This is a genomic window from Caulobacter sp. CCG-8 (assembly GCF_037402475.1).
GTDB lineage: Bacteria > Pseudomonadota > Alphaproteobacteria > Caulobacterales > Caulobacteraceae > Caulobacter.
The window spans coordinates 1-54,050 of sequence record NZ_JBBEUD010000029.1 but is presented as its reverse complement, the minus strand read 5'-3'; the positions used below and the strand labels follow the sequence as shown (position 1 = coordinate 54,050).

Genomic DNA, 54,050 nt, shown 5'->3' with positions numbered 1-54,050 from the left:
TAGCGGGGGGGGGGGCCCCGGCCGGGGGGGGGCCGCCCCTCCTTCGTTCGTCCGGAACCTCAGCCTAGGCCTTGATGAAGGCCAGCAGGTCGGGATTGATGATTTCCGGATGGGTCGTGCACATGCCGTGCGGCAGGCCCGGATAGGTCTTCAGCGTGCCCTTCTTGAGCAGCTTGATGCCGATGCGGGCGGAGTCGTCGATCGGCACGATCTGGTCGTCCTCGCCGTGCATCAGGAACACGGGCACGTCGACGCTCTTGAGGTCCTCGGTGAAGTCGGTTTCCGAGAAGGCCTTGATGCAGTCGTAGTGGGCCTTGGTCCCGCCCATCATGCCCTGGCGCCACCAGTTCTCGACCACCGCCGGCGACACCTTCGCGCCCGGACGGTTGAAGCCGTAGAACGGGCCGGCGGCCACGTCGTGGAAGAACTGGGCGCGGTTGGCGACCTGGGCGGCGCGGAAGCCGTCGAACACCTCGATCGGCAGGCCGCCCGGGTTCTTGTCGCTCTTGACCATGATCGGCGGCACGGCGCCGATCAGCACGGCCTTGGCCACGCGGCCGGGCTTGGCGCGGGCCACGTAGTGGATGACCTCGCCGCCGCCGGTGGAGTGGCCCACGTGGACGGCGTTCTTCAGGTCCAGGTGGTCGGTCAGGGCGATGACGTCGGCGGCGTAGGTGTCCATCTCGTTGCCGGTGTCGGTCTGGGTGGACCGGCCGTGGCCGCGACGGTCATGGGCGATGACCCGGAAGCCCGCGGCCAGGAAGAACATCATCTGGTTGTCCCAGTCGTCGGCGCTGAGCGGCCAGCCGTGGTGGAACACGATCGGCTGGGCGGTCTTGGGCCCCCAGTCCTTGTAGAAGATCTGCGTGCCGTCCTTGGTGGTGACGAAGCCGCTGCTCATGATGGTGTCTCCTGGGGATTTGGGCGAGGCCTTGGGCGTCGCCGCGGACGATGTGGACGCCGAGAGCGAGGGGATCGCGCTCATCAGGGCCAGGCTGAGGCCGCTGGTGACGACGTCGCGCCGCGACGCGCCGTCCTGTTCATCGGAAGACGTGGTCATGCTCCGGCCCCTCTCTGTCGAGCCGGCGCTGGTCGCCGGCGTCCGCGCGGGAGGCTAGGCCGATCGTGGGCGGGCGGCTTGGACATGCCTGCCGTGGTTTGTAGGTTCTGACAGCGCTGGCGCCGAAGGCGGACGGACGCCGCTCGTCCGGCGTTGAGGGCGTCAGCCGGCTTCGGGACGGAAGAAGGTGTTGGCCGTCAGCCGGCCCCGGCGGGGATCGGCGTCGGCGGGCCGGTCGGACAGCACGCCGGCGTGCAGCAGGTTGCTGGCGTAGACGATGATCCGGTTGAACGTCGGCGCGACGACGGCGGTCTGCTCGAACAGGGCGTTGGAGGCGGCGATGTAGCCCTCGTCCGCCCCGACGGCCCCCGTCGCCATCTCCTCGCGCAGGGCGGCCAGGTAGGCGGGGCCGCGCGCGGGATCGATCGCCTCGAAGCCGGTGGCGCGGTGGCGGTAGAAGGCGGTGCCGCCGTGCGGAGGGCTGCACAGATAGTGCAGGATCGCCAGCTGGGTGGGCGAGGTGGTGTCGATGTGCGGCAGGCGCTGGGCCCAGGTCGCCTGGTCGGCCGGCAGGACCGCAATCGACAGGGCGCAGGTGACGTGGGCCTTGCCGCCCGCCGCGACGCCGAAGGTCTCCGCCAGATAGGGCCTCAGGGCCGTGACCAGGGCCTGGACATAGCCCGGCGGGGCGGGCGCGCGGACCCCGGGATAGAAGTTCACGGCCGCCTTGACCGGGGCCAGGACGGCCGTCTCGGCGGCGAAGTCGACCAGGCGCTCGGCCCCGTCCAGCAGGCCGTCCAGGATCAGGACCGGGCTTTGCTCCTGGCCGACGCGCAGGAGCTCGACGCGGGGATCGGGGCCGGGCGCGAAGGCGGCGGTCTCGCTCACCGCCGGGGCGCCTCGGCGGCCTCGGCCGCGGCCAGGTCGGGGGCCTTGGTGGTGAAGCCGCGCGTGTAGACGTCGGTCAGCAGGGCCCGGTGATGGGGCAGGCCGGCGGCGGCGCGGCGGCCCGCCTCCTGCACCCGCCCGAAGTCGGCCCGCGCCAGGTCGCCGTGGGCGTGGGCGGCCGGATCGACCTCTGTCCCGTAGCCCATGCCGTACAGGATGTACTGGTAATTGAAGTACTTGAAGCTCTCGTGGAGGTTCGGGAAGTCGAACGCGTTGGGCGGCCGGTGCTTCCACATCGCCAGGTGGTCCTGCAGGCTCTCCGGGATCGAGGCGGGGTCGCAGTTGTCGGTCCAGAACGCGTTGTCGGTCCGCTGGCTGATGCAGTAGTGCAGCTTGATGAAGTCGATGGCCCGCAGGTAGCGGTCGGTCATGGCCGCGTTGAACTGGCGGGCGGCCGCCTCCATCCCGCCTTGGCGCGGCAGGTTGCGGGCCAGCATGTAGGCGGCGGCCTCGATCAGGACGATGCCGGTGGATTCCAGCGGCTCCAGGAACCCGCCCGACAGGCCCACGGCCACGCAGTTCTTGATCCAGTGCGCCTCGCGGTGGCCGACCTTCAGCTTCAGCAGGCGGGGCGTCAGGCCCTCGCCCGCCTTGCCAACATAGCCCTTGATGATCTCCTCCGCCCGGTCGTCGGTGGTGTGGCGGCTGGAATAGACATAGCCCGTGCCCCGCCGGTCGGGCAGGCCGATGTCCCAGGTCCAGCCGGCCTCGTGGGCGGTGGAGATGGTGGTGGTGGCCACCGGCGCGTCGGGGCGGTCGTAGGGGACCTGCAGGGCCAGGGCGCGGTCGACGAACAGGGTGTCGCCCTTGTCGATCCAGGCGCTGCCCATGGCCTCGCCGATCAGGGCCCCGGCGAACCCGGTGCAGTCGATATAGAGATCGGCCGTCAGGTCGCCGTGCTCGCGGGTGGTCAGCGAGGCGATCGAGCCGTCCTCGGCCTTGTTGACGCCCTGCACGTTGCCCAGCACGTGCTTGACGCCCGTGGCCTTGCCGACGTCGCGCAGCAGGTTGGCCAGGCGTCCGGCGTCGAAATGGTAAGCGTAGGCCATCGGCCCGCCGTACTGCGGATCGTCGAGGCGCTTGGGCCCGCGACCGGCGTCGCAGACCTTGTCCTGCAGGGTGACGGCGTCGGAGAACGGGATGTCGCCCGCCCCGCCCATCAGCCAGTAGGGCGCCAGGTCCAGGCCGCCGTTCAGCAGCCGGGGCTGGGCGAACGGATGGTAGTAGTGGCTGTGGACCCCGTCCTTGGGCGCGGTCTTCCAGTCGACGAACTTGATGCCCTGCTTGAAGGCCGCCCCGGCCTCGCGCATGAACCGCGCCTCGTCGACGCCGATGGTGCGCATGGTGTTCTGGATGGTCGGGAAGGTGCCCTCGCCCACCCCGATGATGCCGATCTCGCTGGACTCGATCAGGGTGATGCGCACCCCGTCCGGCCGGACCGAGCCCAGGCGGCGGGCCAGGTAGGCGGCGGTCATCCACCCGGCCGTGCCGCCCCCGACGATCAGGATGTCGTTGATCGCCTTGTCCACGCCCGTCCCCCTACGCTTTCCGCATTCCTAGCACCGCGCCGTCAGGCCGGCAGCAGGCAACGCACCGCCTCGCCGATCCGCTCGGCGTCGGGGCCCAGCACCACGTGCACGGCGCGCTCGCCGACCCGGACCACGCCGCGCGAGTCCAGGGCCGCCAGCGCCGCCTCGTCCACGGCGCCGTTGTCGCGCACCACCAGCCGCAGGCGGCTGGAGCAGGCGCCGACCGCCTCGACATTGGCCGAACCGCCCAGGGCGGCGACCAGGGTCTCGGCCCGGCTGTCGTCGGCCGCGGTGGGCAGGGCCGAGGTCAGGGGCGCGGCCTTGGCGGCGACGGCCTTGGCCGGCGCGGCGGCGCCGCCGGCGTTCATGGCCGCGCGGATCTCGCCGGCCACCTGGTCGGCCACCGGCCCCAGCACGACCTGCAGGGCCTTGTCCGACGGCTTGACGATCCCCCGCGCGCCCAGGGCTTTCAGGGCCGGCTCGTTGACCGCGCCCTGGTCGGCGACGATCAGGCGAAGGCGGGTGGTGCAGGCGTCGACGCTGGTAAGATTGGCCGCCCCGCCCAGGGCCGCCACAAAGTCCGCCCCGCGTCCGCCGCCGGTGCTCACCACGGGTGCGGCCACCGCGTCGTCGGCCTCGCGGCCCGGGGTCTTCAGGTCGAAGCGCTGGATGGCGAAGCGGAAGATCCCGTAATAGATCGCGCCGTAGACCAGCCCCACCGGGATCAGCAGCAGCGGGTGCGTGGCCTTGTTGAAGTTCAGCACGTAGTCGAACAGGCCCGCCGAGAAGCCGAAGCCCAGCTTGATGTCCAGGATGTTCATCAGGGCCATGGCCAGGCCGGTCAGCACCGCGTGGATCGCGAACAGCAGCGGGGCCAGGAACATGAAGGTGAACTCGATCGGCTCGGTCACGCCGGTCAGGAACGAGGTCAGGGCCAGCGAGCCCAGCATGCCGCCGACGGCCTTGCGCTTGTCGGGGCGGGCCGTGTGGTACATGGCCAGGCACGCGGCGGGCAGGCCGAACATCATCACCGGGAAGAAGCCGCTCATGAACGCCCCGGCGCTCTTGTCGCCGGCCGCGAAGCGGTTGAGGTCGCCGGTGGCGCCGTTGAAGTCGCCCAGGATGAACCAGACCACGTTGTTGAGGATGTGGTGCAGGCCGGTGACGATCAGCAGGCGGTTGAGCAGGCCGTAGACGAACAGGCCCACATTGCCCGAGGCGGTGACCAGGCCCGACAGGCCGTCGACGCCCGCCTCCAGCCCGCTCCACGCGAAGCCGAAGATCAGGGCCAGCAGCACCCCGGCCAGGCCGGCCACGATCGGCACGAAGCGCCGTCCGCCGAAGAAGGCCAGGTATTCGGGCAGCTTGATGTTGCTGTAGCGGTTGTAGAGCCAGCCGCAGATCACGCCCGACAGGATGCCGACCGGGATCGACAGCTTGCCGATCTCCTTGGCCTTCCAGGCCGCGACGGTCAGGTCCCTGGCGCCCTCCACGGCCTTGGCGGCGACGTCGGGCGGCACGACCATCAGGGCGTCGACGCCCTTGGTGGCGATCACGTAGCAGACCACCCCCGCCAGACCCGCCGCCCCGTGGTTCTCGCGCGCCAGGCCCACGGCCACGCCGATGGCGAAGATCAGGCCCAGGCTGGCGAAGACCGCCCCGCCGGCCGCGCCGAAGACGTTGGCCACGGTCAGCGACAGGTCGTGGGTCAGCATCGCCAGTTCGGGCCGGCCCAGCAGGTCGTTCTGGCCGACGCGCAACAGCAGGGCCGCCACCGGCAGCACGGCGATGGGCAGCATCAGGGCCCGGCCCAGGGGCTGGAGGAATTCGAGCGGGGACTTCATCGCTTAGGCTCCAACCTTCTGGTGGAAGGCTTTGCAGAGATCTCGGACGGCCTCCGGCGAGGCCTGGTCCAGCGCCTGGCGGGCCAGGGCCCGGCAGGCCTCGACGTCCAGGGTCCGCACCAGGGCCTTCACCTCCGGCACGGTCGCCGCGGTGGCGGAAAGTTCGGTGACGCCCAGCCCGACCAGCACCGGCACGGCGACCAGGTCGGAGGCCAGGCCGCCGCAGACGCCGACCCAGCGCTGATGGCGCGTCGCACCCTTGCAGGTCTGGTCGATCATCCGCAGCACGGCCGGGTGCAGGGCGTCGATGCGGGCGGCCAGCTCGGGATTGCCCCGGTCCATGGCCAGCACGTACTGGGTCAGGTCGTTGGTACCGATCGACAGGAAGTCGGCCTCGGCGGCGATCAGGTCGGCGGTGACGGCGGCGGCGGGGGTCTCGATCATCACCCCCAGCTCGACGCGCTCGGTGATCCCCATCTCGCGCTTGGCCTCCTCCAGCACGGCGCGGACGGCGCGCAGCTCGTCGAGGCTGGCGATCATCGGGACCATGATCCGGCACTGGCCCAGCGGCTTGACCCGCAGGATGGCCCGCAGCTGGGTCTTCAGCAGGTGCGGCCGCCACAGGCTCACGCGCACGCCGCGCAGGCCCAGGGCCGGGTTCTCCTCGGCCGGGATCGGCAGATAGGGTGCGGCCTTGTCGCCGCCGACGTCCAGGGTGCGGATGATCAGCGGGCGGCCGTCCAGGGCCGAGGCGATGGCCTGGTACTGGCGGGCCTGCTCGTCCTCGTCGGGCGGGGTCTCGCGCTCCAGGAACAGGAACTCGGTGCGCAGCAGACCCGAGCCCTCCGCGCCGTTGGCGGCGGCGGCCAGGGCGTCGTTCAGCGAGCCGACATTGCCGAAGACCTCGATCCGCGTCCCGTCGGCCGTGCGGCTTTCCTGGTGGGCGGCGGCCTTGGCGGCGGCCTTGCGCTCGTGGCGGGCGGCGATGGCGGTCTGGGCGGCGGCCAGCTGGGCGGCGTCGGGACCGACGCGCAAGCTGCCGTCCTCGGCGTCGAGGATCAGGGCCGCGCCCTCGGTGACGTCCAGCACGCCCGGGCCGGCGGCGACGATGGCCGGGATGCCCATGGCGGCGGCCAGGATGGCCACGTGCGAGGTCGGCCCGCCCTTGGCCGTGCAGAAGCCGGCCACCTGGCCCGCCTCCACGCCCATCAGCTGGGAGGGCAGCAGTTCGTCGGCCAGCAGGATGGCGCCGGGCGGCAGGGCGCGGGCCTCGTCCTCCTCGCCCGACAGGGCGCGCAGCACCTGGCGCTCCAGGTCGATCAGGTCGTCGACGCGCTCGGCCAGGCGACGGTCGCCCAGGCCGCGCAGGGCCTCGACATAGCCGCCCACGGCGCGCCGCCAGGCAAAGCCGGCGCTCTTGCCGTCGGCGATCAGCCGGTGGGCCGAGGCGGTCAGTTCGGGATCTTCCAGGAAGGCCAGGTGGGCGCCGAGGATGGCCTTGCGGGCGGTGTCGCCCTTGCTGGCCGACTTCTCGATCTTGGCGCGGACCTGGACCAGGGCGTCCTCCAGGGCGGCGCGCTCGTGGCCCGCGCCGGCGCCGGCCTCGGTCACCACGATGTCGCTGGAGACGAAGCGCACGGCCTGGCCGATCGCCAGGCCCGGGGCGGCCATCACCCCGCGCAGCAGACCGGGCTCGCTGGGCGGAGCGGCGCGGACGGCCTCGACGACGGCGGCCGGCGTGGCGGTCGGCGGGAGGGCCGCGCTCTCGCCCATGCCGCTTTCGATCAGCTCGGCGATGGCGGCCACGGCGAAGTCGGCGTCGGGGCCCGAGGCGACGACGCTGATGCGGTCGCCGTGGCGCACGGCCAGCGACATCACCCCGACCGGGCTCTTGGCGCTGGCCCGGCGGTTGACGGCGACCAGGGCCACCTCGGCGGCGAACTTGCGGGCGCTCTCGGCGATGCGGGCGGCCGGGCGGGCGTGGATGCCGTGCTGCAGCGGCACGACGACCTCGCGCGCCACCTCGCCCTCGGCGATGGCCAGCACCGCGCCGGCGCCGCCCACCGGGGCCAGCTCCATCAGGAAGTCGCCCACCGCGGCGGCGTGGTCCTGCTCGCGGCGCACGATCTGGAAGGCGTCGGCGTTGGTGATCACCACCGGGGTGATCAGGCTCTTGGCGCGCTGGCTCAGCAGGTCCAGGTCGAAGCTGATCAGCTTGTCGCCCGTCTTGACCGCCTGGCCGTCCTTGACGTGGACCTCGAAGCCCTCGCCGCCCAGGCCGACGGTCTCCAGCCCCACGTGCATCAGGATCTCGGCGCCGTTGTCGGCCCGCAGGGTGACGGCGTGGCGCGTGCCGTGCACGGCGATCACCCGCGCGTCGCAGGGCGCGTGCAGGGTCGAGCCCAGCGGGTCGATGGCCAGGCCGTCGCCCAGCATGCGCTCGGCGAACACCGCGTCGGGCGTCTCGTCCAGCGGGGCGATCCAGCCCTTGAGCGGCGAGGACAGTACGAGATTGGACACCGGGACGCTTCCTGCTTCTGGGTTCTTAGTTCTCGCCGCTCTTGCCGGCGGCCGTGAGGGAGACGCTGTCGAGCACCAGGGTCGGCTCGACGGACTTGGCTGTAAAGGTCAGGCAGAGATCGTGGACCCCGCCCTCGGCCGGGATCCTGCCGCCGACCGTTCCGAGGGCGGGCCCGCGGGCGGCGGCGCCCAGCGGGATGGCGGCGATCCGCTCGCCCGCGCAGCCGTCGAGCCGCACCTCCAGCTCGCCGTCCGGCGTGGCCGGGGCGCGCAGCGGGATCTTCTCGCGGTCGGCGCCGATCTGGAAGTTGAACGGCACCTGGCCGATGCGGGCGGTCAGGGTCAGGGCGGTCGACAGGTCGGCGCCCTTCCATACCCAGCAGGGGTTCATCAGGTCGACGGCGAACACCGCGCGCGGGCCGCTCACCGGGGCGTCGTCCTCGAGCGACAGGTTGATGCCGTTGCCGCAGATCTCGAGCTGGTGGCTGTTGCGCGTCTGGGCGGCCAGCAGGCTGACCGGATAGTCGCGGACCCGGCCCAGGGGCTCATCGCCCAGGAAGGTCCGCGTGCGGACGGTCTTGCCCGGCGCGACGCTCAGGGGCGCCGCGTAGAGGCTGGAGGCCTTGGTCGGCGCCTTGCCGTCGGTGGTGTAGCGGATCTCGCCGAGACCCAGGCCCGAGGCCAGGGCGACCGACACCTGGCCGCCGTCGGCGGGGCGCAGGGTGGCCTGGGGTTCGTAGGGCACGGTGTCGTGGGCCACGCCCAGTACGTCCATCCGGGCGATCTCGGCCGGCAGGCGGGCGGCGAAGCTGTCCCAGTCGCGGCCGGCCTCGGGCGTCCAGCCGTTCTCGGCCACGGCGATCAGGCGCGGGAAGGTCATCTTCTCCAGCCGCTCGTCGGTGCGCATGTGCTCGGTGAACGAATTGGCCTGCAGGCCCAGGATGTGGGCGCGCTGGGCCTGCGTCAGGGCGGCCGGAGCGGCGTCGAAGTCGTAGACGTCCTTGAGGCTGACGATCTTGATCCGGCCGGGCGGCTCGTCGGCCGAGGCGCTCTGGCGGCGGTCCATGTAGAGGGTGCTGTCGGGCGCCAGCACCGCGTCGTGGCCCTGGGAAGCGGCGGCGACCGCCCCCTCGACCCCGCGCCAGGACATGACCGTGGCGTTGGGAGCCAGGCCCCCTTCCAGGATCTCGTCCCAGCCGATCATCCGCCGGCCGCGGCTGTTGATGTGCTTTTCGGCGCGCTGGATGAACCAGCTCTGCAGCCCGTGCTCGTCCTTGACGCCCAGGGCCTGGATCTGGGCCTGGACCTCGGGGCTGGCCTTCCACTGGTCCTTCACGGCCTCGTCGCCGCCCACGTGGATGTATTCGGACGGGAAGAGGTCCATCACCTCGTCGAGGATGTCGTTCAGGAAGCCGAACGTCTCGTCGCTGGGCTTGTAGAGATAGGGGAACACGCCCCAGTCGCCCATGTTCGCGCGCGGCGGGGCCTTGGTCATGCCGTATTGGGGATAGGCCACCAGCGGCGCCAGGGCGTGGCCCGGCATCTCGATCTCGGGGACGATGGTGATGCCGCGCGCCGCGGCGTAGGCCACCAGCTCGCGCACCTGGTCCTGGGTGTAGAAGCCCTGGTAGCGGATCGGCTTGCCGGTCTTGGGGTCGCGCCCCGCCGCCCCGGCCGGGACGCGCCAGGAGCCTTCCGAGGTCAGCTTCGGATACTTCCGGATCTCCAGCCGCCAGCCCTGGTCGTCCACCAGGTGCCAGTGCAGGACGTTCAGCTTGTGGGCGGCCATGGTGTCGAGGATCGACTTGATCGTCTCGACGCTCTGGAAGTGGCGGGCGCTGTCCAGCATGAAGCCGCGCCAGGCGAAGCGCGGGGCGTCGTCGATGCCGACGGCGGGCAGCTGGGCGGGCCCCTTGGCGGCGTCCTGCACGGCCAGCTGCCAGACGCTGACGGCGCCGTAGAACAGGCCCGCGCGCTTGGGGGCGGTGATGACGACGCCGGTCGGGGCGATCTCGACTTTGTAGGCCTCGATCTTGTCGCTGGAGACCGCGCCCCGGGCCAGGGCGATGGCCGCCTCGCCGGCGGAGGGCGCGCCCTCGACGACGGCGGGCTTCAGGCCGCGGGCCTTGAACAGCATGTCCGACAGCTGGCCGGCCACGACGCGGGCCTCGACGTCGCCCTTGGCGACGAAGATCCGGGTCCTGGCGGTCAGGGCGAAGGTCCCCTGCCCCGGGGTCGCCTGGGCCGGGGCCGGCGTCAGGGTCAGGACGGGCTGAGCCGCATGGGTCGCCGAGGCGAAGGCCAGGGCGGCCACCGACGCCGAAAGGATCGCCGAGGCCTTGAGGGCGGAAAAGGTCATGAGAGGTCGCTCACCAGCTGACATGCGGAAAGGACGGGGCGGCAAAAAGCGGGCGGAGCGTTTGACCGCTCCGCCCCAGCTCCGTGCTTGCAGTCAGGAGGACTTTGGTCGCGATCGGCGGCGGCGGGCAGGTCATGACGCGATCCTGGACCATGCCGCCTCCGATGCAACGATCTCGGGAGGAAACTACGGGCCTCCGGCGCGGACGCCGGAGGCCCGGTACGCGGACTAGAACTTGAAGCGGACACCGCCGAAGATCATGCGGCCGTTCTTGTAGATACGGGCCGGACGGTTCGGATCGTTGTCGTAGTTGTCGGTCTGCTTCTCGTCGGTCAGGTTGATCGCGTCGAGGCTGAGCGAGATGTTTTCGGTCAGGTTGACGCTGGCCGAGGCGTCCAGCGAGGCGATCGAGTCCGACCACAGCTGCCGGTAGCCGCGCTCGGCGTCGTAGTCGACGAAGAACTTGGACCGGTAGTTGTAGGACAGACGGGCGCTGAAGCGGTCGTTCTCGTAGTAGCCGCTGACGTTGAAGATGTTCTTCGAGTTCGACGGCACCGGAACGCCCGTGGACGAGCTGGCGTCGGAGTAGGTGTAGTTGGCCAGGACGCCGAAGCCGTTCCAGATGGGCATCTGGAAGTTGACCTCGAAGCCCTTGGTGTCGCCGCCCGCCACGTTCACCGGACGGCCGACGCTGTAGTTACAGCTGTAGAGGCCCGGCGATTGCAGCACGCACTGGTTGGCGGGGTTCACGACCCGCGGGTCGTTGGCGGCGGCCTGCAGCGGCAGCTTCTCGGTCGTCGCGCCCTGGACGATGAAGGTCGAGATGTCCTTGTAGAAGAAGTCGACCGACAGGATCGACTGCGGGGCGAAGTACCACTCGAGCGTCGCGTCGTACTGGTTGGCGCGATACGGGTCGAGGTTCGGGTTGCCGCCCGAGGCCGTCAGCAGGGACTCGGTCAGCGAGGTGAAGCCGGCCATCTGGGCGTAGTCCGGACGGGCCAGGACGCGGCCGGCGGCCACGCGGAGCACCAGGTCGTCCTTCAGGTCGAACGCGAAGTTCGCCGAAGGCAGGATGTCGGTGTACTCCTTCTCGCCCGAGGTCGGCGCCATCAGGCCGAACGGGTTGTTGATCGCGCCCGGCGTGCCCGCCGAGACGCCGACGCGCCAGGCGTTGGTCTCGATCTTGGTGTTGACGACGCGGACGCCGACGTTACCGCGCCAGCCGTCGCCCTTCAGGTTGCCCATCACGTAGCCGCCGAAGGTCTTCTCGTTGAAGTCGAAGCTTTCGAGCGGACCGAAGTGGTCGCAGTTGGCCAGGCCGATGCAGCCGCCGGTGTTGGGGTTGTTCGGGTCGTAGATCGTGGCCGGACCCATCGCGGCGTAGATCGCCTCGATCTTGTTCTTGTCGGCCGTCAGGTACGAGCTGAGCACGCCCGGACCCTTGATGCCGTCCAGGTAGTCGCTGGGCGTCGGGCCGCCGGCGACGTCGGCCAGCGAGCAGGCGTGGCCGCCGCAGGCGCTGGCGCCGAACAGGGCGCGGCGCTGACCGTAGGTCTGCACCACGTCGCGGTCGTGGTCGGTGTACTTCAGGCCGAACTTGACCGAGCTGAACACGCCGCCGTCCAGGAACTTCTCGCCGTCGACGAAGGTGTAGAACTCGTCGTCGTCGTTGACGGTGGTGTTGGCCGACACCCAGCCCAGCGACATCTCGTCGTCGGCGGTCTGGGGGTTGATGTCGGTGAAGCTCACCTTCGGCAGGCCGCCCGACAGGTCGTAGCTCAGGCCGGTCGCGGCGTTGGTTTCCCAGAACGGCTGCAGGTCGGTGGCGCCCTTGGCCTTGGTGTAGCCGACGCGGCCGCTGAACTCCCAGCCGTCGGCCGGACGCCAGGTGCCCGACAGGTCGAGCGAGCCGACATTGGTGTGGGCCAGGCGGTCGATGGCGTCGAACACCACGCCGTTCGCGCCGGGCGTGTTGAAGTTGCCGGCCACGGCGGTGCCGTTGCTGACCTTGGTGATGTTGAAGGTCTCGGTCGGCGTCGTGGCCAGGGCGCCGATCTTCTGGCTGACCCACGCCATGTAGTTCTGGTTGAAGTTGTCGGCGTCCATGTGGGAGTAGAACCCGGTCAGGTTCACGTCCCACTTGTCGCTGGGCGCGTATTGGATGGCGAAGTTGGCGCCCTTGCGCTCGCGGGTCTGGGTGAACAGCGACGAGCCGATCAGGCTGGGCGCGTAGACCGTCTGGCCGGGCGTGATGCCGGTGATGTTGGTCCCGTTGCCGGTGGCCGTGGTCACGGCCTGGTAGCCCAGGACCTCGATGCCGTCGCGGCGGATGCGGCGCTTGTCGTAGATGCCGCCGACCAGGACGCCGAACGTCTTGTCGGCGTTGTGCCAGCTGAGCATGGCCGAGGCGGTCGGATCGGTGTCGCCCGACTTCTCGTCATGGAAGGCCTGCAGCGAACCGGAGACCGTCAGCGGGTCCAGGTCCAGCGGGTTGCGGGTGTGCACGTTGACCGTGCCGCCCACGCCGCCTTCGTCGATGTCGGCCATCGGGCTCTTGAAGACCTCGACCTTGCCGACGATTTCCGACGGCAGCATCAGGTAGTTGAAACTGCGGCTGGCCTTGAACTGGTCGAGAATGAACCAGTCGGCGGTGGCCACGGCGTGGCCGTTCAGCAGGGTGCGGTTCAGGGTCGGCGCGGTGCCGCGGATCGAGATACGCTCGCCTTCGCCGAATTCACGCTGGATGGTGACGCCCGGGACGCGCTGCAGCGACTCGGCGACGTTCTTGTCCGGGAACTTGCCGATGTCTTCGGCGGTGATCACGTCGATCACGGCGTCGGCGTTACGCTTGGCTTCGACCGAGGCCTGCAGCGAGGCCCGGATGCCGGTGACGACCAGCTCGTCGACTTGTGTAGAGTCCTGCGCGAAGGCCGGCGCGGCCAACGCGACCGCCAGAACGCTGGCGGACGCAGTTAGAATGGTCTTGTGGAAATTTCGCATACTCGGCTTCTCCCCTTTTTCCAGACCCTTGGGCCTGGAGCCGAACCCCAAGCCCAATCTGATACCAATTATCTGCGGACATCCGTAGAATGCGGTACTTCTCGGGCCTCGGAAGGCGACTGTGACGGAAATTTATCGGATGACAAGGCCAAAAAAGAACCAATTGCAGACCATGTTCTTATTGGTACGAAAATGGTCATATGCTATCCCGGTGGTCACGGGGTGGCGCGGTTTTGCGCGGGGGTGCGGAATTGACGATGTTTTCTGAGAGGATCGGCGGCCTGGCCGGCGACGACCACGCCCCGCTCTACAAGCAGCTGCAACGCGCCCTGCGCGAGGCCATCCAGAAGAAGGTGCTGGGTCCCGACGACGCCCTGCCGGCCGAACGCGACATGGCCGAGGAGTTCAACATCTCGCGCATCACGGTGCGCAAGGCGCTGGACGGCCTGGTCAGCGAGGGCCTGCTGACGCGCCGCCAGGGCGCGGGCACCTTCGTCGCCGCGCGCGTGGAGAAGAGCTTCTCCAAGCTCACCTCGTTCACCGAGGACATGATCTCGCGCGGGCGGGTCCCGCGCAGCGAATGGATCAGCAAGGCCATGGGCGCCGTCACGCCCGAGGAGTCGCTGACCCTGGGCCTGTCGCCCGGCACGCCGGTCTTCCGCTTCGCCCGCATCCGCTACGCCGACGGCGCGCCGATGGCGCTGGAATATTCCACCGTCGCCGGCTTCGCCCTGCCCTCGGCCGAGGTGGTGGGCGTTTCGCTCTATGAAGCCCTGGAGGCCACCGGCCACCGCCCCGCCCGCGCCCTGCAGCGGCTGCGCGCGGTGCTGTTCACCGCCGAGCAGGCCGAGCTGCTGGGCGTGCCGGTCAAGGACGCGGGGCTGCTGATCGAGCGCCGCAGCTTCCTGCCGGACGGCCGGGCGGTCGAAGTGACCCAGTCCTATTACCGCGGCGACGCCTACGACTTCGTCGCCGAACTGAACGCCCTCAGCTGAGGGCCACGCACTGAGCGGGGCCCGCCCCGCACGCTTATGTAAAGGGAACGCCTGCTTTGGAGGCCAACGTCTTGACCCGACCCGCACCCCCCGCTGAACCGGCGAGGCTGACGGCGGAATCGACCCGCATGTTCCTCGAGGCCGGCCAGGCCTCGCAAGCCGTCGCCGCCCAACTGGCCGCCAACGCCGCCCGCGCCGCCAAGATCGGCGAGCGCCTGCGCGCCCAGCCGCCCCGCGCCGTGGTCACCTGCGCCCGCGGCAGCAGCGACCACGCCGCCACCTTCGCCAAGTACCTGGTCGAGACCCGCACCGGCGTCCTGACCTCGTCGGCCGCCCTGTCGGTCAGCTCCGTCTACGCCGCCCAGCAGGACCTGGGCGACGTGCTGTATCTGGCCATTTCGCAGTCGGGCAAGAGCCCGGACCTGCTGGCCGCCGTCCAGGCCGCCAAGGCCGCCGGCGCCTTCGTCATCGCCCTGGTCAACGACACCGCCTCGCCCCTGGCCGCCCTGGCCGACGAGGTGCTGCCGCTGCACGCCGGGCCCGAGCTGAGCGTGGCCGCCACCAAGTCCTACATCACCGCCCTGTCGGCCATCGCCCAGCTGGTCGCCGCCTGGACCGGGGACGAAGACCTGACCGCCGCCCTGTCCACCCTGCCCGCCCTGCTGGCCGAGGCCTGGACCCTGGACTGGACCCCGGCCGTCGAGCGCCTGAAGCTGGCCCGCAACCTCTATGTGCTGGGCCGCGGCGTCGGCTTCGGCGTCGCCCAGGAGGCGGCCCTGAAGTTCAAGGAGACCTGCGGCCTGCACGCCGAGGCCTTCAGCGCCGCCGAGGTGTTGCACGGGCCCATGGCCCTGGTGAAGGAAGGCTTCCCGGTGCTGGTCTTCGCCCAGAACGACGAGAGCCGCGACAGCGTCGACGCCATGGCCGAGGGCGTGGCCGAACGCGGCGCCGACGTCCTGCTGGCGGGCGCCGGAGAAACAGGCGCCGGGGTCCTCCCGGCCCTGGCCGCGCACCCCGTGATCGAGCCGATCCTGATGATCCAGAGCTTCTACCGGATGGCCAATGCGCTTTCGGTGGCGCGCGGCTACGATCCCGACAGCCCTCCGCACCTCAACAAGGTCACAGAAACCGTCTGATGCAGTCTGTTCTCGTTAATGGCCGCATCCTGACGCCCGAGGGGATCGTCGACGGCAAGGCCGTGGCGATCGTCGACGGCCGGATCCAGGGCCTCATCGACAGCGCTGACACGCCGGCGGGCGCCGAGCGCCACGACCTGGACGGCGGCCTGCTGGTCCCCGGCTTCATCGACACCCAGGTCAACGGCGGCGGGGGGGTGCTGTTCAACGACGCCACCACCGTCGAGGCGATCGCCGCCATCGGCGCGGCCCACCGCCCCTACGGCACCACCGGCTTCCTGCCGACCCTGATCAGCGACGACCTGGCCGTGGTCGACGCGGCCATGCGCGCCACCGAGCAGGCGATCGAGGCCGGCGTGCCCGGCGTGCTGGGGGTCCACATCGAGGGTCCGTTCCTCAATGTGAAGCGCAAGGGCATCCACGATTCCAGCAAGTTCCGGACCCTCGACGACGAGGCCGTGGCCCTGCTCAGCTCGCTCAAGCGCGGCAAGACCCTGGTGACCCTGGCGCCGGAGACCACCACGCCCGAGATGGTCCGCCGCCTGGCCAGCGCCGGGGTGACGGTGGCCGCCGGCCACACCAACGCCGCCTACGGCACGGTGCGCAAGGGGCTGGACGCCGGCCTGACCGGCTTCACCCACCTGTTCAACGCCATGTCGCCCCTGACCAGCCGCGAGCCTGGCGTGGTCGGCGCGGCCCTGGAGAGCCAGAGCGCCTGGTGCGGGATCATCGTCGACGGCCGCCACGTCGACCCCGTGACCCTGAAGATCGCCCTGCGCACGCGGCCCCTGGACCGCTTCATGCTGGTGACCGACGCCATGCCGACCGTCGGCATGACCGAGAAGGACTTCAACCTGCAGGGCCGCCACATCCGCGTGGTCGACGGGGTCTGCGTCGACGACCACGGCACCCTGGCGGGCTCGGACCTGGACATGATCGGCGCGGTCCGCAACGCCGTGTCGATGCTGGCCCTGTCGCTGGAGGACGCCGTGGCGATCGCCTCGGCCTCCCCCGCCGCCTTCCTGGGTCTGGCGGGCCGGCGCGGCGCGATCAAGGCCGGGGCCGCCGCCGACCTGGTGCTGCTGGACGACGCGCTCCAGGTGCGCCGGACGTGGATCGACGGGGTTGTGAACGCCTAATCCGCTCATCCCGGCGAATGCCGGGATCCAGATCCCATAGCGGTGTGGTGGACTGGAAGAGCTCAACGCTCGTGGCGTCAGCCTCAAAACCATTCCATCTGGGTCCCGGCATTCGCCGGGATGAGCGGCTTCAAACAACCACCAAAAAAGTAGGGCGCTGGTTTGCACCAGCGCCCTTTGGTCGTTTCGGGGAGGAATGCGACCTAGAACTTGTACTTCACGCCCAGATAGAACTGACGGCCGTAGTGAACGTACTCTTCCGAGCTCAGTCGGGTGGAGTCGTCGACCTTGCTGTCTTCCTGGTCGGTCAGGTTGATCGCCTCGAAGGTGACCGTGAACTTGTTGAATTCGTAGCTGACCTGACCGTCGAGGTTGAAGGTCTCTTCCTTGATCCGCACGTCGTTGTTGTTGGTGGCCGAGGGGGCCACCTGGATCAGGTACTGGTCGCGATACGAACCCGAGACACGCGCCTTGAACGGCCCGTTTTCGTAGTAGAGCGTGGCGTTGAAGGCGTCCGGCGACAGGTTGACCAGCGGCTGGGTGACCAGCACGGCCGGAGCGGTCTGCACGCGCGGCGTCACGCCCGGAGCGGTGTAGGTCGGCGACTTGATGATGTAGGCGATGTCGCTCTTGACGTGGGTGTAGTTCAGGATCGCGCCGAACTTGTCGAACGGAGCCGGCAGGAAGGTGAACGGGCGCTGGGCGCTCAGTTCGAAGCCTTTCAGCTTGCCGCCCGGGCTGTTGACGTTCGTCGTCACCGTGAACTCGGTCGCCGCGGTGTTGCCGTTGCTCAGCAGGCTGTCGGGCAGGCCCGTCTCGGCCCAGGTCATGACCTCGGCGGTCTGCTGGATGTAGGACTTGATGTCCTTCTGGAAGAAGCCGGCCGAGAACAGGGTTTCCTTGTCCGGATACCACTCGAAGCTCAGGTCCAGGTTGTTCGCCAGCATCGGATTGAGGTCCGGATTGCCGCGCGTCAGGGTCTGGTTGCTCTGGCTCATGGCGGTGAAGCCAGGGGTCAGGTTCGGCAGCTGCGGACGCGTCATCACCTTGGCGGCCGCGAAGCGGATGAAGAGGTTCTCCATCGGCTGGGCCGAGATGTTCAGCGACGGCAGGGTGTTGGTGTACTCGCGGTCCACCGTCTGGACGGCGTCCGTGGCCACCTGTTCGGAGATGACGCCGAACGGGGTGGTGACCGCCACCGTCTTGTTGCCGGAGTTGTAGTGGCCGGTCGCCGACTGCTCGGTCTTCACCTGGCGCACGCCGAAGTTGCCGCGCACCGGGATGTTGAAGATGTCGTAGTCGAAGTCGCCTTGCAGGTAGAAGGCGGTGTCCTTCTCGGTGATCTCGCGCAGGGCGCCCAGCTGGTTCAGGACGCTGAGGCGGAAGTCGCCGTACTGGTTGATGCAGTTACAGTTGTAGTCGAGGACCTTCGACAGCTTGTCCAGGTCGGGCGCGATCCACGAGGTCGGCACGCCCGACGGCAGGTCCAGACCGCGGCCGAAGCCGGTGATCAGGCGCGAGACGTCGGCCACGGTGACGCCGGCCGGCAGGCCGTAGGCCGCTTCGGCGGTGAAGGTGGTGCCGGTGGTGGCCAGGTTGCGCGAGTACAGGCGCTGCTCCCACGAGGAGAAGCCGTATTCCTTGTAGTCGCCGCCGTAGCGCAGCTTGAAGCCGTCCAGGATCTGGTAGTCGACGTCGGCCCGGAAGGTCTTGAAGGTGTTGACCGCCTTGCTGGGACGCATGCGCAGCAGCGACGGGTCGCCGTTGGCGTTGCTGGGGCTGTAGACGAAGTTGGCCGGATTGGTCGGGTCGAAGCCGTAGTTGAAGTTGGGCAGCTTGTCGTTGGCCGAATAGTCGTAGCTGTAGTTGTCGCTGTTGTAGCGATCGAACGAGAAGGTCGTCTGGACCGGGTTGTCCTGGATCGAGCGCGACTGGCCGTAGACCACGTTCAGGTGACCGGCTTCACCGAACTTGGTGTCGTAGGTCAGGGTGAACTGGTTGAACTCGGTCTTCAGGTCGTCGTGGCGGTACTCGACGCGGGCGTCGACGTCGTCGAACGTGCCCTTGATCAGGTGGCCCTTGTCGTCGGCCTGGAAGTTGACCACGTCGGTCTGGGGCATGCCCGCGCCGCTGCGGCTGAACGAGATGACTTCCAGATAGGTTTCGTCGCGGTTGTTGGTGAAGTTGGCCACCAGCGCGTCGAGGCTCAGGGTCGAGTTCTCGGTCGGGCGCCATTGCAGCGAACCGGTCAGGCCCAGGCGCTTCTGGTCGTACTGCAGGCGGCCGTAGCGCGGGATGCGCGGGTGCCACAGGTTGTTGGCGGTGCCAGTCGCGGCCGGGGTGGTTGGGCTGGTGCCGCCGACGACGGTGCCGATCTGCGAGCAGGTCAGGGGCGGACCGCTGACCGGGTTGTAGGCCGCGCCCGTGCAGGGGAACGCGGTCGACGAGTTGAAGGCGACCGACGGGTTTTCCCAGCGGCCGGTCGACGAGCCTTCTTCCAGCGTCTTGCGCTCGGCGTAGGCCACCGAGATCAGGGCGCCGATCTCACCGATGCCGGTGTCCCAGCGGTTGCTGGCCAGGAAGGTGAAGCGCGGATCGTTCTCGCGCGACAGGTCGTTCCAGCCGATCTTGGCGCCCATGCTCATGGCCGGGCCGCTGAAGTCGAACGGACGCGCGGCCTGCAGGTCGATGATGGCGCCCAGAGAGCCCTCCTCGTTCGAGGCCGAGGTCGACTTGCGCACGGTGACGCTGTTGAACAGTTCCGAGGCGAAGATCGAGAAGTCGAACTGGCGGCCGCGGTTGGCGCCGCCCGAGCTGTCCTTGCCGCCGGTGGTGGCCAGGGCTTCCAGGCCGTTCAGGCGCACGACGGTGAAGTCGGGGCCCAGGCCGCGGACGGTGATGGTGCGGCCTTCGCCGCCGTCGCGGTCGATCGACACGCCCGGCACGCGCTGCAGCGACTCGGCCAGGTTCAGGTCGGGGAAGTCGGCGATGTCCTGCGCCTTGATGACATCGACCAGGTCGTTTTCACGACGCTTGATGTCCAGGGCGTTGGCCAGCGAGGCGCGGAAGCCGGTGACGACAACCGCTTCGACGGCGTTGTCTTCCGGCTGGGCGGCGGGGGCGGCGGCGGGCGCGTCTTGCGCCGCGGCAGCACCGGCCATGGCCATAGCCATCAGCATGGCGCCGCCGGAGGCGCCGAGTTTGAGCGCGCGGATGCGCGTCTTGGAAACCTGGGACAATGTATCCTCCTCCCGTGACCACATTCTTCTGAACGGCGCTTCCGCGCCGCCCGGCCTAGAACACGTCCGCGCTTCCTTCCCGCGCGGCCGCCCTCGAGGGCCGTCATTTTTGACACCGGTGTCACACCTTTGTGAGGTGTTGTCCTGACACCGGTAGCAATGCAAGCGGTATCAAATGAAACCGCCGTTCACAAGATGGCTGAAGCGTGGCGAAACGTAGCGGCGTCGCAATCGTGTCGTTTCGGTCACAACCCAGCCAAGCTTGTTATAGGTCCCCTGCCCTCTCAGAGGTCCTCGATGCGCCGTTGGCTGACCTTGTTGAGCCCGTCGATCACCGCGCGGCGCTGGTCGGGGTTCAGGTCGGCCGTGCGCAGCAGGCGTAGCGAATTGATGTGCACGTCGATGGCCTCCCAGCGCCACGCGCCGGCCTCCGAGCAGGTGTCGACCAAGGCGCAGAACGAGATCGCCGCCTGGTCCACGCACGAGCCCGGCAGGAAGCCCGACACGTCGATGATGCGCAGCGCCAGGGTGTAGAGGTCCTGGAAGGCGCCGTCGCCGCGGGTAGCCGCGGCCGGCTTGCCGAACCGGCTGTCGATCTCGGCCAGGGCGGCGTCCAGCACCGCCAGCGACTCGGCGCGCAGCGGCTCCAGCGCCGCGTCGGCGGCCGCCAGGGCGTCCTTGGCCATCATGCCGCCGTTGGCCCGGGCCAGCATCGACAGGCGGTTGGGAGCGCGGAACTTGCGGGCGACGGTCATGACTTGGCTTTCTCGGAGTCGGGCGACTCCAGGGCCCCCGAAGAGGCGGATTGGGCGCCGGGCGGACGCAAGGCTTGCGGGGGGTCCTCGCGACGACGCCCCTTGGCGCCGTTGGGGGGACCGTCGTTCTTGAACCGCCGGTCGGGACCGAGATACGTCTCGCACTCGATGAACTGCCGGTCTTCCTTGGCCGCCCACAGGATGCGCTCCAGCACGATCTTGGGGGTGATCGGCTTGGCGATCGTGAAGTTGGCGCCGGCGTCGCGCGCCTTGAACACGTGCGACGGCGGGGTGTGGCCGGAGACCAGGATCACGGCCAGGTAGCGATTGGCCTCCAGGGCGCCGCGGCGCAGCCACTTGACCAGCTCGTAGCCGTCGACCCCGGCCATGTTGGTGGCGCTGATGACCAGGTCGAAGGTGCGTTCGCGCAGCAGGGTCTGGGCGGACTTGGCGCTGTCGGCCCGCGTCAGGTTGCCGACCCCGAAGCCCAGCAGCACCTGGGACAGCAGGTTCAGCGATGGGGCGCTGTCGTCGACCAGCAGCACCTCGACCTTTTCGAGGTTGATCCGCGTCGAGGCGTGGAGCGGTTCGCGCATGGGCTGGAACCTGGGTCTAGAAGAAGTCGAGCTCGCCGGCCTCGGCGGTCCAGCCCGCGTGGTCCTGGGCGTCGCGCAGGCGGCCCACCAAGTCGGCCAGGCCCAGGCCTTCGAGCAGGGGCTCGACGGCCATGCTCCACTCGCCCGAGGCGTGCTGGCCGATGCGGGCCAGGACGTCCGACAGGCCGTGCAGGCGCTGGCTCAGCTCATCCAGGGCCTGCAGCCGCGACAGGTTCTCCAGCGCCGCGCCGCCCGTCGCCAGGTCGCCGGCGATGTGCTCGCAGTCCCGGCAGATCGCCGCGGCCGCCATCAGCTCCGCCGCCAGCCGACGCGAAAGCTCGCCCACGGGCAGCTGCCCGCGGGTGTCGTCGGCGTCGTTGGTGGCGAGCGGCTGTGCGGTCATGGGCGTCAGAACAGATCCACATCGCCGCTGGACACGGCAGGCATCGGAGCGGGCGTGGGACGACGGACGTCCTGCGGGGCGTTGTCGACAGCGACCAGGCGCTGGCGGACCCGGCCGGACGCCGGCCAGAACTCGACGCGGCGCGCCGACAGCCCGCCCGTGCTGGACGAGACGATCGGGATGCCTTCGTCGCGCAGGAAACGCTCGGCGAAGGCGGCGTTGCTGGCGCCGACGTCCGAAAGGCCGTCGAACAGCTTGCCGCCGCCGAAGATCTTGGCTTCCAGACGGTCGCGGCGCGCGCCCTTCTTCAAGAGGCCGTTGATCAGCAGTTCCATGGCGAAGGCGCCGTAGCGCACGGCGTCGCCGCCGTCCTTGCCGCGGTCGCCCGCGTCGGGCAGCAGGAAGTGGTTCATGCCGCCGATGCCGGTCGTCGGATCGCGCAGGCACGCGGCGATGCACGAGCCGAGCACCGTGGTCATGACCACGTTCGGGTCCGACGACACGTGGCTTTCGCCTTGCGTGACGTGGACCTTGACCGCCGGGCCGGAGGCGTCGTCTGGGTGAGGGTCCCGTCCGATCATGTCAGCTGGCCAAAGACCTGTTCGATCTTTTCCTTCAGGCCCTGAACGGTGAACGGCTTGACGCAGTAGTTGTTGACTCCGAACTGCACGGCGCGCTGGACCAGTTCGCGGTCGGCGCGGCCCGTCAGCATGACGAAGGCGGTCTGGCGGATCGGCGGGTGCGAGCGCACGGCGCGCAGCAGGGCCAGCCCGTCCATCTTGGGCATGTTGAAGTCCGAGATGACCAGGTTGGCCGGCTTGGCCAGGAGGTTCTTGAGAGCCTCTTCGCCGTCCGGGGCCTCGCGGATGTCCTTGAACCCGATCTGCTGCAACGCATTGCGGATCAGCGCCCGCATGGTCAGCTGGTCATCGACGACGAGAACGGAAATGGTGCTTGCTTGGGGCATGGGTTCATCGCCTCGCGGAGGCCAGATCGAGGATGGTTTGGCCCATGGAGGACAGGGGAACCTGCTTCTCCACCGCGCCGAGTTCAAAAGCCGTACGAGGCATGCCGTAGACGACGCAACTGGCCTCGTCCTGGCCGACCGTCTTGGCGCCGGCCTTGCGCATGGCCAGCAGGCCCTGCGCGCCGTCGCGGCCCATGCCGGTCAGGATGGCGCCGACCGCCTTGTCCCCGACGGCCTGGGCCACCGAGTTGAAGAGCACGTCGACCGAGGGACGGTGTCCGCTGACGGGGTCGCCCTGCACCAGGCGGCAGCGCAGCCCGGCCGAGCGGACGACTTCCAGGTGGGTCGCGCCGCCCGGGGCGACATAGACCTTGCCCGGCTCCAGCAGGGCGCCGTCGACGGCTTCCTGCACCTTGGCGCCGCTGGCGCGGTCGAGGCGGGCGGCGAAGCTGGCCGTGAAGGTGGCCGGCATGTGCTGGGTGATCACCGTCGGCGGGCCGGTCTCGGGGAACTGGCTCAGGATCGTCAGCAGGGCTTCCACCCCGCCGGTCGACGAGCCGATCGCCACGATGTCGCCCGAGGGCAGGTAGTTCTGGCGGCGGGCGGCGGCCGGAGCGGCGTCGGCCTTGGTCCGCACCGAAGCGCGGGCGGCGGCCTTGACCTTCTCGGTCACCTCCTGGAGGGCCTCGGCGGTGCCGGTGGCGGTCGTGGGCTTGCCCACGCAGTCCACCGCGCCCAGCTCCAGCGCGCGCAGGGTCATCTCGGCCCCGGCCTGGGTCAGGCTGGAGACCATGACCACCGGCATCGGCCGCAGGCGCATGATCTTCTCGAGGAACTCGATGCCGTTCATGTTCGGCATCTCGATGTCGAGGGTGACGACGTCGGGATTCAGGGCCTTGATCATGCCCCGGGCCTCGAACGGGTCGCCGGCGGCGCCGACCACCTCGATCTCGGGATCGCGGGTCAGGGCGGCCGTGATCAGGCCGCGCATGGTGGCGGAGTCGTCGACGACGAGAACGCGGATCCTGGCCATCAGCGACCTCCCACCTTGCGATAGGCGGTCAGGCCGGCGCTCTCGAACGCCGTGACCGACGCGCCCACGCGTTCGGAGTGGCCGACATAGAGCTTGCCGCCCGGCGACACCAGCGGCGCGAAGCGCTGCCAGACCCGCTCCTGGGTGGGCTCGTCGAAATAGATCACCACGTTGCGGCAGAAGATCGCGTCGAACGGACCCTTCATCGGCCAGCTGGGGCCGTTCAGGTTCAGCTCGCGGAACGCCACCATCTGGCGGGCGGCCTCGCAGACCCGGAAGCTGCGGCGGTCGCTGGCGTCACGCTCGAAATACTGGTTGCGCATGTTGGCCGGGATGCCCTCGAGAAGGGCCTCCTCGTAGACGGCGGTCCGGCCGGTGGCCAGCACGTTGGTGTCGATGTCCGTGCCCAGGATCCGGATGTCCAGATCGGCGGCGTTCGGCCACACCGACAGCACCGTGAAGGCCATCGAATAGGGTTCCTGGCCCGACGAGCAGGCCGCCGACCACAGGCGCAGGCGCCCGCCGGCCCGCACCTTGTCGGCCATGGGCTCCAGGATGTTGGCGCGCAGGTCGTCGAAGTGGTGCGGCTCGCGGAAGAACCGGGTGACGTTGGTCGTCAGGGCCCGCAGCATGTGCTGCTGCTCGTCGACATTGCCGTCCTGCGCGACGAACGTGCAGTACTCGGCGAAGGTCTTCAGGCCCAGGGTGCGCAGGCGCTTGGCCAGGCGCGAATAGACGAGTGTGGCCTTGCTGTCGGGCAGGCTGATGCCCGCCTGATCGTAGAGCAGGGCCGCGATCCGCTTGAAGTCGGCGCTGGTGAAGGCGAATTCGCCGTCGACCAGGGCCTCGCGGGATGAGATCGAGGAAGAGGTCATCTAAGCGGCCAGGGCCTCGCGCTCGGGGAGCAGGCGGTCCAGCGAGATCTCGCTGATCATCCGCCCTTCGATGGAAATGATGCCCTTCACGAAGTGACGGACGTTCTCGCAGGCGATGTCCGGGGTCGGCTGGCACATGTCGTCGGTGATCGACAGGATGTCGGACACCGCGTCGACCAGCAGGCCCACGGTGCGGCTGTCGGCCTGGACCACGATGAACACGCTGCGCACGTTCGGCTCGGTGGTCTGCATGCCGATGCGGGCCGCCAGGTCCATGATCGGCAGGACCGCGCCGCGCAGGTTGATCACGCCGCGCATGTAGACGGGCGACTGCGGCAGGGTGGTGGCCGGGCTCCAGCCGCGGATCTCGCGGACGGCCATGATGTCCACGCAGTACTCCTGCTCGCCGACGCGGAAGGAGATCAGTTCGCGGGTTTCGTTGCTGGCTTGGGTGTTGGCTTCGGTCATCGGGCTATTCCGCGGCGATGAGGGTGGGATCGGCGGGGCGAGGCGGTTCGCGGCGGCGCAGGTTGATCACCGCGTCGACGTCGAGGATCAGGGCCACCCGGCCGTCGCCCAGGATGGTCGCGGCGGCGACGCCCTCGACCTGCTGGTAGTTCTGCTCGAGCGACTTGATGACCACCTGGCGCTGGCCGTGGATGGCGTCGGCCACCAGGGCGGCGCGCGAGCCGTCCTCGCCCTCGACCAGCAGGACCACGCCCTCGGTCGCGGCGGGCGAATGCTCGCGGTAGTTCAGGGTCAGGCCCACGTCGATCAGCGGCACGAAGCTGTCGCGAACGGCCAGCACCGAGCCGACCGGGCCCAGGGGCCGGATTTCCTCGGCCTTCGGGCGCAGGCTCTCGACGATGCAGGCCAGCGGGATGACCAGGGTCTCGCCGGCGACGTCGACCACCATGCCGTCCAGGACGGCCAGGGTCAGCGGCAGGCTGAGGGTGAAGGTCGAGCCCTGGCCCGGACGCGAGGCGATCGAGATCCGGCCGCCCAGGGCCTGGACCGAGCGCTTGACCACGTCCATGCCGACGCCGCGGCCGGACACGTCCGAGATCTTGTCCGCGGTCGAGAAGCCGGGGAGGAAGATCAGGTTGTCGATCTCTTCGTCGGTCAGCTGCAGGTCCGGCGAGATCAGGCCCTTCTTGACCGCGATCGAGTGGACCCGCTCGCGGTTGATGCCCTTGCCGTCGTCCTGGACCTCGATGACGATCCGGCCGCTGCGGTGCAGGGCGGCCAGGCGCACGACGCCTTCCGGGTTCTTGCCGGCCGCCTTGCGCTCCTCGGGGCTTTCCAGCCCGTGGTCGATGGCGTTGCGCAGCATGTGGGTGATCGGGTCGGCCAGACGCTCGATGACCGTCTTGTCGACCTCGGTGTTCTCGCCGTCCATCACCAGGCGGGCCTGCTTGCCCGTCATGTTGGCGACTTCGCGGACCAGGCGCGGCATGCGCTGGAACACCGACTTCACCGGCTGGGCGCGGATGGCCATGACGCTGTCCTGGATCTCGCGGGTGAGCTGTTCCAGCTCATCCAGACCCATGGCCAGGTTCGAGGACGGGGCGATGCCGTATTCGCCGACGCGCTGCGCCAGCATGGCCTGGTTGATGACCAGCTCGCCGACCAGGTCGATCAGGCGGTCGATGCGCTCGGGATCGACGCGGATCACCGACTGGCCGGGACCGGGGACGTCGATCTGGGCGGGCTTGGCGGCGGCGGCCGGGGCGTTGGCCGCGACCGGCGGGGCGGCGGGAGCCGGGGCCGAGACGGGGGCCGGGGCGGGCGCGGCGGCCTCGACCACCGGAGCCGGGGCTTCGACGGGGGCTTCGACCACGATTTCGGCCACGGGGGCCTCGGCGACGATCTCGAGCGGCGCGGCTTCGAGGACCGGTTCCGGCGCCGGGGCGGCGACATCCAGCAGGGTCGCCAGCACGTCGGCCACGGGGGCCTCGCCGCGGACGATCTCCAGGTCGCAGTCGCCGTCGACGAATTCGAAGACTTCGCGGATGGCCTCTTCGCCCTGGTCGGTCTCGACCCGCACGCTCCAGGTGACGTAGGCGGCTTCGGGGTCGAGGAATTCCAGGGCCGGCATGGCGCTGTCGTCCAGGGCCGCCTGGATCGGGCCCAGGCGGCTCAGTTCGCGCAGCAGCAGGGCCGTCTCGTTGGCCTTGCGGTACAGGTCCGACTTCGGACGGATCGACACCGTCCAGACGTTGCCGTCGAGCACGGCCGCGTCGGCGGCCTGGGCGTCGAGGGTGATGGTCATGGGCTGGAAGTCGAAGCCCAGGTCGTCGTCGTCCAGGCCGTCTTCGGCGCCGATGACGATCGGGGCGGCGGCGTCCACATAGGCCGGGGCCGGAGCCGGGGCTTCCTCCGCCGGGGCGGCGGCGGCCGGGGCGGGCGCGGCGTTGGGATCGGTGGCGATCTTCAGCTCGGCGGCCATGGCGGCCGAGGCGTCCATGTCGACGACGCCCAGGCCGCGGGCGGCGCTGACGTGGTCGGCCAGCACGTCCGAAGCGCGCAGCAGCAGGGCGGTCAGGTCCGGCGTGCCGGGGATCTCGTTCGACCGCAGCGCGTCCAGCAGCGTCTCGAACACGTGGGCGAAGCGCACCAGCGGCTCCAAGCCGAACGCGCCCGCGCCGCCCTTGATCGAGTGCACGGCCCGGAACACGGCGTTGACGGTGTCGCCGTCGTCGTTCCCGTCCTGCATGGCCAAGAGCCCGCCTTCAAGATCCGCGAGCAGTTCCTCGCATTCCTGAAAGAAGGTGACCTTGATGGCCTCTAGCTCGTCCATTCCCCGACTTCCTACAAAGGTATTTCAGTACCTAGAGCACTTGATTCATCAGGCCGCGACGCGGCGGATCGCCTCAACGAGCTTCTCAGGATTGAACGGCTTGACGATCCAGCCCGTCGCGCCGGCTTCCCGAGCCCGTTGCTTCTTGCTGGGATCGCTTTCCGTGGTCAGCACCAGGATCGGGATCGCGCGGTAGTCGTCGTCGACCCGCACGGCCTCGATGAAGCCGAAGCCGTCCAGCTTGGGCATGTTGATGTCGGTGATGATCACGTCCGGACGATGGGCGGACAGCACTTCCAGCCCGTGTTCGCCGTCGACGGCTTCGACGACGTTGAACCCGGCTCCGGCGAGGGCCATGCGCAGCATGTCCCGCATCGTGCGCGAGTCATCGACCGTGAGGACAGTACGCGTCACGATGCAGCTCCTTGAAGTTCGGTCTGCAGCAGGGCCCCTTCGGCCCCGAACAGACGGATGGTTTCCACGAACGCCTCGGAAGGCGCGGTGATCGAAAAGGGTTTGCCGTCCTCGGCCCAGGCCTTGCGGGCGGCCAGCAGGACCTGCAGGCACAGGCCGCCGAGGCGACGGACCTGGTCCGCATGGATCTCGATGTCCTGGCCGCGGCGTTCGACGAACGCCTGCTTGAGCGGACCCGAAGCCTTCAGATCAAGGGTTTCGGGCAGGGCGATCGCGGTCGACATCAAAACTCCTCCCAACCGTCGGCGGCGGGGGCGGCCGCCGTCGCCGCGCCGCCGCGTCCGGGACGGGCGAAGGCGTTGAGGCGGGCGCGCTGTTCAGCCACCGGATTGGCGGCGGGGGTGTGCACGGCCGGGTCGGCCGCCTGCGGACGCTCGTAGGCGGCCGTCTGCTGGCGGCCGTCGCCGACCCGGAAGCGACCGATCAGGCGCACCAGCTCGCCGGTCTCGCCCTTCAGCGAGTGGGTGGCGGCGGTCGATTCCTCGACCATGGCGGCGTTCTGCTGGGTCACCTGGTCCATCTGGTTGACGGCGGTGTTCACTTCGTTGAGGCCGGTCGCCTGTTCGGCGGCCGAGGCGGCGATCTCGGTGACCAGGGCGTCGATCTCGCCGACCTTGACCACGATCCGCTGCAGGGCCTCGCCGGTCTGGCCGACCAGGCTGACGCCTTGGCTGACCTGCTGGGTCGAGGACGAGATCAGGGTCTTGATCTCCTTGGCGGCTTCGGCCGAGCGCTGGGCCAGGGCCCGGACTTCCTGGGCGACGACCGCGAAGCCGCGGCCCGCGTCACCCGCCCGGGCGGCTTCGACGCCGGCGTTCAGGGCCAGCAGGTTGGTCTGGAAGGCGATCTCGTCGATGACGCCGATGATCTGGTTGATCTGCTTGGACGAGTCCTCGATCGCGCCCATGGCCGAGACGGCCTCGTGCACGACCTGGCCCGAATGCTGGGCTTCGCCGCGGGTGCTGGCGACCACTTCCGAGGCCTGCTTGGCGCCGCCGGCCGTGCGGCGCACGGTGGCGGTCAGTTCGTCCAGGGCGGCGGCGGTCTCTTCAAGCGAGGCGGCCTGCTGCTCGGTGCGGCGCGACAGGTCGTCCGAGGCGTGGGCGATCTCGTCGGCGCCGGTGCGCAGGCCGTCCGTCGAGGCCGCGATGACCTTGATGGTTTCCTGCAGCTGGGTGATGGCGGCGTTGAAGTCGTCCTTCAGCTTGCGGTAGTCGCCCGGGAAGTCGGCGCTGACGCGGAAGGTCAGGTCGCCCTTGGCCAGGTGCTCCAGGGCCTCGGCCAGCGACGACACCACCAGGGCGTTCTCGCGGGCGGCGGCGGCCGAAGCCTCTTCCTTGGCGCGACGCTCGTCGGCGGTCAGGGCGGCCGACTTCTCCTGCTCGGCGCGCATCTGCTCGAGGTGGATCTGGTTGTCGCGGAAGACCTTCAGCGAGCGGACGATGGCGCCCAGCTCGTCGCCGCGGGTCATCTTCTCCAGGTCGATGGCGTTGTCGCCCTTCGACAGCTTCTCGGTGGCGCCGGCGATGTCGCCGATCGACTTGCGGGTGGTCATGACGGTCATGAAGGCCAGGCCGGCGACCGCGCAGAGCGTGATCAGCGACATGACGATCGTGGCGCTCATGGCCGCGGTGGCCTCGGCCTGCTTCTTCGCCGTCTCGGTGGCGATGCGCTTGTTGGCCGTGGCGACGACCGCGTCCAGCTGGCCGGTCATCTTGGCGTATTGTTCTTCGAACGGGGCGATGAAGCCGACGGCCATGTTGAAGTCGACGCCGATCATGCCGCTCACCGTGTCGATGGCGCTGCGGCATTCGTCGAGCGACTTGATCAGCTCGGCGATCTTCGGCTGCTCTTCCTTGGGCAGCTTGCCCTTCAGAGCGGTCAGGTCCTTCTTGAGCGCATCGGTCTCGGTCAGGATCGCGGCCATGCGAGCGTCGTTCTTCTCGACCTCGATGTTGCCGGCCTTGTGGGTGAGCACGGTGTAGAGCTCGCCGTTGATGTTCGAGATCCGCTTGGAGATCGCCTGGATCTCCATGTTCTCGCGCATGTCGTTCTCGACGACCTGCTTGAGCGCTGCGGACTGGCTCTTCTGCACGACGATCGAGCCGCCGGCCATGAGGGCCAGCATGAGCAGGGCGAACGCCGGCGCGAAGCCGATTTTGATGATCAACGGAAGATCGACGAGCCGGAAGCGCTTCATCGGTTTTGTCCCCTCTTGCGGCGTTACCGTGCGCACGGATCGCCAACGTCGAGGGGGATCATCACGGTATATTCCTAATAGTTCCTGACTTTGGTTAAGAGCGTTTGCCGCAGGGGGTGTCGCACCCCCCAATTTCCCGCGCCCTCCCCGTCCCGCCCCGGCTCCCGGGGATAAAGGCCCGCGCGCGCGCGTGAGTCATTCCTGACGGGCGGGGTCCGGGCGCGGAGTCATCGCGACCGCAATCAGAGTCTAGTTTCAGGTGAAACCGACGTATTCGCCAAATAACCGTGGTTACCGATAAGTAAATAAAACAATTTTCGGTGACTCAGAATATTTTAACTCGCACCTGCGAAAAAGCTCAGGCGTCCGGACGACGCGACGTCCGAAGGGCGAGACAACACTACTAGGAGCAGCGGGATGAAATATCCGATCGCTATTGCCGCGGGAATCGCTGGCAGCTTTTTCGTCGCTCAAGCCGCCTCGGCGGCCGGCGGCTTCGAAGACCAAATGGGCCGTTGCCTGCAGCAATTCGCGAACACCCGCGACGCCGCTCAGGTGATGCTGGAATGCACCGCCACCGACGGTAAGCTGGCCGACTGCAAGGTCGTCGACAACAGCGCCGCCGGCAAGGGTTTCGACAAGGCCGCCATGTGCATCGCTGAAAAGCTGCCGATGGGCGCCAAGACCGGCACCGTGAAGGTTCCGTTCCGCTTCCCGGGCGGCGCGTAAGCTTTCAAAAGCTCCCTGGGCTTATTCCAGGGATCTTAATACGCCTCCGCTGGCTCCGTCGGAGCGTCCTTACAGGGGACGCTCCGGCTAGGCCGGCGGGGGCGTTTTGCGTTTGGGGTCTATTTGATCCTTCCCTCCCCCTCGTGGGGAGGGTGGCCCTGGCGGAGCCAGGGTCGGGTGGGGCTTGATGAGTCAGCAGACCCCCCCCGTCCGCTTCGCGTCCACCCTCCCCACAAGGGGGAGGGAGTCAATCGTCTAGCTCAGAACTCCTGCCACCCCTCGTCCACCGCCACGGCGGTTCCGCCGGACGCCCGGCGCAGGGGGGCGGTGGAGCCGGGGCGGGAGACCGCGCGAGGCGCGGGCGCAGGCGACGCGGGGCGGGCGACCGGGGCCTGGACCGCCGCCGGGCGGACGCCCGACAGGGTGAAGCCGCCCAGAAGACGGCCCAGTTCAGCCGACTGGCCCTTCAGCGAATGGGTCGCGGCCGTGGTCTGCTCGACCATGGCGGCGTTCTGCTGGGTGACCTGGTCCATCTGGTTCACGGCGATGTTGACCTGGTGCAGGCCCGTGGACTGCTCCTGGGCCGAGGAGGCGATGCCGGTGACCAGGTCGTCGATCTCGGCCACCTTGCCGACGATGCCGCGCAGGGCCTCGCCGGTCTGGCCGACCAGGCTGACGCCGGCTCGACCTGGCGGGTCGAGGTCGAGATCAGGTTCTCGATCTCCTTGGCCGCATCGGCCGAGCGCTGGGCTAGGGCCCGCACTTCCTGGGCCACGACGGCGAAGCCGCGGCCGGCGTCGCCGGCCCGGGCCGCCTCGACCCCGGCGTTCAAGGCCAGAAGGTTGGTCTGGAAGGCGATCTCGTCGATCACGCCCAGGATCTTGCCGATCTCGCGCGACGAGGTCTCGATCTGGCCCATGGCGGCGACGGCGTCGCCCACCACCTCGCCCGAACGCTCGGCGTCGGTCTTGGCCGCGGCGATCACGGTCGAGGCCTGCTTGGCGCCGCTGGCCGTGGTGCGGACCGTGGCGGTGATCTGGTCGAGGGCCGCGGCGGTCTGTTCCAGGCTGGCCGCCTGCTGCTCGGTGCGGCGCGACAGGTCGTCGGCGGCGTGGCCGATCTCGTCGGCGCCCAGGCGGATGCCCTCGGTGGCGCCCGCCACCTGGCCCATCGCCTCCTCCATGATCCGCATGGCGTTGTTGAAGTCGGACTGCAGGGCCTGGAATTCCGAAGCCACCTCGCCGCCGACGCGGGCCGTCAGGTCGCCGCGCGCCACGCGGGCCAGGGCCTCGCCCAGCGCCGCGACGATCGCGCCCTGGTTCGCCGCGTCGCGGGCCCGTTCCGCCTCCAGCGCCTGGCGCTTGGCGTCCAGGGCCTCGAGATAGGTCGAGATGGCGATGTCCATGTCCAGCATCACGGCCTTCATCAGGGCCGAGACCGCCGCCCCGGTCTTGGCGCCGCCGTCGCCGCCGCCCGCGAACATGCCCTTGGGCCACTGGTCCTTGACCACCGCGCGCATCAGCTGGTCGGCGATCACGGCGTAGCCGCCGATATACCAGCGCGGCTCCAGGCCGATGCGGGCGTGGACCTCGCCGACCGTCCGGACCGCCTTGCCGTAGTCGTCGCCGAACTCGGCGCGGGCGATCGAGCGCCAGTAGCCCTGCTGGCGGGCGCTGGCCCGGTCCATCTGCTGGGCGTCGGCGAAGAAGGCGCGGGTCTCCGGCGTCGCGCGGACCTTGCCGTAGAAGCGGTCCAGGGCCGAGCCGATCTCGCGGTCGATCACCGGCGCCACCGACCGCAGCGCGCCGCGCGCGTCGTGGTCCAGTTCCATGAAGGCGAGGCGCTCGTTCAGCGACGTATCACGGCTCATGACGCGGATTCCCTTACAGACTAAGGGGCCCGTATCGAGCCGACATGGTTAACAGTTTGACTAGGATCGCGGGCCGGGCGCGCGACATACGGCCGCGCGGGCCCTCCTTACCCGCCCCGCTTCAGCGTCTCGCGGGCGATGACCAGTTTCTGGATCTCGCTGGCGCCCTCGTAGATCCGGAAGATCCGCACGTCGCGGTACAGGCGCTCGATGCCGTAGTCGGCCACATAGCCGGCCCCGCCGAAGATCTGCACCGCCCGGTCGGCGACCCGGCCCACCATTTCCGAGGCGAACAGCTTGGCCGCCGCCGCCTCCAGGGTCACGCCCGCGCCGGTGTCGCGCAGCCGGGCGGTCTCCAGGACCAGGGCCCGGGCCGCCAGGGCCTCGGTCTTGCTGTCGGCGATCATCGCCTGGACCATCTGGAAGCTGGCCAGGGGCGCGCCGAACTGCTTGCGCTCGGAGGCGTAGGCCACGCAGTCGGCGATCAGCCGCTCGGCCACGCCCACGCAGACCGCCGAGATGTGCAGCCGTCCGCGGTCCAGCACCTGCATGGCCACCTTGAACCCCTCGCCCTCCTCGCCCAGGCGGTTCCAGGCCGGCACGCGGACATTGTCGAAGGAGACGTCGTGGATGTGGGCGCCCTGCTGGCCCATCTTCTTCTCGGGCTTGGAGACCTCCAGGCCCGGCAGGTCGCGCGGGACCAGGAAGGCCGAGACGCCCGAGCCGCCCTTGGCGTCGGGATTGGTGCGGGCCATCACCGTGAACAGCGAGGCCTTGCCGGCGTTGGTGATGAACCGCTTGCCGCCGTTCAGCACATAGTCGTCGCCGTCGCGGGTCGCGCGGGTCTGGACCGCGCCGCTGTCGGAGCCGGCCTCGGGCTCGGTCAGGGCGAAGCTGGTGACGATCTCGCCCGAGGCGATGCCGGGCAGCCACTTGGCCTTCTGGTCGTCGGTGCCGAACATCACCAGCCCCTGGCTGCCGATGCCGACATTTGTGCCGAACACCGAGCGGAAGGCCGGCGAGGCGCGGCCCAGCTCGATCCCGACCAGGCACTCCTCCTCCATGTTCAGACCCAGGCCGCCGAACTCTTCGGGGATCGACAGGCCGAACAGGCCCAGGCCCTTCATCTCCTCGACGACCTCGGCCGGCACGGCGTCGTCCTCGGCCACCTTGGCCTCGATCGGGCGCAGCCGCTCGGCGACGAAACGGCGGACCATGTCGATCAGCTGCTCGCGGGTCTCGAGGTCCAGGGCCATGGCGTTCCTTCCGCTTCAAACACTTGTTTTGAGCGGACTGTAGCGATGAGGCGGCGGAAAGGAAGGGGCGGCATCTGGATCCCTCTCTCTTTGAGAGAGGGGGGGGCCCGCCGCCGAAGGCGGTGGGAGGGTGAGAGGTTCACACCCTGTCCGAACGGAGCACGGCCAGGATGTCGTCCCCGACGCCGCCGGGATCGGCCAACACTCGATCATTGGGGAACCTCACGACCAAGTATCCGAACAGTTCCAGAGCCTCAGTGCGGCGCTCGTCGTAGTCCTCTCGCCCCTCGTGAACGGCGCCGTCCAGTTCGATGATCAGCCTGCCCGCCTCGCAGACGAAATCGGCGAAGTAGCGGTCTATCGGAACCTGCCGCAGGAACCTGAAGCCGCCCAGCCGACGATTGCGGACGAGCTTCCACAGCGCCTTTTCGGCCATGGTCTGGCTCTGGCGAAGGCGGCGGGCGTTGGCGATCGCGTCCATAGGCACAGCTTGGCTCCGCCCTTTAAGACCGCGCAACGGAAGGAATCGAGATTTTCCGGCCGGCGGTGAAACCTCTCACCCTCCCACCGCTTCGCGGCGGGCCCCTCCCTCTCTCAAAGAGAGAGGGTGCTCTTAGAACCGCGACCGCCAGGTCGCCATCGCCCCGACTTCCGGCGCCGCGTCGGCCTGGTGCCCCGGCTGCAGGGCCAGGCTGGTGCGCAGGACCAGCGAGCGCAGCGGGCCGAAGGCGTGTTCGACGCCCGCCGTCAGGTCCAGCTCGCGGCCGTCGGGGGCGGCGCTGAACCGGCGGGTCGAGAAGGTGATCGGGTCGTCATAGGCCAGGGGCACGTCGGCCAGGACAGCCTGGAACTTGCCGCTCTCGATGCGCAGGGGCTGGGAAATCCCCAAGGTCAGGCGCGAGCAGGACCAGCCGATCAGCGCGCAGTCGGCCCCGGCCTCCAGCCGCCAGGCGCTGCTGATCGCGCGGTCCAGCGAGAGCAGGCCGCCCTCCACGCCCGTGCGGCCGATCGACAGGTCGGCGTGCAGCGACAGGCCGGGACGCGGATAGACGTCGACCGCCGCCGCCCCGAACCGGGTCCGGGCCGGCAGGGCCAGGGTCGTGCCCGGCGTCAGGAACGAGCCCAGCGGGCCCAGGGGCTCGTCCAGCGACCCGCCCGTCAGGCTGAACAGGGCGTCGCCGACCTGCATCATGCCGGTGGCCGAGGCGTACGACGAGCCCTCGATCTCGGCGATCTGCAGCGGCCGGCGCGGATGGGCCGAGCCCTGCTCGGCCAGCAGGGCGAAGCGGCCCAGGCGCAGGGCGGCCTGGGTGCTGCGGTCGGGCTGGGCGATGGTCTGGAAGGCGTCGCGGCCGGCCAGGCCCGCCGGGGCGGCCGCCCCGCCCTCGCCGGTCCAGTTGGAGAAGCTGAGGCGCCCGTAGGCCGCCTGCACCCGCATCGAGCGCATCGGCTGGGGGCCCAGGGTCAGGGACGGCTCGGGCTCGTGGGCGCGCTCGTCGAACACCGGCCCCTCCACCGAGACCGCCAGGTTCAGCCCGCCCAGGGCCGGCCCGCCCAGCACCACCTGGCTGGAGGCCTGGATCGGCGGCGGCTGCAGCAGGGCGCCGCGCCGCTGACCGGGGACGCCGTCGGCTAGGTTGACCGAGAACAGGCGCTTGTAGTCGTCGTGGATCACCGTCGTCAGGCCGTCGGCGCGCCGCAGGGCCGAGCCGAACGCCGCGCCCACATTGCCGCCGACGCCGGGCCCGGTCAGGGGCGCGGTCTCGCCGTCGGGCAGGGACAGGCTGCTGGTCCCCACCGGCGCGAAGGCCCGGGCCAGGTCCAGGCCGCCCCGGCCGTAGGTGGAGTCGGTGCCGGTGGTCCCCAGGTCGGCGGCGGTGCGCAGCAGGATGTCGACCGCGTCGCGGCCCGACAGGTTGGGGAAGGCCTGCATCAGCAGGGCCAGGGCGCCGGAGACCTGCGGCGCGGCGAACGAGGTGCCCGAGACCACCGTGCAGCCGGTGCTGTCGCATTCGGTCGCGATGCTGTCGCCGGGCGCGGACAGATAGCCGTTGGCGGCCGAGCCGGCCTTGTTGGAATAGCTGGCCATCACCCCGGCCTGGGTCAGGGCGCCGACCGCGATCACCGAGCCGGCGTAGCGCGGGTCCACCGCGTAGCGGGCCGGCCAGGACGATTCCGCCGCGCCGTCGTTGCCCGACGAGGCGGCGATCACCACCCCGGCGGCCACAGCCCGGGCCAGGGCGCCCTCGAACCGGGCCCCTTCGGGTCCGTCGCCGCCCAGCGACAGGTTGATCACCCTGGCGCCCTTGGCCACCGCGTATTCGATCGCCCGGGCTAGGTCGTCGGAATCGAACACGCACTCGGGACAGCCGACCGTGGCCACGCTGCTGTCGTCGGCCCGGACCGACAGGATGGTCGAGGCGTAGGCGACCCCGATCGTGCCCGAACCGTTGAAGCGCGCGGCGATGATGTCGGCCACGCGGGTGCCGTGGCGGCTGGACCCGACCAGCTGGCCGCGACCGATGATGTCGGTGGAGTCGGCCGACACCGCCCCGGCCAGGTCGGCCTGGCTGGCGTCCACGCCCGAGTCGACCACCGCCACGGTGATCCCCTGGCCGGTCGCGCCCTTGGCGTAGGCGCTGTCGGCGTGGATCGCCGCCAGGTTCCAGCCGCGCTGGTACTCGGCGCTGCCGGAGGTGGGGTAGGTCGGCGGGGGCGGCGGCGGAGGCGGCGGCGGGGGTGGCGGAGGCGGGGGCGGCGTGACCACGCCCGGCGAGGGTCCCCCGCCGCCACCGCCGCCGCACGCGGCCAGCGGCGCCAAAGCGAACAGCGCCCAGACGCTGGGTCGATACAGGATGGACCGGACGAAACGCTGCAAAATCACCCCCAGGAACCGTCGCGAGAGGTCTACACCTTTCCGGCCTCGGCCCGCGCCAGGGCGCTGCGTCGCACCCCGTACAGGAAGTACACGGCCGCCCCGATCACATGGGCGTACAGGAAGTAGCGCTGGGTCTTCGAAGGCAGGCTGTAGAACAGGTAGAGACAGCCGAGGATGGCGCCGGGCGCCACCAATTGCCACAGCGGCGTGGCGAACACCCGCGGACGGCTCGGGTCGCGCACCCGCAGGATGATCACCGACAGGCCCACGGCGATGAAGGCGGCCAGGGTGCCGGCGTTGGCCAGGGAGGCGATCTCCTTCAGCGACAGCAGGCCCGAAATGCCCGCCGCCAGGACGCCGGTCAGCAGCGTCATGATCACCGGGGTGCCGGTCCTGGCGTTCACCCGCGACAGGGCCGGGGGCAGCAGGCCGTCGCGGGACATCACGAAGAAGATGCGGCTTTGACCGTACATGAAAGCCAGGATGACGGTCGGCAGGGCGACCACGGCGGCCAGGGCCACCACCTGGGCCATGGCCGGATGACCCAGGCTCTGCAGGATGAAGACCAGCGGCGCGCCGACCTTGGAGAAGACCTCGGTGGGCGAGGCGCCGATCGCGGCGGCCGCGACCACCATGTAGATCACCGAACAGGCCAGCATCGAGCCGACGATGCCGATCGTCAGGTCGCGCTTGGGATCCTTGGTCTCCTCGGCGGCGGTCGAGACCGCGTCGAAGCCGTAGAAGGCGAAGAAGATCACGCTGGCCGCGGCCATCACCCCGACCTTGGCCTCATCGGCGCCGGGAAGCGTGTGGGCGCCGAAGCCGTTGGGCATGAAGGGCGTGAAGTGGCCGGCGTTGAAGGCCGGCAGGGCCAGGGCGATGAACAGGATCAGGGCCGAGATCTTGATCACCACCAGGACCATGCTGACGGTCGCGCTCTCGCGGGTGCCCAGCGACAGCAGCCCGGCCACGGCCATGGAGATGATCACGGCCGGCAGGTTGATCAGGCCGTGGGTGCCGTCGGCGAAGGTGTGGTGCGGGCCGAACAGCAGGAACTCCGGCAGGCCCGCCATGCGGAACAGGCCGGCGGCGTGGTCGGACCAGCCCACCGCCACGGCGGCGCAGACCAGGGTGTATTCGAGGATCAGGCTCCAGCCCACGAACCAGGCGACCGGTTCTCCCATGGCCACGTAGCTGTAGGTGTAGGCGCTGCCCGAGGTCGGGATCATGGTCGACAGCTCGGCGTAGCACAGGGCCGCGCAGGCGCAGACCAGGCCCGCGATCAGGAACGACAGCATCACGCCGGGACCGGCCATGCCGGCGCCGTCGCCCACCAGGGTGTAGATGCCGGTGCCGACGACGGCCCCGACGCCCAGGGCCACCAGGTGGTACCAGCTCAGGGTCTTCTTCAGGGCGTGGCCGGCGTCGCCGCCGGCGGTGTCGATCGCCTTGCGGCGGTTCCAGAAGCTCATTCAGTCCTCCCGACTCTCGGGCCGGACCTTGGGCCAGCGGCTCGCCGCCGCCAAGGGGGAGAATTTGCTCCGCCGACGACGGATTCTGACAAGCTTGTGTGGTGACCGCTCACAAGTGGGGACATGCGCTTGCGGCGTGTCCCCAACCGCTTGGCTCGGTGCGAAAGCTGGGGACACGCCGCAAGGGCATGTCCCCGTCAGGGCAGATCAGATCACCGCGTCGAACGCCGCCCAGTTCGGGACTTCGGTTCCGGCCGACTTGCGGCCCCGGTTGGCGATGCGCGTGTACAGCGTCTTCACGCAGCGGCTGCCGGTGGTCTCGAACAGGAACGGGAAGATCCCGTGGACGAAGCAGGCCGCGCCGCCCAGCAGCATCGGGAAGGCGAAGCTCCAGGCCACGCCCATGTGCTCGGCATAGGTCTCGTCGACCGAACGCGGGTGGCGGGTGAAGAGGTCGAGCATGGCGCTTTTCGCAGCTATGGGGAACGTCGTTCCATGATGGCTTGGTTCGCGAGAATGACATGGTCGAACTTGCGGCTTCGCGGTAACCAAGGAGAATTCCATTCTCCTTCGAGGCCCGCACAGAGAATGATCCCGCTGGACCAGATCGACCGCCGCCTGCTTGCCATCCTGCAGCAGGACGCCACCGTGCCCATCGCCGAACTGGCCGAACGGGTGGGCCTGTCGCAGACGCCGTGCTGGAAACGGGTCAAGCGGCTGCAGGAGTCCGGCGTGATCACCGCCCGGGTCGCCCTGATCGACCGCGACGCCCTGGACCTGCCCCTGACCGTGTTCGTGGCGGTCAAGACCGGCCGCCACGACGAAGAATGGTTGTCGAGCTTCGCCGCCGGCGCCAAGGCCCTGCCCGAGGTGGTCGAGTTCTACCGGATGAGCGGCGACGTCGACTACCTGCTCAAGGTCGTGGTCCGCGACATCGCCGCCTACGACCGCTTCTACCGCCGCCTGATCGCCACCGCGCCGCTCACCGACGTCTCGTCCAGCTTCGCGATGGAGCAGATCAAGTTCACGACGGCCCTGCCGATCCAGAGCGGTTGATCCTGTCACGGTCCGCTGCTCGATTGCCTTCCGCGCTTCAACTTTGTCATCCCGGAAAGCGCGCAGCGCTTGTCCGGGATGACAACAAGTATCGGGATCGAGAGATGGACACGACGCGGCGAAGCGCATTGGCGGTCCTGACCGGCGGAACGGCGCTGGCTCCCCTGTTGGCCGCCGCCGCCGAGACCTCGGTCGATCCGACCGCCCCGCCCGCCATCCGCGCCCATCTGGGCGTCACCGAGAACCCCTACGGCCCCGGCCTCGCGGCCCGGAAGGCGGCGCTGAAGGCCGTCGAAGAGGCCGCCTACTACGCCTGGGAGCTGGAGCCGCCGCTGGTGGCCGCCATCGCGAAACGGGAAGGCGTCTCGCCCGACCGGGTGGGCCTGTGCAACGGCTCGCTGGAGGCCCTGTCGCTGCTGTCGACGGCGTTCGCCAAGGCGGGCCCGATCGTCTCGCCCCAGCCCAGCTACGCCACGCCCCTGCTCTACGCCGAGCGCCAGGGCGCCAAACTGGACTGGGTCCCGCTGGCGGCCGACAACCAGATCGACCTCGCCGCCCTGGGCGCGAGGAAGGCCGGGGCCGGGGCCGTCTACGTCTGCAATCCCAACAACCCGACCGGCCTGCTGCTGGACCCGGAGCGCTTGCGCGCCTTCTGCGTCGAGACCGCCAGGACCTGCCCGGTGATCGTCGACGAAGCCTATATCGAGATCAGCCCCGATCCGGTCCGGTGCTCGATGGTCGATCTGGTGCGCGGCGGCCACGACGTGGTCGTGGCTCGCACCTTCTCCAAGGTCTACGGCATGGCCGGCCTGCGCGTCGGCTTCGTGATCGCCCAGCCGGAGCGGATCAAGCAGCTGAAAGGCCTGATCCCCACCCACAAGGGCCGCCCCGGCCTGGCCGCCGCCCTGGCCTGCTACGGCGACCCCGCCTACCTGGCCGGGACCAAGGCCTATCTGGAGGGCTGCCGCGAGAAGATCTACGCGATCTGCCGCGCCAACGGCCTGACCTGGCTGCCCTCGCACGGCACCTATGTGTTCGTGGACTGCGGCCGGCCGAACCTGGCGTTCCAGAAGACCCTGGCCGGCCTGGGCGTCGAGGTGCGGGTGTTCGACAGCCCCCGCCACCCGACCTGGATCCGCGTGGGCACGGCCAGCCCGGCCGAGCTCGACTATTTCGCCCAGGTGCTGCCCAAGGCGCTGAAGGCCTAGGCGCGGAAGTTATCCACAGGGGTCGGGGACTGAAGGCGGAGTCCCGCGCGGGCCGGGGACATGCGCTTGCGCGTGTCCCCAACGGATGCTCGAGGGTCAGAACGAGAACCGCCGCGCCCACGATGGGGACACGCACGCGTGCATGTCCCCGAGCTCTATCCCCACAAATTCCAAACCCGCCCTCAACGAAATCAACGCCCTACACGAAAACGCACGTTTCCGATCCCCACCCTCCGGGGCGGGCGCATCCTATCGGCATGAACCAGACCCAACACACCCCCGCTCCGCCCCTGTCCCCGGCCATCGCCTGGCGCCAGGCCCTGCAGACCAAGCTCATGGACGCGCTGGACGCCGCCTGGGCCATCATCGAACGCAGCGTCGATCCCACCGAGATCCGCCAGGCCCTCGACCGGGCCAAGGCCATCGGCGCGATCGCCGTCATGGGCCGCAAGGTGGCCCTGCTGGAACCGACGCCACGCGCGGCCCCAGCCAAGGCCGTGAAGGCGACCGCCGACCTGTCGCTGGAGCCGCTGAACGCGGCCCTGGCGCCGGTGGCGGCCCCAATGGCGGCTCAAGCCGAGCATACGCGCCGGGCGCTGGAGAAGCTGAAGGGGGGACGGCGCGGACGGCCGTGAGCCCCTCGCCTGGTACTGATCTGGGGCTGAAAAACCCAAGTTCAAGAATTGGCGGCCGTCGATTTATGCGCAGTCTGTGGCGCCCTGGCGGGAACCTCCGTTCCCGATCTCAGAAGGGCCCCGATCGATGACCACCGCAGCCACCCCGTTCGTCCAGGCTTTCTTCCACGGCACCAAGGCCGACCTGAAGGGCCACGACCTGATCGCCCCCGGCCACGCCTCCAACTTCGGCCGGCGACAGCCCGCGGCCTTCGCCTATGTCAGCGCCACCCTGGACGCGGCCGCCTGGGGCGCGGAACTGGCCCAGGGCGACGCGCCGGGCCGCATCTACGTGGTCGAGCCGACCGGCCCGCTGGAGAACGACCCCAACCTCACCGACAAGAAGTTCCCCGGCAATCCGAGCCAGTCCTTCCGTACGCGCGACCCGCTGCGGATCCTCGGCGAGGTCACGGGCTGGACGGGGCACTCGGCGGAGCAGCTGGAAGCGATGAAGGCCGGCCTGGCGCGGCTGGAAGCGCAGGGGGAGGAGGCGATCGAGGACTAGGGGGGCCGGCCCCTTACGCTCCGCGCCCTCCCTCTCCACCGTCATCCTCGGACTTGTTCCGAGGACCCCTGCTTCAGCCGCGAAGAAGGATGATCCGTGGAGCGGTGAGGCCGCGGTCTCCCCTCAACCGGCAAACCCGCCGACAGAGGGGTCCTCGGAACAAGTCCGAGGATGACGGTTCCAAAATGGAGAAAGGCCGGAGCCCCCTGAACCTCCGCCGGGGACATGCCCTCGCGGCGTGTCCCCAACCGCCTAGCGCCGTGCGAAACCTGGGGACACGCGCATGCGCATGTCCCCGACCGTAGCCTCTCCTCGTCCGCCCGCCCGCAGCGGCGAGGCCTCGCCTTAGACCCTTGGAGGCGAGCCTGCTCTGGCGTCTGGCCGTGTCAAGGACCGCCCCTGGCGGCCGCGTCGCGGCGGCGCGACGCGCCGTCCTTGACACGGCCAGACGCCAGAGCTCCGATCCACCAAGGGTTTAAGGTGAGGCCTCATCCGCCGAGGCGGATGAAGGGACGGTGATCTCTGCTGAGGGGAGGTTCCGGAAGTTTGTGCGACGCCCAAGGCGGACATTGAACTGCATCGGGCTGGCCCATTGGCTTCCCGAATTTGTTGGGGGCAGGTTGCGGGCCACGGCTTATGGTTTAGCTTGCTACCATGAGCATACCGAAACCTGTAACCGCAGCACCCGTGTCCGCGAGCACGGCGCCGCCCCCGGCTGTTCCGTTGCAGACGGGAGTCACGCCGGCCATAGCCCAGCAGCCCTTGACCGTTGTCGTCGCCAAGATGCCGGAAGAGAAATCCGACTTCACGGGCGATCTAGTGTCCGGCGGCATCGGTGCCATTTCGACGCTCGCCGCCGTGGTTCTCACCTTGTGGCTTACAAATTCTCAAAAGGAGCGAGAAGAACGGCAAAAGGCTGATGACCATTGCGTCGAAGTTCATGCAAAAATTGCGGCTGTCTACGAATTCGCACATGGATTCGTTGAACACTTCAAGGACGGCTCTGACCGCGCGCGAGCTTCCAACGCTGAATTCATTGCCCTTCACGTTCAAGCTTATGCCAATATTCCTGATGAAGTGATATTCACGCAAGATGAAATGGCGGCTTTGAGACGTGTAGCGGGGTATAAGTTAATAAGTCGCGTTCCGATGATTGAAAGAAGGTATCGCTCTGTACTTCAAACTATGACCGCGTATCGCGCCAAGATAGAAGAGATTCAGCGGATGATGACGGTCGAGAGGGTTGAGAACGGCGTTTCGACCGTATCTGTTCCGATCGAGTTGAAAGAGCGTATTCGGGCGGAATACGGGATGCTCGACGGCTTCGTGATCACCATGAACGAGATTTGCGAGGAGCTTGTCCAAGCCTGCTTTGAGAGCATGAAGACACTCGTTGAGTCGATGGCGACGTACTTCAACCGATATCAGGGAATGTCGGTCACCGACCCGCAAGGTCAGGTCGTCGAGTTCGAGTTCAATCTGAAAAAGAAAAGGAAGCGGGGCGGAAAAAACTGACCCCTCGTTCTCGCGGAAATTCAAAATCGGGGAACAGCTTTCGGTCGGCCGCGCGGAGGCTTCGTCGTCAACCCATAGCCAATAAAGTGAAGGTCGGCCATGGGACGAAAGCCAACCCCATCACCCCCCCTCAGTCCGGCCAAAGATCCTGCACATCCCCCTTGCGGTTCAGCATGTGCGTGGCCCGCTTGATCAGCATCAGCAGGCGTTCGCGCCGGCCGTCGTTGTCGTAGGTCAGCGACGCCCGGGCCAGCCCCTCCAACATGAACCGCGCCAGGTCCCGCGACGCCTGGAACCGCGGCCCGGCCCCCGCGTGGAGGATCTTCAGGAAGTGGTCCCCCGCCTGGGCGCGGTCGAACTCGGCCTGGGCCGGGGCCAGCAGGGCCTGGACGGCGGGGTCGGTGCGGCCGGCGGCCTCCAGCTCGGCGAAGGCCAGGAACGGCACGGTGTGCAGCAGGTCCCAGTAGCTGTCGATCGCGTGCTCGGTGACGTCGCCGCCCTGGGGCAGGGTGTCGGCGGCGGCGCGGAACAGGGCCGAGCGCTCGGCCTGGACGTGGGCCACGGCCGCCTCGACCAGGGCCTCGCGGGTGGGGAAGTGGTAGAGCATCGCCCCGCGCGTCAGGCCGGCGGCGTCGGCGATCACCGGATTGGTCGCGGCGTGGTAGCCGATCTCGGCGATCAGACGCATCGCCTGGTCGAGAATGCGCGCCCGGGTCTTCAGCGACTTGGGCGTGTCCTTGGCGAGGCGAGCGGCGTCCATGACCCTTGATCTAGTGAAAGCGATGTTGCGCTGCAACAGCATTGGGCTGGCAAAGCTTTGCCTTGTCCAACAAGATTTATCCAATGGTGAAATTTCGGGCGCTTGTGCGACGCAGCGTCGCGCCGTGTGCTGATCGCCGTTTCACGAAAGCGACATGCAATCAGCTTAATCGCCGGCTCATGGGCCCCAAGGACGATCGGGGCACGGCTGGTCCGGGGGGACCGGAGGCCGAACGCCGACCTGAACCGCTGGAGGGGCACATGGTCACCGACACCGACATCGAGATCCGCCGCTACCGCTCGGTCTTCATCAGCGACATCCACCTGGGCACCCGCGGCTGCCAGGCCGAGCTGCTGCTGGACTTCATCCGCCACGTCGAATGCGACAAGCTGTTCCTGGTGGGCGACATCATCGACGGCTGGAAGCTGCGCAGCGGCTGGTACTGGCCCCAGGCCCACAACGACGTGGTCCAGAAGATCCTGCGCCTGGCCCGCAAGGGCGTCGAGGTGATCTACGTGCCCGGCAACCACGACGACCGGGTCCGCGACTTCTGCGGCGTGCACTTCGGCGGGGTGGTGGTGGCCCGCGACGTGATCCACGAGGCCGCCGACGGCAAGCGCTACCTGGTGGTGCACGGCGACGAGTTCGACGGGGTGGTGCAGCACGCCAAGTGGCTGGCCTTCCTGGGCGACTGGTCGTACCGGACCATCCTGATGCTGAACACCCTGCTCAACCGGGCCCGCCGCCGGCTGGGCTTCGGCTACTGGAGCCTGTCGGCCTTCCTGAAGGTCAAGGTGAAGAACGCCCTGCAGTTCATCGAGAATTTCGAGGCCGCCGTGGCGGACGAAGCCCGGCGGCGCGGCGTGGACGGCGTCATCTGCGGCCACATCCACAAGGCCGAGATGCGCGAGATCGACGGCGTGCTCTATGTGAACGACGGCGATTGGGTGGAAAGCTGCACCGCGCTCGTGGAGCATCTGGACGGACGGCTCGAAATACTGGAATGGTCAAAGCTTAGGTCCTGGTCGGTGATCGACCGGGCGCGGGCGCTCACTCTCGAGCCCCCGATACCGGAGCCTGCCGCCGCCTGATGCGGATACTACTCGCAACCGATGCCTGGGAACCCCAAGTCAATGGCGTGGTTCGGACCCTCACCAAGGTGATGGCCGAGCTGAAGGCGATGGGCCATGAGGTCGACGTCGTCAGCCCCGACCAGTTCCCCACCTTTCCGCTGCCGACCTATCCGGAGATCAAGCTGGCCATCGGCGCCTACGAGCCGGTGATGGAGCGCTTCAAGTCGTTCGAGCCCGAGGCGATCCACATCGCCACCGAGGGTCCGATCGGCCTGGCCGCCCGCCGCATCTGCCTGGAGTGGAAGCTGCCGTTCACGACCAGCTACCACACGCGATTCCCCGAATACGTCTCCGCCCGCCTGCCGCTGCCGCTGTCGGCCGGCTACACCTACATGCGCTGGTTCCACAAGCCGTCGGGCCGCCTGATGGTGGCCACCCCCACCATGCGCGACGAGCTGGTGCGCCACGGCTTCCGCAACATCTCGCCCTGGACCCGGGGCGTGGACACCGACGTCTTCCGCCCCCGCCAGGAGGGCGAGCCCGACGTGTTCGAGGGCCTGGCCCGGCCGATCTTCCTCAATGTCGGCCGCGTGGCCGTGGAGAAGAACATCGAGGCCTTCGCCAGCCTGGACCTGCCCGGCACCAAGGTGATCGTCGGCGACGGCCCCCAGCGCGAGGAGCTGGCCGAGAAATATCCCGACGTGGTCTTCACCGGCGCCAAGTTCGGCGAGGAGCTGGGCCGCTACTTCGCCTGCGCCGACGTCTTCTGCTTCCCGTCCCTGACGGACACCTTCGGCCTGGTGATCCTGGAGGCCATGGCCGCCGGCGTGCCGGTGGCGGCGTTCTCGGCCCCGGGGCCGATCGACATCATCCCGGGCTCGGGCGCCGGCGTCCTGGCCCCCGGCCAGACCGACGGCCTGCGCGAGGCCTGCCTGGCGTGCCTGGACATCGACCACGTCGCCGTCCGCAAGTTCGCTGAAGGCTTCTCGTGGCGCGCCTGCGCCGAGGAGTTCTACAAGAACCTGCAGCCCTATCCCGAACCGGAGAAGACCCGGTTCTGGCGGCGGCTCAGGCGGCTGGCGCGGCTTAGGCGCAAGCCGGCGGCTTAACGATAATCCTTCCCTCCCCCTTGTGGGGAGGGACGGGGTCTTTGTCCCCTATCCGATCCCCGTGCGATCCCCTACGCTCACCCCCATCGAGGGGCTTGAGTATCTCCACGTGCTGAACACCGCCGAACAGGAAGCCTGGAGCTTCCTCAGCAAGGCGCCGCACTATGCGGGGCCCGACGAGGTCGAGGCGCATTTCGGCCGGGCGATCGCGGCCTTCGGCTACGACCGCTTCTGCGCCACCCTGATCAACGCCGAGCAATTGGGCCGCGAGCCGCCCACCCTGAGCCGCCGCGACTTCGACGCCTGGGACGCCCGCTACTGGGGCGAGCGGCACGTGGTCCACGACCCGTGCATCAAGCTGCTGCAGAAATCGACCCGCGCCTTCGCCTGGACCGACGCCAAGCCGCTGGGCGACAACCGCGCCCGGGCGATGTGGGGCGAGGCCAGCGAGTTCGGCATGAACGACGGCTACGTGGTGCGGGTGTTCGGCCCGGCCGGCCACGAGGTGCTGATCCGCATGGCCACCGCGGCGCCCGACACCGACCCCACCGCCCGCGCCGTGGTCGAGAGCCTGGCCACGGTGTTCGGCACCATCATGCTCAAGCACTGGGAGCTGCAGGACGAGCCCTCCGAGACTTGGCCCGACTACGCGGTGATCTCCGAGCGCCAGGCCCAGTGCCTGTACTGGGCCAGCCGGGGCAAGACCGACTGGGAGATCGGCGCGATCCTGACCCTCTCGCCCCGCACCGTGCACCACCACATCGAGGCGGCCAAGAAGCGCCTGGGGGTGGTGAAGCGGCAGGAAGCGGTGATGAAGGCGGGCGAGCTGGGGTTGCTGGCGAAGGTGGTGTGACAGACGGCGACATGCCCTTGCGGCGTGTCCCCAAGTCTTGGCGCCGTGGATGCTGATCCAACTTGGGTTGTCATCCCGGAAAGCGCGCAGCGCTTGTCCGGGACCCAGGTGAACCGCACCGCATCTGCCCAGTCCCCTGGGTCCCGGACAGCCTCTGCGAGGCTTCCGGGATGACAACCATTTGGAATAGCGCGGCGCCTCGGTGGACGCTGATGGGGACACGCCCAAGGGCATGTCCCCGCCGGAGCTAGTTCGCCAGCGCCTTCGTCCCCTCCACGGTGAACGTCGCGTCCGCGCCCGGCGCCCGCTCGATCCCCGGCCGGGTCACCGGCTGACCGCCGCCGATCCACAGCTTCACCGGTCCCGGCTGGACGCTGCGCGAGCCGTCGGCCGCGACCGTGCTCATCGCCAGCGCGTCCAGCCTGAAGGCCAGGTGCTTGGTCTCGCCGGCCTTCAGGTGGACGCGCATGAAGCCCTTCAGCGCCCGGACCGGCGCCCCGGCCACGTCGCGCGAGACGTAGAGCTGGACCACCTCGTCGCCGTCGCGCGCCCCGCTGTTGGTGACCTCGACCGCCACCGCCTGGTCCTCGCCCGCCTTGACCGCCGTCCGCGCCAGAACCGGCGCGCCGTAGCTGAACCGGGTGTAGCTGAGGCCGTAGCCGAACGGGTACAGCGCCTCGCCGCCGAAGTAGCGGTAGGTGCGGCCCGCCATCGTGTAGTCCTTGAACGCCGGCAGCTGGTCGGCCGAGCGGTAGAAGGTGACCGGCAAGCGGCCCGCCGGGCTGAAGTCGCCCGCCAGCAGGCCGGCGACGGCCTGGCCGCCCTCGCCGCCCGGATACCAGGCCTCGACGATGGCCGGCAGGTGGGCGTCGGCCCAGTTCACGCTCATCGCCGAACCGTTCATCAGTACAAGGACGACCGGCTTGCCGGTGGCGTGCAGGCGCTCGAGCAGGCCCTCCTGCGGGGCGGGCAGGTCCAGGCTGGTGCGGTCGCCGCCGACGAAGCCCTTGGCCCGCACCGACATCTCCTCGCCCTCCAGCCTGGCGGTCAGCCCGCCGACAAAGACCACCAGGTCGGCGGCCTTGGCGGCGGCCACGGCCGCGTCGGCGCCGCGGCTGGGCCGGCTCCACTGCAGGCGCAGCTCGCCCCGGTCGCCCGACTGGTTGGCCTCGACCACGATCCGGCTGGCCTTGCCGGCGGTCAGGACCGCCTCGCCGTCGGGCGCGGAATCCTTGGCCCGGGTCCAGGCGTCGACCACGGTCTTGCCGTCGACGATGACCCGGTAGCCGCCCTCGCCGCTGACCGAGAAGCGGTGGACGCCCGTCTCGGTCGGGACCAGGGTGCCGGTCCAGCGCATCGAGGTCGTCCGCGCCTGCCGCTGGGGCCGGCCCCAGCTGAACGCCGCGTTGGTCGCCGGCTCGGCGGCGCCGGCCGTTCCGGCCAGGTCCAGCCCCTGGAAGGTCTCGACCTTCAGGTCCTTCAGCACGGCGTCCGGCACGGCCTCGCGCGGGGCGGCGGTCCAGCCGGTGCCCTCGACGAAGTCGATCCGGGCGTCCGGGAACCGCGCCTTCAGCCCCGCCAGCACGGTGACCGGCTTGGACGGCGTGCCGTTGTAGTTGCCCACCAGGGCGTCGATGCTGTCGGCGTTGGGGCCGACCACCGCGATCCGCGCCGGGGCGGCCTTCAGCGGCAGCAGGCCGTCGTTCTTCAGCAGCACCATCGAGGCCTGGGCCGTCGCCAGCGACAGGGCGCGGTGCTCGGGCGTGTCGTTCTGGGCGGCGGTGATCTTGAAATACGGCACCTTCTCCGGCGGGTCGAACAGGCCCAGCTTCAGGCGGGCGACGAACAGGCGGCGGACCGCCTGGTCCAGCTGCGCCTCGGTGACGAGGCCGTCCTTCACCGCCTGGACGATCGGGGCGATGTCGCTGCTCTTGTCCGGCCCGAACTCGGCGCAGAACAGGTCTGTGCCGGCCTTGATGCTGACGGCCGCGGCCTGCTCGGCGGTCTTCACATAGCCGTGCGAGGTGGGCAGGAAGACGTCGGCGATGGCCGCGCAGTCCGACACCACGTGGCCGGAAAAGCCCCAGTCGCGCCGCAGGCGGTCGGCCAGCAGCGGGGTGTTGGCGCAGGCCGGCGCGCCGTCGACGGCGTTGTAGGCGCACATCACCGACTCCACCCGGGCCCGGGTGACCAGGGCCTTGAAGGCCGGCAGGTAGGTGTCTTCCAGGTCGTGGGCCGAGGGGTGGATGTCGTCGCGATGGCGATCCGCCTCGGGGCCGCTGTGGACGGCGAAGTGCTTGGCCGTGGCGACGGTCTTGTAATAGGTCGGGTCGTCGCCCTGCAGGCCGGTGGCGAAGGCCACGCCCAGCTCGCCGGTCAGATAGGGGTCCTCGCCCCAGGTCTCCTGGCCCCGGCCCCAGCGCGGATCGCGGAAGATGTTGATGTTGGGCGACCAGACGGTCAGGCCGCGATACTGGGCCGAGCCGCCGTCGGGCGCGCGCTTCTCCACGTACTTGGCGCGGAACTCGGTGGCGATGGTGTCGGCCACGCCGTGGATCCTCGGGACGTCCCAGGTGGCGGCCATGCCGATGGCCTGCGGGAAGACCGTGGCCTCGCCGGCCCGGGCCACGCCGTGCAGCCCCTCGCTCCACCAGTTGTAGGCCGGCACGCCCAGGCGCGGGATGGCCGGGGCGGCGTGCTTCAGCTGGGAAGCCTTCTCCTCCAGCGTCATGGCGGAGACCAGGGCGGCGGCGCGGGCCTCGGGCTTCAGGGACGGGTCGAGGAAGGCCGCCGGGGCCTGGGCGCGGGCGGTTGCGGCCGTCAGGGCCAGGGCCAGGCCCGCCGCCAGGACGAGCGCGCGGCTCGACGGAACGATTGCTGAAGCCTTCATGCGTTTCCCCTTGTCCCGCAGCCGTTGGAGGGCCGTCTCATCCCGGCGCGACACCGGTGTCAGGGCGGTATCTAGACACAGCTTGCGCGTGCGGGACAGCGAAAAAGGTACCGGTACCTTGAATGAGGTACGCACCTATACTCCACCGTCATCCCGGGCCTTGTGCCCGGGATCCCTCTATCCGCCGCAGGTGCGGATGAGTGGCGCGCCGGCGCGCCAATGCGCTTCACGTGCGAGCTGAAACAGGGGTCCCGGGCACAAGGCCCGGGATGACGGTGGAAAGGAGAAGGTAGGGCCGCCCCTACCCGGCCAGCCACGCCAAGGCGCGGCGCAGCAGGGCGATCAGTCCGGTGCCGAACACCGCCAGCAGCACCCCCGCCGGGACCATGATCAGCAGGCTTCCCCAATGCAGCCAGCCGGCCGTGCGGGCGGCGATCAGGGCCAGGGTCAGCAGCACGGCGGCGACGCCCACGGCGATCCACAGGCCCGGCCGCGCGCTACCCCGGCGCGGGGAGGCTTGCCAGCGGATCAGGCCGCCGATCCGGCGCTGGGGCGCGATCCGGCGGGGACCCTCGCCCCGCGCCCGCCGTCGCCGTCCGCCCCGGGCGCTCATCGACGGTGCGCCTCGATGATGCGGCAGCGGACGCTCCAGCCCTCGGCGCCGCGATCGGTGAAGTCGGTGACCACCAGCTCGTAGACCTCGTCGTCCTGGGCCATCGTGCACAGGTCGCCCACCCGCATCGGCCGGGCGTCGCGCGAGCGGATATGGGCCTCGCGCAGGGTGGCCAGGTTCTCGCACAGCAGTTCGTAGTCCTGCGACCCGAACGGCGAGACCGGGACCGGCGCGCGGCTTGCCATCAGAAGGGGGCCTTCACTGGCGCGACTTGCGGGCCGCGTAGCGGGCGTCGCGCCTGTCCTTGGCCTCGGCCTCGGTCGGGGCCTTGGCGCGCTTGCGCTCGGCGCGTTGGCCGGCCGCGGCGGCGGTTTCGGCGGCGACCGCGTCGGCGGCCGCCTTCCGGACCGTCCGGGCCGCCTGGCGCTCGGCGCGCACGGCCTTCAGCTCGGCCGCCGCCTCGACGCCGCGCTCGGCGAACAGCGGATCGGCCACGGCCGGCTTGGGCCTGAACTTGGCGAGCAGGGCCTGCTTGGCCTCCGCGGCCGTCTTCAGCCGGTCGGCCAGGCCGGCGCCCTTGGTGTCGTTCATGGCCATCAGGTCTTGGTCCCCCGCAGGGCGTCGGGATCGATCGGCCGGGGCCGCGAAGGCTGGCTGCCGGTCGAGCGGGGATCGTTCAGGCCCTTGGGGCCCGGAGGGCGGGTGCCGGTATAGGTCTTCATGGGGCTACTTCTTCTTGGCGGTCAGGGTCGACAGCAGGGTCGGGGCGGCGGCGGCGATCACCTTGGGCTTGGCGGTCTTGGGCTTGCGGACTTCGCGATTGCCTTTGGACATGGGGCGTTCCTTTTCGGAGGGCGGGACGCGCGCGATCGGGCGTCCGGGCCGGGCGGCCCGGCGCGACGCGCGCGGCGGAGGGGCGATGTCAGGTCCGTGAGGGGCGCTGGTCGTGGCGACTGACGGTCATGCGACCCCTTTCCGGGGTGCGTCGAGACGACCCGCCAAGCGGGCCGACACTCGCCGGCGGCGCGTCCTAGCGCCTTGGGGTCACCCTACCACGTCCGGGGGGCGGGCCGGTGGAAATACGGTGGGACCGTGGAACGCGAACCTTGTCCCCTCTTCGTGTCATCCCGGAAAGCGCGCAGCGCTTGTCCGGGACCCAGGTGAACCGCACCCCCTTCGCCCAGCCCCCTGGGTCCCGGACAGCCTCTGCGAGGCTTCCGGGATGACAACCTTGTGCATGGTCGCCCCTACCCCCTTTTGAACAGCGCCGCCCGCTTGGCCATGAAGGCCGCGATCGCCTCGCGATGGTCGGCGCTGGCCACCAGGGCCGGCAGCTCCTCCTCGACATAGGAGCGGCCGTCGACCACCCGCTTGGTGGCCTCCACCGCCAGGGGTGCGCGGGAGGCGATCCATTCGGCCAGGTGGAAGGCTTCCGGCAGCAGGCGCTCGGGCGCATGGACGGCGGTGACGATCCCATCGGCCATGGCCCGCTCGGGTCCGAACTGGGCGCCGGTCAGCAGGTGGGCCTTGGCCCGCGCCACGCCGATCAGCCGGGGCAGGCGCGTGACCGAGGCCATCAGCCCGATATTGACCCCCGAGGCGGCGAACACCGCCCGGTCGCTGGCCAGGCGGATGTCGCAGGCCAGGGCCAGCTCCAGCCCGCCGCCGAAGCACCAGCCGTCGATCGCGGCGATGGTGGGCGTGCGCAGGCCCTCGATCCAGTCCATCAGCCGGTTGAAGTTCTCGACCGCCGCCAGGGCGTCGGGGGCCGACCGGCCGTGGGCCTCGCGCAGGTCGTCGCCGGCGCAGAACACCCCGCCCCGGCCGGTCAGCACGATCGCCCGGGTCTCGCGGTCGGCGGTGATCTCGTCGAGGATCTTCACCAGCTGGGCCCGCACGGCCAGCCCCAGGGCGTTGGCCGGCGGGGCGTCCAGCTCCAGCAGCAGGATCGAGCCGGTGGGGCGGGTGACGTGGATCATCGCGCTCATCGGGGGAACGTGGCCGATGCGCGCGGGTTTGGAAAGCTGAGCCATTTCCTCTCCGCTCATCCCGGCGAATGCCGGGACCCAGATGGAATGGCTTTGAGGCTGACGCCACGAGCTCTGAGCTGATCCGATCACCACCCCGCCATGGGATCTGGGTCCCGGCATTCGCCGGGATGAGCGGATCAGAAGAGAATGATGGTTTCGCGCGCAACCATGCTGCGATGCAACAATTTTCCGCTTGCCAGAGTTAAACGCTTGTCACAGCTTGGTGGCTTCGGCGCGGCCTTTCCGCGGCGGAGCCCATAAGGATGGACCGCCCGAACGGTCCACGGAGCGCAGAGAGCCGATCACGCGTTGTGTTGCAGCGCCGAAAAGACCGGGGAGTGAGATGAGCACCGCCACGCAAGGTACGGCCGAGCCCGCGCTGAAGGACCTCTACGAGATCGGCGAGATTCCGCCGGCCTTCCACGTGCCCAAGACCATGTACGCCTGGGCCATCCGCAAGGAGCGCCACGGCAAGCCGTCCGACGCCATGCAGGTCGAGGTCGTGCCCACCTGGGAGATCGGCGAGGACGAGGTGCTGGTGCTCGTGATGGCCGCGGGCGTCAACTACAACGGCGTCTGGGCCGCCCTGGGCGAGCCGATCAGCCCGCTGGACGGCCACAAGCAGCCCTTCCACGTCGCCGGCTCGGACGCCTCCGGCATCGTCTGGAAGGTGGGCGCCAAGGTCAAGCGCTGGAAGCTGGGCGACGAGGTCGTCATCCACTGCAATCAGGACGACGGCGACGACGAGGAGTGCAACGGCGGCGACCCGATGTACTCGTCCAGCCAGCGCATCTGGGGCTACGAGACGCCGGACGGCAGCTTCGCCCAGTTCTGCCGGGTGCAGTCGCGCCAGCTGATGCCGCGCCCGCGCCACCTGACCTGGGAAGAGGCCGCCTGCTACACCCTGACCCTGGCCACCGCCTACCGCATGCTGTTCGGCCACAAGCCGCATGAGCTGAAGCCCGGCCAGAACGTGCTGGTCTGGGGCGCCTCGGGCGGGCTGGGCGTGTTCGCCGTGCAGCTGGCCGCCGTGGCCGGGGCCAACGCCATCGGCGTGGTCAGCGACGACGACAAGATCGACTTCGTCAAAAGCATGGGCGCCAAGGCGGTGCTGAACCGCAAGGAATTCAACTGCTGGGGCCAGCTGCCCAAAGTCAACGGCCCCGACTTCGCCGACTACATGAAGGAGAGCCGCAAGTTCGGCAAAGCCATCTGGCAGGTCACCGGCAACAAGGACGTCGACCTGGTGTTCGAGCACCCGGGCGAGTCGACCTTCCCGGTCTCGGTGTTCGTGGTGAAGCGCGGCGGTATGGTGGCCATCTGCGCCGGCACCAGCGGCTTCAACCTGACCATGGACGCCCGCTTCCTGTGGATGCGCCAGAAGCGCGTCCAGGGCAGCCACTTCGCCAACCTGATGCAGGCCAGCGCCGCCAACCAGCTGGTCATCGACCGCCGGGTGGACCCCTGCCTGTCCGAGGTCTTCCCCTGGGACCAGATCCCCGCCGCCCACGAGAAGATGCTGGCCAACCAGCACCTGCCCGGGAACATGGCGGTGCTGGTCTGCGCCCAGCGCCCGGGCCTGCGGACGTTCGAGGAGGTGGTGGAGCTGGGGTGACTGCTGACGGGGACATGCCCTTGCGGCGTGTCCCCAACCGCTTGGCTCGGTGCGAAAGCTGGGGACACGCCC

45 protein-coding genes and 1 pseudogene are annotated in these 54,050 nt (G+C 69.4%); 13 read left to right on the top strand and 33 right to left on the bottom strand.

The genetic code is table 11. The features are described 5' to 3' along the window. Positions 1-64 precede the first annotated feature (64 nt). The 7 genes from WAE60_RS22025 to WAE60_RS21995 form a co-directional block, all read right to left on the bottom strand. Entirely contained in the window at positions 65-901 is an 837-nt protein-coding gene (locus tag WAE60_RS22025; RefSeq protein WP_029911357.1) for an alpha/beta hydrolase, read from the bottom strand. A gap of 321 nt (positions 902-1,222) precedes the next feature. Next, complete coding sequence (locus WAE60_RS22020; RefSeq protein WP_337688813.1) at positions 1,223-1,948, bottom strand: DUF6445 family protein; 726 nt, start codon at positions 1,946-1,948, stop codon at positions 1,223-1,225. After that, a complete protein-coding gene (locus WAE60_RS22015) occupies positions 1,945-3,537 on the bottom strand; it encodes a tryptophan halogenase family protein (RefSeq protein WP_337688811.1) in 1,593 nt (530 codons plus the stop codon). The genes WAE60_RS22020 and WAE60_RS22015 overlap by 4 nt, the downstream gene beginning before the upstream one ends. A 41-nt stretch (positions 3,538-3,578) precedes the next feature. Next, entirely contained in the window at positions 3,579-5,381 is a 1,803-nt protein-coding gene (gene nagE, locus WAE60_RS22010) for an N-acetylglucosamine-specific PTS transporter subunit IIBC (RefSeq protein WP_337688810.1), read from the bottom strand. 3 nt (positions 5,382-5,384) lie between these two features. Beyond that, positions 5,385-7,901 (bottom strand): phosphoenolpyruvate--protein phosphotransferase, encoded by a 2,517-nt coding sequence (ptsP, locus tag WAE60_RS22005; protein WP_337688809.1) that lies wholly within the window; start codon positions 7,899-7,901, stop codon positions 5,385-5,387. 25 nt (positions 7,902-7,926) lie between these two features. Further along, entirely contained in the window at positions 7,927-10,260 is a 2,334-nt protein-coding gene (locus WAE60_RS22000) for a family 20 glycosylhydrolase (RefSeq protein WP_337688807.1), read from the bottom strand. A 228-nt stretch (positions 10,261-10,488) separates the two neighbouring features. Then, entirely contained in the window at positions 10,489-13,260 is a 2,772-nt protein-coding gene (locus tag WAE60_RS21995; protein ID WP_029911327.1) for a TonB-dependent receptor, read from the bottom strand. Between the two features lie 257 nt (positions 13,261-13,517). Here WAE60_RS21995 and WAE60_RS21990 point away from each other — a divergent pair, with 257 nt between their 5' ends. The 3 genes from WAE60_RS21990 to nagA are packed head-to-tail and all read left to right on the top strand — an operon-like array spanning position 13,518 to position 16,530. Next, positions 13,518-14,255 (top strand): GntR family transcriptional regulator, encoded by a 738-nt coding sequence (locus WAE60_RS21990; RefSeq protein ID WP_029911324.1) that lies wholly within the window; start codon positions 13,518-13,520, stop codon positions 14,253-14,255. Between the two features lie 56 nt (positions 14,256-14,311). After that, the gene (locus tag WAE60_RS21985; protein WP_337688805.1) at positions 14,312-15,391 is read left to right on the top strand and encodes an SIS domain-containing protein; all 1,080 of its coding nucleotides are present in this window, start codon (positions 14,312-14,314) and stop codon (positions 15,389-15,391) included. Beyond that, a complete protein-coding gene (gene nagA, locus WAE60_RS21980) occupies positions 15,391-16,530 on the top strand; it encodes an N-acetylglucosamine-6-phosphate deacetylase (protein ID WP_337688803.1) in 1,140 nt (379 codons plus the stop codon). Before WAE60_RS21985 ends, nagA begins: the two co-directional genes overlap by 1 nt. Before the next feature lie 203 nt (positions 16,531-16,733). Here the strand turns inward: nagA and WAE60_RS21975 are convergent, their stop codons facing one another. The 13 genes from WAE60_RS21975 to WAE60_RS21915 all read right to left on the bottom strand — a co-directional run bounded on the left by WAE60_RS21975 (position 16,734) and on the right by WAE60_RS21915 (position 29,872). Beyond that, positions 16,734-19,769 (bottom strand): TonB-dependent receptor, encoded by a 3,036-nt coding sequence (locus WAE60_RS21975; RefSeq protein ID WP_029911312.1) that lies wholly within the window; start codon positions 19,767-19,769, stop codon positions 16,734-16,736. 284 nt (positions 19,770-20,053) lie between these two features. Then, positions 20,054-20,524, bottom strand: coding sequence for a hypothetical protein (locus WAE60_RS21970; protein ID WP_029911310.1), 471 nt, complete (start codon positions 20,522-20,524; stop codon positions 20,054-20,056). Continuing rightward, positions 20,521-21,120, bottom strand: coding sequence for a response regulator (locus WAE60_RS21965; protein ID WP_337688800.1), 600 nt, complete (start codon positions 21,118-21,120; stop codon positions 20,521-20,523). Before WAE60_RS21965 ends, WAE60_RS21970 begins: the two co-directional genes overlap by 4 nt. Positions 21,121-21,136: 16 nt before the next feature. After that, complete coding sequence (locus WAE60_RS21960) at positions 21,137-21,523, bottom strand: hypothetical protein (protein ID WP_029911306.1); 387 nt, start codon at positions 21,521-21,523, stop codon at positions 21,137-21,139. Positions 21,524-21,528: 5 nt separating this feature from the next. Next, entirely contained in the window at positions 21,529-22,104 is a 576-nt protein-coding gene (locus WAE60_RS21955; RefSeq protein ID WP_337688798.1) for a chemotaxis protein CheD, read from the bottom strand. Further along, a complete protein-coding gene (locus tag WAE60_RS21950) occupies positions 22,101-22,490 on the bottom strand; it encodes a response regulator (RefSeq protein WP_010918325.1) in 390 nt (129 codons plus the stop codon). Before WAE60_RS21950 ends, WAE60_RS21955 begins: the two co-directional genes overlap by 4 nt. Positions 22,491-22,494: 4 nt before the next feature. Continuing rightward, entirely contained in the window at positions 22,495-23,523 is a 1,029-nt protein-coding gene (locus WAE60_RS21945; protein WP_029911301.1) for a chemotaxis response regulator protein-glutamate methylesterase, read from the bottom strand. Further along, positions 23,523-24,398, bottom strand: a complete 876-nt coding sequence (locus WAE60_RS21940) for a protein-glutamate O-methyltransferase CheR (protein ID WP_029911300.1) — start codon at positions 24,396-24,398, stop codon at positions 23,523-23,525. Before WAE60_RS21940 ends, WAE60_RS21945 begins: the two co-directional genes overlap by 1 nt. Continuing rightward, positions 24,399-24,866, bottom strand: coding sequence for a chemotaxis protein CheW (locus tag WAE60_RS21935; protein ID WP_029911297.1), 468 nt, complete (start codon positions 24,864-24,866; stop codon positions 24,399-24,401). It abuts the gene before it with no gap. A 4-nt stretch (positions 24,867-24,870) separates the two neighbouring features. Further along, positions 24,871-27,198, bottom strand: coding sequence for a chemotaxis protein CheA (locus WAE60_RS21930; RefSeq protein ID WP_337688770.1), 2,328 nt, complete (start codon positions 27,196-27,198; stop codon positions 24,871-24,873). A 48-nt stretch (positions 27,199-27,246) separates the two neighbouring features. Next, positions 27,247-27,612: a response regulator gene (locus WAE60_RS21925; RefSeq protein WP_028038734.1), complete on the bottom strand. Its 366-nt coding sequence runs from the start codon at positions 27,610-27,612 to the stop codon at positions 27,247-27,249. Continuing rightward, complete coding sequence (locus tag WAE60_RS21920) at positions 27,609-27,896, bottom strand: STAS domain-containing protein (protein WP_029911291.1); 288 nt, start codon at positions 27,894-27,896, stop codon at positions 27,609-27,611. The genes WAE60_RS21925 and WAE60_RS21920 overlap by 4 nt, the downstream gene beginning before the upstream one ends. Continuing rightward, positions 27,896-29,872: a methyl-accepting chemotaxis protein gene (locus WAE60_RS21915; protein ID WP_029911288.1), complete on the bottom strand. Its 1,977-nt coding sequence runs from the start codon at positions 29,870-29,872 to the stop codon at positions 27,896-27,898. Before WAE60_RS21915 ends, WAE60_RS21920 begins: the two co-directional genes overlap by 1 nt. Before the next feature lie 417 nt (positions 29,873-30,289). On the opposite strand from WAE60_RS21915, the gene WAE60_RS21910 reads away from it, so the two are divergent. Further along, positions 30,290-30,601: a hypothetical protein gene (locus WAE60_RS21910; RefSeq protein ID WP_029911285.1), complete on the top strand. Its 312-nt coding sequence runs from the start codon at positions 30,290-30,292 to the stop codon at positions 30,599-30,601. A gap of 260 nt (positions 30,602-30,861) precedes the next feature. Here the strand turns inward: WAE60_RS21910 and WAE60_RS21905 are convergent. The 6 genes and pseudogenes from WAE60_RS21905 to WAE60_RS21880 form a co-directional block, all read right to left on the bottom strand. Beyond that, positions 30,862-32,471, bottom strand: a pseudogene (locus WAE60_RS21905) (methyl-accepting chemotaxis protein). Positions 32,472-32,578: 107 nt separating this feature from the next. Then, entirely contained in the window at positions 32,579-33,727 is a 1,149-nt protein-coding gene (locus tag WAE60_RS21900; RefSeq protein ID WP_337688756.1) for an acyl-CoA dehydrogenase family protein, read from the bottom strand. A 139-nt stretch (positions 33,728-33,866) separates the two neighbouring features. Next, entirely contained in the window at positions 33,867-34,208 is a 342-nt protein-coding gene (locus WAE60_RS21895) for an endonuclease domain-containing protein (RefSeq protein WP_029911273.1), read from the bottom strand. 132 nt (positions 34,209-34,340) lie between these two features. Next, positions 34,341-36,611, bottom strand: a complete 2,271-nt coding sequence (locus WAE60_RS21890) for a S8 family peptidase (RefSeq protein ID WP_337688754.1) — start codon at positions 36,609-36,611, stop codon at positions 34,341-34,343. A 23-nt stretch (positions 36,612-36,634) separates the two neighbouring features. After that, positions 36,635-38,077, bottom strand: coding sequence for an amino acid permease (locus WAE60_RS21885; RefSeq protein WP_029911267.1), 1,443 nt, complete (start codon positions 38,075-38,077; stop codon positions 36,635-36,637). A gap of 207 nt (positions 38,078-38,284) precedes the next feature. Continuing rightward, positions 38,285-38,539 (bottom strand): DUF6356 family protein, encoded by a 255-nt coding sequence (locus WAE60_RS21880; protein ID WP_029911262.1) that lies wholly within the window; start codon positions 38,537-38,539, stop codon positions 38,285-38,287. 126 nt (positions 38,540-38,665) lie between these two features. On the opposite strand from WAE60_RS21880, the gene WAE60_RS21875 reads away from it, so the two are divergent. The 5 genes from WAE60_RS21875 to WAE60_RS21855 all read left to right on the top strand — a co-directional run bounded on the left by WAE60_RS21875 (position 38,666) and on the right by WAE60_RS21855 (position 43,035). Then, on the top strand, positions 38,666-39,133 hold the full coding sequence (locus WAE60_RS21875) for an Lrp/AsnC family transcriptional regulator (protein WP_337688751.1): 468 nt from the start codon (positions 38,666-38,668) through the stop codon (positions 39,131-39,133). A gap of 104 nt (positions 39,134-39,237) precedes the next feature. Further along, complete coding sequence (locus WAE60_RS21870) at positions 39,238-40,341, top strand: aminotransferase class I/II-fold pyridoxal phosphate-dependent enzyme (RefSeq protein WP_337688750.1); 1,104 nt, start codon at positions 39,238-39,240, stop codon at positions 40,339-40,341. A gap of 257 nt (positions 40,342-40,598) precedes the next feature. Then, positions 40,599-40,976, top strand: a complete 378-nt coding sequence (locus WAE60_RS21865; RefSeq protein WP_337688748.1) for a hypothetical protein — start codon at positions 40,599-40,601, stop codon at positions 40,974-40,976. Positions 40,977-41,103: 127 nt separating this feature from the next. Next, entirely contained in the window at positions 41,104-41,520 is a 417-nt protein-coding gene (gene arr, locus WAE60_RS21860; RefSeq protein ID WP_337688747.1) for an NAD(+)--rifampin ADP-ribosyltransferase, read from the top strand. Positions 41,521-42,174: 654 nt separating this feature from the next. Continuing rightward, complete coding sequence (locus WAE60_RS21855) at positions 42,175-43,035, top strand: hypothetical protein (RefSeq protein WP_156035698.1); 861 nt, start codon at positions 42,175-42,177, stop codon at positions 43,033-43,035. Between the two features lie 130 nt (positions 43,036-43,165). On the opposite strand, the gene WAE60_RS21850 is transcribed toward WAE60_RS21855, so the two are convergent. After that, positions 43,166-43,795 carry a TetR/AcrR family transcriptional regulator gene (locus WAE60_RS21850; RefSeq protein WP_029911246.1) on the bottom strand — a complete coding sequence of 210 codons (630 nt, stop codon included), beginning with the start codon at positions 43,793-43,795 and terminating at the stop codon, positions 43,166-43,168. 260 nt (positions 43,796-44,055) lie between these two features. Between WAE60_RS21850 and WAE60_RS21845 the strand changes: the two genes are divergently transcribed. From WAE60_RS21845 to WAE60_RS21835, 3 genes are all read left to right on the top strand, one after another. Beyond that, complete coding sequence (locus tag WAE60_RS21845) at positions 44,056-44,886, top strand: UDP-2,3-diacylglucosamine diphosphatase (protein ID WP_337688746.1); 831 nt, start codon at positions 44,056-44,058, stop codon at positions 44,884-44,886. Beyond that, on the top strand, positions 44,886-45,977 hold the full coding sequence (locus WAE60_RS21840) for a glycosyltransferase family 1 protein (protein WP_029911241.1): 1,092 nt from the start codon (positions 44,886-44,888) through the stop codon (positions 45,975-45,977). Before WAE60_RS21845 ends, WAE60_RS21840 begins: the two co-directional genes overlap by 1 nt. A 109-nt stretch (positions 45,978-46,086) precedes the next feature. Further along, positions 46,087-46,830 carry a LuxR family transcriptional regulator gene (locus tag WAE60_RS21835; protein WP_337688744.1) on the top strand — a complete coding sequence of 248 codons (744 nt, stop codon included), beginning with the start codon at positions 46,087-46,089 and terminating at the stop codon, positions 46,828-46,830. 247 nt (positions 46,831-47,077) lie between these two features. Here WAE60_RS21835 and WAE60_RS21830 read toward each other — a convergent pair whose 3' ends face one another. The 6 genes from WAE60_RS21830 to WAE60_RS21805 form a co-directional block, all read right to left on the bottom strand. Then, on the bottom strand, positions 47,078-49,720 hold the full coding sequence (locus WAE60_RS21830; RefSeq protein WP_337688742.1) for a glycoside hydrolase family 3 C-terminal domain-containing protein: 2,643 nt from the start codon (positions 49,718-49,720) through the stop codon (positions 47,078-47,080). Positions 49,721-50,021: 301 nt separating this feature from the next. After that, positions 50,022-50,333 (bottom strand): hypothetical protein, encoded by a 312-nt coding sequence (locus WAE60_RS21825; RefSeq protein ID WP_337688740.1) that lies wholly within the window; start codon positions 50,331-50,333, stop codon positions 50,022-50,024. Continuing rightward, positions 50,330-50,578, bottom strand: a complete 249-nt coding sequence (locus WAE60_RS21820) for a hypothetical protein (RefSeq protein ID WP_337688738.1) — start codon at positions 50,576-50,578, stop codon at positions 50,330-50,332. The genes WAE60_RS21825 and WAE60_RS21820 overlap by 4 nt, the downstream gene beginning before the upstream one ends. A gap of 13 nt (positions 50,579-50,591) precedes the next feature. After that, positions 50,592-50,924, bottom strand: a complete 333-nt coding sequence (locus WAE60_RS21815) for a DUF6481 family protein (RefSeq protein WP_029911228.1) — start codon at positions 50,922-50,924, stop codon at positions 50,592-50,594. A 5-nt stretch (positions 50,925-50,929) separates the two neighbouring features. Further along, positions 50,930-51,055: a hypothetical protein gene (locus WAE60_RS21810; protein ID WP_156035696.1), complete on the bottom strand. Its 126-nt coding sequence runs from the start codon at positions 51,053-51,055 to the stop codon at positions 50,930-50,932. A 525-nt stretch (positions 51,056-51,580) separates the two neighbouring features. Continuing rightward, positions 51,581-52,312, bottom strand: coding sequence for an enoyl-CoA hydratase/isomerase family protein (locus tag WAE60_RS21805; RefSeq protein WP_029911226.1), 732 nt, complete (start codon positions 52,310-52,312; stop codon positions 51,581-51,583). A 394-nt stretch (positions 52,313-52,706) separates the two neighbouring features. On the opposite strand from WAE60_RS21805, the gene ccrA reads away from it, so the two are divergent. Next, positions 52,707-53,978, top strand: a complete 1,272-nt coding sequence (ccrA, locus tag WAE60_RS21800) for a crotonyl-CoA carboxylase/reductase (RefSeq protein WP_337688735.1) — start codon at positions 52,707-52,709, stop codon at positions 53,976-53,978. Positions 53,979-54,050 lie beyond the last annotated feature (72 nt).

Excerpts from the sequence above, each read along its gene's own strand:
- WAE60_RS22025 (WP_029911357.1), bottom strand. The coding sequence starts at position 901 with ATGAGCAGCGGCTTCGTCACCACCAAGGACGGCACGCAGATCTTCTAC.
- nagE (WP_337688810.1), bottom strand. The coding sequence starts at position 5,381 with ATGAAGTCCCCGCTCGAATTCCTCCAGCCCCTGGGCCGGGCCCTGATG.
- WAE60_RS22000 (WP_337688807.1), bottom strand. The coding sequence starts at position 10,260 with ATGACCTTTTCCGCCCTCAAGGCCTCGGCGATCCTTTCGGCGTCGGTG.
- WAE60_RS21995 (WP_029911327.1), bottom strand. The coding sequence starts at position 13,260 with ATGCGAAATTTCCACAAGACCATTCTAACTGCGTCCGCCAGCGTTCTG.
- WAE60_RS21990 (WP_029911324.1), top strand. The coding sequence starts at position 13,518 with ATGTTTTCTGAGAGGATCGGCGGCCTGGCCGGCGACGACCACGCCCCG.
- nagA (WP_337688803.1), top strand. The coding sequence starts at position 15,391 with ATGCAGTCTGTTCTCGTTAATGGCCGCATCCTGACGCCCGAGGGGATC.
- WAE60_RS21970 (WP_029911310.1), bottom strand. The coding sequence starts at position 20,524 with ATGACCGTCGCCCGCAAGTTCCGCGCTCCCAACCGCCTGTCGATGCTG.
- WAE60_RS21965 (WP_337688800.1), bottom strand. The coding sequence starts at position 21,120 with ATGCGCGAACCGCTCCACGCCTCGACGCGGATCAACCTCGAAAAGGTC.
- WAE60_RS21960 (WP_029911306.1), bottom strand. The coding sequence starts at position 21,523 with ATGACCGCACAGCCGCTCGCCACCAACGACGCCGACGACACCCGCGGG.
- WAE60_RS21955 (WP_337688798.1), bottom strand. The coding sequence starts at position 22,104 with ATGATCGGACGGGACCCTCACCCAGACGACGCCTCCGGCCCGGCGGTC.
- WAE60_RS21950 (WP_010918325.1), bottom strand. The coding sequence starts at position 22,490 with ATGCCCCAAGCAAGCACCATTTCCGTTCTCGTCGTCGATGACCAGCTG.
- WAE60_RS21945 (WP_029911301.1), bottom strand. The coding sequence starts at position 23,523 with ATGGCCAGGATCCGCGTTCTCGTCGTCGACGACTCCGCCACCATGCGC.
- WAE60_RS21940 (WP_029911300.1), bottom strand. The coding sequence starts at position 24,398 with ATGACCTCTTCCTCGATCTCATCCCGCGAGGCCCTGGTCGACGGCGAA.
- WAE60_RS21935 (WP_029911297.1), bottom strand. The coding sequence starts at position 24,866 with ATGACCGAAGCCAACACCCAAGCCAGCAACGAAACCCGCGAACTGATC.
- WAE60_RS21930 (WP_337688770.1), bottom strand. The coding sequence starts at position 27,198 with ATGGACGAGCTAGAGGCCATCAAGGTCACCTTCTTTCAGGAATGCGAG.
- WAE60_RS21920 (WP_029911291.1), bottom strand. The coding sequence starts at position 27,896 with ATGTCGACCGCGATCGCCCTGCCCGAAACCCTTGATCTGAAGGCTTCG.
- WAE60_RS21915 (WP_029911288.1), bottom strand. The coding sequence starts at position 29,872 with ATGAAGCGCTTCCGGCTCGTCGATCTTCCGTTGATCATCAAAATCGGC.
- WAE60_RS21910 (WP_029911285.1), top strand. The coding sequence starts at position 30,290 with ATGAAATATCCGATCGCTATTGCCGCGGGAATCGCTGGCAGCTTTTTC.
- WAE60_RS21900 (WP_337688756.1), bottom strand. The coding sequence starts at position 33,727 with ATGGCCCTGGACCTCGAGACCCGCGAGCAGCTGATCGACATGGTCCGC.
- WAE60_RS21895 (WP_029911273.1), bottom strand. The coding sequence starts at position 34,208 with ATGGACGCGATCGCCAACGCCCGCCGCCTTCGCCAGAGCCAGACCATG.
- WAE60_RS21885 (WP_029911267.1), bottom strand. The coding sequence starts at position 38,077 with ATGAGCTTCTGGAACCGCCGCAAGGCGATCGACACCGCCGGCGGCGAC.
- WAE60_RS21880 (WP_029911262.1), bottom strand. The coding sequence starts at position 38,539 with ATGCTCGACCTCTTCACCCGCCACCCGCGTTCGGTCGACGAGACCTAT.
- WAE60_RS21875 (WP_337688751.1), top strand. The coding sequence starts at position 38,666 with ATGATCCCGCTGGACCAGATCGACCGCCGCCTGCTTGCCATCCTGCAG.
- WAE60_RS21870 (WP_337688750.1), top strand. The coding sequence starts at position 39,238 with ATGGACACGACGCGGCGAAGCGCATTGGCGGTCCTGACCGGCGGAACG.
- WAE60_RS21865 (WP_337688748.1), top strand. The coding sequence starts at position 40,599 with ATGAACCAGACCCAACACACCCCCGCTCCGCCCCTGTCCCCGGCCATC.
- arr (WP_337688747.1), top strand. The coding sequence starts at position 41,104 with ATGACCACCGCAGCCACCCCGTTCGTCCAGGCTTTCTTCCACGGCACC.
- WAE60_RS21855 (WP_156035698.1), top strand. The coding sequence starts at position 42,175 with ATGAGCATACCGAAACCTGTAACCGCAGCACCCGTGTCCGCGAGCACG.
- WAE60_RS21850 (WP_029911246.1), bottom strand. The coding sequence starts at position 43,795 with ATGGACGCCGCTCGCCTCGCCAAGGACACGCCCAAGTCGCTGAAGACC.
- WAE60_RS21845 (WP_337688746.1), top strand. The coding sequence starts at position 44,056 with ATGGTCACCGACACCGACATCGAGATCCGCCGCTACCGCTCGGTCTTC.
- WAE60_RS21840 (WP_029911241.1), top strand. The coding sequence starts at position 44,886 with ATGCGGATACTACTCGCAACCGATGCCTGGGAACCCCAAGTCAATGGC.
- WAE60_RS21830 (WP_337688742.1), bottom strand. The coding sequence starts at position 49,720 with ATGAAGGCTTCAGCAATCGTTCCGTCGAGCCGCGCGCTCGTCCTGGCG.
- WAE60_RS21825 (WP_337688740.1), bottom strand. The coding sequence starts at position 50,333 with ATGAGCGCCCGGGGCGGACGGCGACGGCGGGCGCGGGGCGAGGGTCCC.
- WAE60_RS21820 (WP_337688738.1), bottom strand. The coding sequence starts at position 50,578 with ATGGCAAGCCGCGCGCCGGTCCCGGTCTCGCCGTTCGGGTCGCAGGAC.
- WAE60_RS21815 (WP_029911228.1), bottom strand. The coding sequence starts at position 50,924 with ATGAACGACACCAAGGGCGCCGGCCTGGCCGACCGGCTGAAGACGGCC.
- WAE60_RS21810 (WP_156035696.1), bottom strand. The coding sequence starts at position 51,055 with ATGAAGACCTATACCGGCACCCGCCCTCCGGGCCCCAAGGGCCTGAAC.
- WAE60_RS21805 (WP_029911226.1), bottom strand. The coding sequence starts at position 52,312 with ATGATCCACGTCACCCGCCCCACCGGCTCGATCCTGCTGCTGGAGCTG.
- ccrA (WP_337688735.1), top strand. The coding sequence starts at position 52,707 with ATGAGCACCGCCACGCAAGGTACGGCCGAGCCCGCGCTGAAGGACCTC.